This is a genomic window from Cerasicoccus frondis (assembly GCA_031296915.1).
GTDB lineage: Bacteria > Verrucomicrobiota > Verrucomicrobiia > Opitutales > Cerasicoccaceae > Cerasicoccus > Cerasicoccus frondis.
The window spans coordinates 115,344-173,014 of the sequence record JAVDPC010000006.1; the positions used below are offsets into that span (position 1 = coordinate 115,344).

48 protein-coding genes and 1 tRNA gene (2 of these 49 cut by a window edge) are annotated in these 57,671 nt (G+C 53.2%); 26 read left to right on the plus strand and 23 right to left on the minus strand.

The window, feature by feature from the left end; genetic code table 11:
- Positions 1 to 205, plus strand: partial view of a cysteine--tRNA ligase gene (gene cysS, locus RBB63_RS06855; protein ID WP_309382448.1) — the 3' portion only. 1,289 nt of this gene lie to the left of the window's left edge; 205 of the gene's 1,494 nt are visible here — the last part of the coding sequence; its start codon lies beyond the left edge, outside the window; it ends in the stop codon at positions 203 to 205.
- Positions 206 to 220: 15 nt separating this feature from the next.
- Here cysS and RBB63_RS06860 read toward each other — a convergent pair whose 3' ends face one another.
- Positions 221 to 583 carry an STAS domain-containing protein gene (locus tag RBB63_RS06860; RefSeq protein ID WP_309382449.1) on the minus strand — a complete coding sequence of 121 codons (363 nt, stop codon included), beginning with the start codon at positions 581 to 583 and terminating at the stop codon, positions 221 to 223.
- On the minus strand, positions 580 to 1,011 hold the full coding sequence (locus RBB63_RS06865) for an ATP-binding protein (RefSeq protein WP_309382451.1): 432 nt from the start codon (positions 1,009 to 1,011) through the stop codon (positions 580 to 582). The genes RBB63_RS06860 and RBB63_RS06865 overlap by 4 nt, the downstream gene beginning before the upstream one ends.
- A 165-nt stretch (positions 1,012 to 1,176) precedes the next feature.
- Here RBB63_RS06865 and RBB63_RS06870 point away from each other — a divergent pair, with 165 nt between their 5' ends.
- Together RBB63_RS06870 and RBB63_RS06875 are read left to right on the plus strand one after the other, a co-directional pair.
- Positions 1,177 to 1,977 carry a cyclic nucleotide-binding domain-containing protein gene (locus RBB63_RS06870; RefSeq protein ID WP_309382453.1) on the plus strand — a complete coding sequence of 267 codons (801 nt, stop codon included), beginning with the start codon at positions 1,177 to 1,179 and terminating at the stop codon, positions 1,975 to 1,977.
- A gap of 58 nt (positions 1,978 to 2,035) precedes the next feature.
- On the plus strand, positions 2,036 to 3,112 hold the full coding sequence (locus RBB63_RS06875) for an oxidoreductase family protein (RefSeq protein ID WP_309382455.1): 1,077 nt from the start codon (positions 2,036 to 2,038) through the stop codon (positions 3,110 to 3,112).
- A gap of 57 nt (positions 3,113 to 3,169) precedes the next feature.
- Here the strand turns inward: RBB63_RS06875 and RBB63_RS06880 are convergent, their stop codons facing one another.
- From RBB63_RS06880 to RBB63_RS06890, 3 genes are all read right to left on the minus strand, one after another.
- Positions 3,170 to 3,763, minus strand: a complete 594-nt coding sequence (locus RBB63_RS06880; RefSeq protein WP_309382457.1) for a histidine phosphatase family protein — start codon at positions 3,761 to 3,763, stop codon at positions 3,170 to 3,172.
- Between the two features lie 142 nt (positions 3,764 to 3,905).
- Positions 3,906 to 5,168: a glycosyltransferase gene (locus RBB63_RS06885; protein ID WP_309382459.1), complete on the minus strand. Its 1,263-nt coding sequence runs from the start codon at positions 5,166 to 5,168 to the stop codon at positions 3,906 to 3,908.
- A 27-nt stretch (positions 5,169 to 5,195) separates the two neighbouring features.
- Positions 5,196 to 6,632, minus strand: a complete 1,437-nt coding sequence (locus RBB63_RS06890) for a hypothetical protein (protein WP_309382461.1) — start codon at positions 6,630 to 6,632, stop codon at positions 5,196 to 5,198.
- Positions 6,633 to 6,931: 299 nt separating this feature from the next.
- Between RBB63_RS06890 and RBB63_RS06895 the strand changes: the two genes are divergently transcribed.
- Positions 6,932 to 7,657, plus strand: a complete 726-nt coding sequence (locus RBB63_RS06895; protein ID WP_309382463.1) for a DUF4396 domain-containing protein — start codon at positions 6,932 to 6,934, stop codon at positions 7,655 to 7,657.
- 325 nt (positions 7,658 to 7,982) lie between these two features.
- On the opposite strand, the gene RBB63_RS06900 is transcribed toward RBB63_RS06895, so the two are convergent.
- Positions 7,983 to 9,038, minus strand: a complete 1,056-nt coding sequence (locus RBB63_RS06900; protein ID WP_309382464.1) for a glycosyltransferase family protein — start codon at positions 9,036 to 9,038, stop codon at positions 7,983 to 7,985.
- Positions 9,039 to 9,189: 151 nt separating this feature from the next.
- Between RBB63_RS06900 and ppk1 the strand changes: the two genes are divergently transcribed.
- Complete coding sequence (gene ppk1 / locus RBB63_RS06905) at positions 9,190 to 11,322, plus strand: polyphosphate kinase 1 (protein WP_309382466.1); 2,133 nt, start codon at positions 9,190 to 9,192, stop codon at positions 11,320 to 11,322.
- A gap of 14 nt (positions 11,323 to 11,336) precedes the next feature.
- On the opposite strand, the gene RBB63_RS06910 is transcribed toward ppk1, so the two are convergent.
- Positions 11,337 to 13,310 (minus strand): hypothetical protein, encoded by a 1,974-nt coding sequence (locus tag RBB63_RS06910; RefSeq protein ID WP_309382468.1) that lies wholly within the window; start codon positions 13,308 to 13,310, stop codon positions 11,337 to 11,339.
- A gap of 3 nt (positions 13,311 to 13,313) precedes the next feature.
- The gene (locus tag RBB63_RS06915; protein WP_309382470.1) at positions 13,314 to 13,481 is read right to left on the minus strand and encodes a hypothetical protein; all 168 of its coding nucleotides are present in this window, start codon (positions 13,479 to 13,481) and stop codon (positions 13,314 to 13,316) included.
- A 298-nt stretch (positions 13,482 to 13,779) separates the two neighbouring features.
- Between RBB63_RS06915 and RBB63_RS06920 the strand changes: the two genes are divergently transcribed.
- Positions 13,780 to 15,075 carry a hypothetical protein gene (locus tag RBB63_RS06920; protein ID WP_309382472.1) on the plus strand — a complete coding sequence of 432 codons (1,296 nt, stop codon included), beginning with the start codon at positions 13,780 to 13,782 and terminating at the stop codon, positions 15,073 to 15,075.
- Here RBB63_RS06920 and RBB63_RS06925 read toward each other — a convergent pair.
- From RBB63_RS06925 to RBB63_RS06935, 3 genes are read right to left on the minus strand one after another with little or no spacing between them, the layout of a single operon-like run.
- Complete coding sequence (locus tag RBB63_RS06925; protein WP_309382474.1) at positions 15,038 to 15,736, minus strand: ATP-binding cassette domain-containing protein; 699 nt, start codon at positions 15,734 to 15,736, stop codon at positions 15,038 to 15,040. The two genes, RBB63_RS06920 and RBB63_RS06925, sit on opposite strands and share 38 nt — an antisense overlap.
- A gap of 3 nt (positions 15,737 to 15,739) precedes the next feature.
- Positions 15,740 to 16,912: an ABC transporter permease DevC gene (gene devC / locus RBB63_RS06930; protein WP_309382476.1), complete on the minus strand. Its 1,173-nt coding sequence runs from the start codon at positions 16,910 to 16,912 to the stop codon at positions 15,740 to 15,742.
- A gap of 1 nt (position 16,913) precedes the next feature.
- On the minus strand, positions 16,914 to 18,110 hold the full coding sequence (locus RBB63_RS06935; protein ID WP_309382478.1) for an efflux RND transporter periplasmic adaptor subunit: 1,197 nt from the start codon (positions 18,108 to 18,110) through the stop codon (positions 16,914 to 16,916).
- A gap of 194 nt (positions 18,111 to 18,304) precedes the next feature.
- Between RBB63_RS06935 and hpnC the strand changes: the two genes are divergently transcribed.
- The 7 genes from hpnC (at position 18,305) to RBB63_RS06970 (ending at position 27,331) form a co-directional block, all read left to right on the plus strand.
- Entirely contained in the window at positions 18,305 to 19,177 is an 873-nt protein-coding gene (gene hpnC, locus RBB63_RS06940; RefSeq protein ID WP_309382480.1) for a squalene synthase HpnC, read from the plus strand.
- 127 nt (positions 19,178 to 19,304) lie between these two features.
- Positions 19,305 to 20,240: a tellurite resistance TerB family protein gene (locus tag RBB63_RS06945; protein ID WP_309382483.1), complete on the plus strand. Its 936-nt coding sequence runs from the start codon at positions 19,305 to 19,307 to the stop codon at positions 20,238 to 20,240.
- 27 nt (positions 20,241 to 20,267) lie between these two features.
- Positions 20,268 to 22,514, plus strand: coding sequence for a hydroxysqualene dehydroxylase HpnE (gene hpnE, locus RBB63_RS06950; protein ID WP_309382485.1), 2,247 nt, complete (start codon positions 20,268 to 20,270; stop codon positions 22,512 to 22,514).
- 101 nt (positions 22,515 to 22,615) lie between these two features.
- The gene (locus RBB63_RS06955; protein WP_309382487.1) at positions 22,616 to 23,653 is read left to right on the plus strand and encodes a vWA domain-containing protein; all 1,038 of its coding nucleotides are present in this window, start codon (positions 22,616 to 22,618) and stop codon (positions 23,651 to 23,653) included.
- 802 nt (positions 23,654 to 24,455) lie between these two features.
- Positions 24,456 to 24,911: a PulJ/GspJ family protein gene (locus RBB63_RS06960; protein WP_309382489.1), complete on the plus strand. Its 456-nt coding sequence runs from the start codon at positions 24,456 to 24,458 to the stop codon at positions 24,909 to 24,911.
- A complete protein-coding gene (locus RBB63_RS06965; protein WP_309382491.1) occupies positions 24,908 to 25,489 on the plus strand; it encodes a PulJ/GspJ family protein in 582 nt (193 codons plus the stop codon). The genes RBB63_RS06960 and RBB63_RS06965 overlap by 4 nt, the downstream gene beginning before the upstream one ends.
- Before the next feature lie 78 nt (positions 25,490 to 25,567).
- Complete coding sequence (locus RBB63_RS06970) at positions 25,568 to 27,331, plus strand: hypothetical protein (RefSeq protein WP_309382493.1); 1,764 nt, start codon at positions 25,568 to 25,570, stop codon at positions 27,329 to 27,331.
- Between the two features lie 410 nt (positions 27,332 to 27,741).
- Here the strand turns inward: RBB63_RS06970 and secA are convergent, their stop codons facing one another.
- Positions 27,742 to 30,831 (minus strand): preprotein translocase subunit SecA, encoded by a 3,090-nt coding sequence (secA, locus tag RBB63_RS06975; protein WP_309382495.1) that lies wholly within the window; start codon positions 30,829 to 30,831, stop codon positions 27,742 to 27,744.
- Positions 30,832 to 30,991: 160 nt separating this feature from the next.
- The gene (locus tag RBB63_RS06980; RefSeq protein WP_309382496.1) at positions 30,992 to 32,104 is read right to left on the minus strand and encodes an SHD1 domain-containing protein; all 1,113 of its coding nucleotides are present in this window, start codon (positions 32,102 to 32,104) and stop codon (positions 30,992 to 30,994) included.
- Positions 32,105 to 32,179: 75 nt separating this feature from the next.
- On the opposite strand from RBB63_RS06980, the gene tsaE reads away from it, so the two are divergent.
- Complete coding sequence (gene tsaE, locus RBB63_RS06985; protein WP_309382498.1) at positions 32,180 to 32,629, plus strand: tRNA (adenosine(37)-N6)-threonylcarbamoyltransferase complex ATPase subunit type 1 TsaE; 450 nt, start codon at positions 32,180 to 32,182, stop codon at positions 32,627 to 32,629.
- 40 nt (positions 32,630 to 32,669) lie between these two features.
- Here tsaE and RBB63_RS06990 read toward each other — a convergent pair.
- Positions 32,670 to 32,755, minus strand: a tRNA-Leu gene (locus RBB63_RS06990).
- A 210-nt stretch (positions 32,756 to 32,965) separates the two neighbouring features.
- On the opposite strand from RBB63_RS06990, the gene RBB63_RS06995 reads away from it, so the two are divergent.
- The 5 genes from RBB63_RS06995 (at position 32,966) to RBB63_RS07015 (ending at position 39,927) form a co-directional block, all read left to right on the plus strand.
- Entirely contained in the window at positions 32,966 to 34,783 is a 1,818-nt protein-coding gene (locus RBB63_RS06995; protein WP_309382500.1) for a hypothetical protein, read from the plus strand.
- 259 nt (positions 34,784 to 35,042) lie between these two features.
- Positions 35,043 to 36,881: a TolC family protein gene (locus tag RBB63_RS07000; RefSeq protein WP_309382502.1), complete on the plus strand. Its 1,839-nt coding sequence runs from the start codon at positions 35,043 to 35,045 to the stop codon at positions 36,879 to 36,881.
- A 4-nt stretch (positions 36,882 to 36,885) separates the two neighbouring features.
- Positions 36,886 to 37,974, plus strand: coding sequence for an efflux RND transporter periplasmic adaptor subunit (locus RBB63_RS07005; RefSeq protein ID WP_309382504.1), 1,089 nt, complete (start codon positions 36,886 to 36,888; stop codon positions 37,972 to 37,974).
- 13 nt (positions 37,975 to 37,987) lie between these two features.
- Positions 37,988 to 38,707, plus strand: coding sequence for an ABC transporter ATP-binding protein (locus tag RBB63_RS07010; RefSeq protein ID WP_309382506.1), 720 nt, complete (start codon positions 37,988 to 37,990; stop codon positions 38,705 to 38,707).
- A complete protein-coding gene (locus RBB63_RS07015; RefSeq protein WP_309382508.1) occupies positions 38,704 to 39,927 on the plus strand; it encodes an ABC transporter permease in 1,224 nt (407 codons plus the stop codon). Before RBB63_RS07010 ends, RBB63_RS07015 begins: the two co-directional genes overlap by 4 nt.
- A gap of 4 nt (positions 39,928 to 39,931) precedes the next feature.
- Here RBB63_RS07015 and RBB63_RS07020 read toward each other — a convergent pair whose 3' ends face one another.
- Complete coding sequence (locus tag RBB63_RS07020) at positions 39,932 to 40,561, minus strand: DUF4412 domain-containing protein (RefSeq protein WP_309382510.1); 630 nt, start codon at positions 40,559 to 40,561, stop codon at positions 39,932 to 39,934.
- A gap of 210 nt (positions 40,562 to 40,771) precedes the next feature.
- Between RBB63_RS07020 and RBB63_RS07025 the strand changes: the two genes are divergently transcribed.
- Genes RBB63_RS07025 through RBB63_RS07040 form a run of 4 tightly spaced genes read left to right on the plus strand, consistent with a single transcriptional unit; the run spans position 40,772 to position 44,965 of the window.
- Complete coding sequence (locus tag RBB63_RS07025) at positions 40,772 to 42,526, plus strand: hypothetical protein (protein WP_309382512.1); 1,755 nt, start codon at positions 40,772 to 40,774, stop codon at positions 42,524 to 42,526.
- A gap of 30 nt (positions 42,527 to 42,556) precedes the next feature.
- Positions 42,557 to 43,090, plus strand: coding sequence for a YcxB family protein (locus tag RBB63_RS07030; RefSeq protein WP_309382514.1), 534 nt, complete (start codon positions 42,557 to 42,559; stop codon positions 43,088 to 43,090).
- A gap of 3 nt (positions 43,091 to 43,093) precedes the next feature.
- Positions 43,094 to 43,852 (plus strand): imidazole glycerol phosphate synthase subunit HisF, encoded by a 759-nt coding sequence (gene hisF / locus RBB63_RS07035; RefSeq protein ID WP_309382516.1) that lies wholly within the window; start codon positions 43,094 to 43,096, stop codon positions 43,850 to 43,852.
- A gap of 48 nt (positions 43,853 to 43,900) precedes the next feature.
- Positions 43,901 to 44,965 carry an AI-2E family transporter gene (locus tag RBB63_RS07040; protein ID WP_309382518.1) on the plus strand — a complete coding sequence of 355 codons (1,065 nt, stop codon included), beginning with the start codon at positions 43,901 to 43,903 and terminating at the stop codon, positions 44,963 to 44,965.
- Position 44,966: 1 nt separating this feature from the next.
- Here RBB63_RS07040 and RBB63_RS07045 read toward each other — a convergent pair whose 3' ends face one another.
- Both RBB63_RS07045 and RBB63_RS07050 read right to left on the minus strand, forming a co-directional pair.
- Positions 44,967 to 46,730 (minus strand): efflux RND transporter periplasmic adaptor subunit, encoded by a 1,764-nt coding sequence (locus RBB63_RS07045; RefSeq protein ID WP_309382520.1) that lies wholly within the window; start codon positions 46,728 to 46,730, stop codon positions 44,967 to 44,969.
- On the minus strand, positions 46,730 to 47,020 hold the full coding sequence (locus RBB63_RS07050) for a DUF1656 domain-containing protein (protein ID WP_309382522.1): 291 nt from the start codon (positions 47,018 to 47,020) through the stop codon (positions 46,730 to 46,732). Before RBB63_RS07050 ends, RBB63_RS07045 begins: the two co-directional genes overlap by 1 nt.
- A 66-nt stretch (positions 47,021 to 47,086) precedes the next feature.
- Between RBB63_RS07050 and RBB63_RS07055 the strand changes: the two genes are divergently transcribed.
- The gene (locus RBB63_RS07055) at positions 47,087 to 49,303 is read left to right on the plus strand and encodes an FUSC family protein (protein WP_309382524.1); all 2,217 of its coding nucleotides are present in this window, start codon (positions 47,087 to 47,089) and stop codon (positions 49,301 to 49,303) included.
- A gap of 7 nt (positions 49,304 to 49,310) precedes the next feature.
- On the opposite strand, the gene ribF is transcribed toward RBB63_RS07055, so the two are convergent.
- From ribF to nusA, 6 genes are all read right to left on the minus strand, one after another.
- Positions 49,311 to 50,252, minus strand: a complete 942-nt coding sequence (gene ribF, locus RBB63_RS07060; protein WP_309382526.1) for a riboflavin biosynthesis protein RibF — start codon at positions 50,250 to 50,252, stop codon at positions 49,311 to 49,313.
- Positions 50,253 to 50,278: 26 nt separating this feature from the next.
- The gene (gene truB / locus RBB63_RS07065; protein WP_309382528.1) at positions 50,279 to 51,004 is read right to left on the minus strand and encodes a tRNA pseudouridine(55) synthase TruB; all 726 of its coding nucleotides are present in this window, start codon (positions 51,002 to 51,004) and stop codon (positions 50,279 to 50,281) included.
- Between the two features lie 58 nt (positions 51,005 to 51,062).
- Positions 51,063 to 52,061 carry a DHH family phosphoesterase gene (locus tag RBB63_RS07070; protein WP_309382530.1) on the minus strand — a complete coding sequence of 333 codons (999 nt, stop codon included), beginning with the start codon at positions 52,059 to 52,061 and terminating at the stop codon, positions 51,063 to 51,065.
- Entirely contained in the window at positions 52,061 to 52,423 is a 363-nt protein-coding gene (gene rbfA / locus RBB63_RS07075) for a 30S ribosome-binding factor RbfA (RefSeq protein ID WP_309382532.1), read from the minus strand. Before rbfA ends, RBB63_RS07070 begins: the two co-directional genes overlap by 1 nt.
- Positions 52,424 to 52,539: 116 nt before the next feature.
- On the minus strand, positions 52,540 to 55,038 hold the full coding sequence (gene infB, locus RBB63_RS07080) for a translation initiation factor IF-2 (RefSeq protein ID WP_309382534.1): 2,499 nt from the start codon (positions 55,036 to 55,038) through the stop codon (positions 52,540 to 52,542).
- A gap of 74 nt (positions 55,039 to 55,112) precedes the next feature.
- Positions 55,113 to 56,357: a transcription termination factor NusA gene (gene nusA, locus RBB63_RS07085; RefSeq protein WP_309382536.1), complete on the minus strand. Its 1,245-nt coding sequence runs from the start codon at positions 56,355 to 56,357 to the stop codon at positions 55,113 to 55,115.
- A 197-nt stretch (positions 56,358 to 56,554) separates the two neighbouring features.
- Between nusA and RBB63_RS07090 the strand changes: the two genes are divergently transcribed.
- Both RBB63_RS07090 and RBB63_RS07095 read left to right on the plus strand, forming a co-directional pair.
- A complete protein-coding gene (locus tag RBB63_RS07090; protein WP_309382538.1) occupies positions 56,555 to 56,809 on the plus strand; it encodes a hypothetical protein in 255 nt (84 codons plus the stop codon).
- A 54-nt stretch (positions 56,810 to 56,863) separates the two neighbouring features.
- Positions 56,864 to 57,671, plus strand: the 5' portion of a protein-coding gene (locus RBB63_RS07095; protein WP_309382540.1) for a hypothetical protein. It continues 104 nt past the right edge of the window; only the first 808 of its 912 coding nucleotides appear in the window; it begins with the start codon at positions 56,864 to 56,866; the stop codon falls past the right edge of the window.

Sequence of the window (57,671 nt, forward strand, 5' to 3'; positions counted from 1 at the left end):
TTACTGCATGGGCTTGGAGCTATTTACGACTCCGGAAGCTCCTAAAACCGAAGCGCCGGAACACGTTGTTCAACTTGCAGCACAGCGTTGGGAGGCCAAACAAAGCCGCGACTTCACCACGGCCGACGCCCTGCGCGCCGAAATTCAAAATGCCGGCTGGGTAGTCCTCGATAGCAAAGATGGCTACGAACTCGAGCCGGTGTAGCGCGGCAGATAACCTCTAAACACCCTGCTGGACGTTCTTTAAATAGGCGTCCATCTCTTCTGTGCTTTGAAAAACTTCGCGCAACGGTATCGCTTTCACGATGTCGAATACCTTCTCTACCTGTGGCGATAAATTGGCGAAAACCACCTGTCCACCACGAGCAGTCATTTCACGACGCAGCTTCGCGAAAGAGCGGAGCCCGGCGCTGGAGATGTATGACAAGTCCTTAAGATCAAGTGCAGCCGCTTTGATTTTTGGTCCAAATTTATCCTGCACGTACTGATCAAACTCAGGCGCAGAATTGGAGTCCAGTTCACCATTGAGAAAGCAGGTGATGCGACCATTCGATAGCTCGATGGAATCGATTTGTAATGTCATGATGATATAGTAGAGAAAGCAGGCATCTTAACGCTTAGGACATTTCGATTACCGCGTCGATTATATTCGATGCTCTCGGCGATTTCCCGCACAATGTAGAAGCCAAAACCGCCCTCCACTCGCACAGCGTCATCTGCAGCCAAGTCAGGCTGGGGGACTTCTAAAAGTGGATTAAATTGCGCACAGGGATCAACGATTGTCATCAAGACGGATCCTCGCACCGTACAGCTGAGCTCGATAACCCCGCCCTCTGGCAAAGAGGCGTGCTGCAGCACATTGATGATGATTTCTTCTGCAGCCAACAGCGCGTCCGCAACAGCGCCTTCAGGCGTGGAGGCATCACGCAAGAAGTCAGCCAGACATGATTTGCATTCGCTCAGGTCACGTGTCTCTCGCAGTAAAGAACACCATTTTGTAGAATCAGCCATCAAGCTATTACGATAGCCGAAGTCCGCATAATGGCAAGTCATGATAGCAGCTAACCAAGCGGTGAAGACGGATTAACTTAGTCAGAATTTCCGGTGCTTTCTAGGGTCTAAAAGGCCATCCCAAGAGTTGTAGCCAAGCAACGGAGTATGCTAAAAGGCCTAATTATGGAAAGAAGACGCTATGCTGCGGGGTCTGTTATCTTTCGAGAGGGAGATGAATCACAAGATGTTTACCGGATTGTCTCCGGCCAGGTGCAAATTGGCATCGATCATGGCAATGGCAAAGACTTGATTCTGGCGACATTGGGTGAGGAGGATATTTTTGGTGAGATGGCAATGATCGATGAGAGTCCACGGTCCGCAACTGCCTCTGTGTTGGAAGATTGCGATTTGGAAATCATGGAGCCGGGCGATTTCACCGAAACGTTCTTCACGAATCCAGTCGTGTTGGCGCCCTACCTTGCCTGTCTGATTGATCGCCTGCGCACTTCCAATGAGAAGATTTTTGACCTCACTCAGAAGCTCACTGAAAAAGCCAATGGCAATGGCGTGTCGGCATTGCCCAAGCGCAGCAACAGTCGCTTCATTGGCACAGGGCTCGTGTTCATTCCAATGTCCCCTTTGGCCAAGCGTTCGATTCCATCACCGCGCGTTCCAATCTCAAAGTTTCCATTCCGCATTGGCCGCTCCGGCAATAACGGGACAGACATCCTTCAGAAAAACGATCTTTCACTGATCAACATAGATCCCAGCCAAGTCGCTAAGAATCACATATCGATTGAGCAAGAAGACGGCGCGATCTGGATTCGAGATCGCAAAACCAGGCGTGGCACCATTGTCAACGGCAAGCGTTTGCATCAAGATGACGGCGCTTTGGTTTGCCGCCTGACCAAGCAAGTGAACGAGATAATTCTGGGAGATGAAAAAAGCCCTGCGGTCTACGAGCTTCGCACGTTGCAGGCATAATTAGGTTGCTGCATCGGTAGTTGGCCTGTGTAGTTGCAACAGCCAACTTGCTTACTGTATGAGTCTTCCCGTCCCTGAAACAATCGAGGAAATCACTCCGGAATGGGTGACACAAGCCCTCCGAGAGAGCGGCGCCATTCAAAACGCAACGATCATCCAAATCGAAAGTCGCATCCTGGGGCAGAATGTGGGTTTTCTGAGCGTAGTCGCCTGGCTGGGTTTGACCTATGACCAACCTGAGCCAGACGCGCCCAAGGCGGTTGTTATAAAAGTGATTCCAAAGCCTGGCAAGCATCGTGAGCTAGGCGAGGAAATGCACGCTTTCCAGCGGGAGATTCTATTCTATCGCGACGTCGCGCCCCAAATCGACATTCGCTTGCCGAAGATGTACTATGCCGCATCAGAGCCCCCCAACATGACCATTATCATGGAGGACCTCTCCTACTGTCGTCCAGGGGATCAACTAAAAGGCATGAGCCTTGATCTCGTTCTAGCAACTGCTGTAATCGTGGGCCGTCTACAGGCGAAATTTTGGAATAATGACGCACTGGAACAACTGGATTGGATGCCGGAATCCGACCATTTCGAGAAAGACTACGCTGCAAACTGGGACTCTATGGAAGAGCATTTCGGCCACTTGATTCCCGAGGAAGGCAAAGAACTCGGGCGCCGCATGAAAGAGCACATTCCATGGTTATTTAACGAAATCGAGCATCGCCCCAGAACGATTGTCCACAGCGACCTCCGCGAAGATAACCTGATATACGACGAAACAGGCGCCATAACCGAAGTCATCATCCTCGATTGGCAGCTCGCCACCCGTAGAATGGGCGTCTATGACATCACCCGCCTCATGGCCGCCAGCGCCCTGCCCGAGCAACGTCGCGGACATGAGATCGAAATCCTTCGCGCTTGGCACGCCACGCTGGTCGCCGAAGGCGTCACGGATTATTACTGGGAAGAAGCGCTTTACGACATGCGCCTTGCCTTACTGGAATTCATCTGCTTCCCAGTGAAATTCCACAAGGCATTTATCGGTAAGACTGGTCGTTCTGCGGAAATAATGAAAATTATACTCACCAGAGGATTTGCCACCGCCATCGATTTGCAGGCCCATGTGGCCATGCCAAGCTAGAGCTATCATAGATTGCCGAGTTGAGCCTGTTCAGGACCCGGCTGCTTCATGTTATCTCTAAAAGCGAATGCACGGCTCGTCGAGGTCGTGCTCATAGCCAAGCACCACCACTGCCGCAGTGGATAAAACGAAAAACGCCCCGGCCGAGACGGGCTGCCTCAGCCAACGCGCCATCACCACGCGCAAAAAATGTCCGTGAGAAAAGACAAACGCCTCCGGCGCAGCAAGCTCTCTTAGTCGCGTAACCACGCGATCGGCCCTGGCGCCTACGTCGTCAATCGATTCTCCCCCCGGCGAACCATCCTTGAAAATATTCCAATTGGGATTACCGGCCTGTATTTCTTTTGTCGTCAGCCCTTCGTAGTCGCCGTAATCCCACTCCATCAAATCGTCCCAAGTATCAATCTGCTTTCGGTTCGTCGCGATGGCGCAGGTTTCGTAGGCGCGCTTTAACGGGCTGCTAAACACATGCTCGGGCAAGGGACAATAGTCACGGCCTTCGCAGCGGTCTGCCAAGCGTTGGCGCACATGCTCGGCTTCACGGCGACCACCATCAGTCAGCGGCAAGTCCGTTCGCCCCGTGTGCTGACGACTAATCGTCCACGCCGTTTCACCATGCCGCGCCAAGTAGATTCGAGGAAGTTCGCTCACGATGAAGTTGACCATAGTCCACAATCGTCGACTGGCAATCTTCAAGCACTTCACCAAGGATGTACAAAGCCTTAGGGATGTCATCCAACTGAGTATTAACAGATAATAGCTTTACGCCGCTCACTCTATAATGGTCAAAGGCCTATTTACTATCACTAGCTGTTCTTACTAGTTCCATCAATTCCGACACGGCAGTTGCCGGTCCGTTCTCTGAAGCTAATATTTGCGCAACTTCCTTTGCGCGCTTAGCATACTTCTTTTTATGGTAGAGTTTACCAACCGCCACAGGTAATTTCTCTGGCCAAGATTTGCGTTTGATGCCAAACCCAACCCCCAGTTTTTCGACCTCACCAGCAAAAAACCATTGGTCGCCAATATGTGGAATTATTATCTGCGGCACTCCAGCATGTAGCACGCTAGCAGTCGTGCCAGCTCCTCCGTGATGAATCACCATTGAGGCATACTTAAATAACTGGTCATGAGAGACGGATCCAATGCACAACATACAATCACGTGGTTCCTCAATGGTGAGCCCCGCCCAACCTGATTGAATAATAATTTTTTTACCCTGTGGCCAATTTCGCATAAAGCGGGTCATGACTTTACGAGCATTAGGGAAAGTAACACTTCCAAAATTTAATATTGGAACAAATTCACCTTGGCAAAATGTTTCGAGCTTTCTCTGTATTTCCAGATCTTCAGGAGATTGCCACCGCAAGTAACCAGTGTAAACAAAAGCATCATTCCACAATTGTTTGCCTGGATTGAATAGACTTGGCGATACCATAATAAGCGCTTTATCTCCCGGATTGAGCAGAAAGCTTTTTGCACGAGATATGCCACGACGGTCTAAACAGCTTCCAACAACCCTGTTTATCTGCCAACAAACTGCAGCATCAGCAATACGCCATAGTGCACAATTCCAAAACTTGCGGATAGATGATGGCCATACCAAAAGTCTGGGTAAACTATCGGGAGGATAAGCAGGAGAGGGAACCACGTGGTGGGAAAATGTGGCAACTGCCCCAGGAACTCCTTGGGCACGCGCTAAAGATGTCATATGAGAAAATAAATAACTACACACAAACAGGTCTGCGTCTTCTAACTCCGCAATAAGAATACCCAGAATCTCCTCTAAAAAAGGTAAGGACTCGGAATAGATAATCCTCATTAAATCGATAGGATTCTTAGCGTTCGTCAACTCACGCATTGCTTCGGCGAAACCACTCTGATCCCAATCGGGCGGCATACGAACAAACGTAATGCCTGCTCTCTCTACCTCATTTTGAAACAGCTTTACGCACGCAAAGCGAACATCATGCCCCGCCTCCACCAGAGCCTTACCTAAGGCAATAACAGGAAACACGTCACCAGTTGATCCATGAGAAGTAAGTAAGACTCTCATAATAGCATATTATATTTATCAGTAAATTTACCTATTATACATCAAAAGCAATGGTTCAGAATTTATTTTTAGCTCATGAATCTCTTCTAAAACAGTTCCATCTGACCAATTCACTATTACTCGATAGTAACCATCTTTTTCGACAGGAAAATTAATCTCAATTGGAGAATTATAATTTTGAGAAAGCGCAACATCACCCGTATACACACAATCACCATTTAATAATACACTTGAAACGTTCGAAGGGAAAACCACAACAGCGGCATTGGGTTCAATCACTTTTTGGCGAACACTCCACATTACATTGAGAATGTTTTTTTCATTCTGAATGACATCAAAAGCGAATCCAATGATGGGGATACAAACCAACGTGGTAATTTTGATTATTGAGCGATAATCGTAGGGCCAAACTGGCATACGTCGAGCTCGATCATATTCTTTTTTCGCATTCTCCATATCACGAAGAACCTCCGAGCCACTTCCGACCTGCTTGATTTCCTTCCACTCCCATACAAGATACATCGCGTTATAGGATTCGATTATTTCCTGCATAGTTTCGTATTTACGCCTCTTCATTTCAGCGTAGACTGGATGTAGAGGATAAAAAACGCAAAACGTTAATATCAGTAGGTAAATTGGCAACCATATATCCATTCTTAAACCAATATCCGGCATAAAATAAGCGCCAACGACGAAAGGTGCTAGAGAAAACCCACCCCAAAAAAAACAATACGAAATTGAACCTAAAAAGCGCAATCCTCCAGCTCCATCAGGACTTGCAGGAATGATCGTAATTCCTTTATTCTCAATCGCAATTTTGGTTAGTTTTACTGTCTTAAACACAAGCACACTTCCTATAGTCAAGCAAGCGGCAAGTAGAAGCCCCCATCCGTATATACCCCATATGATCGATGCAATATGAGAAATTGGGTATTGCATCGGGGATAGCACATGGCTAACAATTTCAGATGGCCATGTCACCATAGCACCGTAGCTTACGGTGATAACTAACAATACATAGCTAAGTTGAACAACAGAAATCAACCGATTCGACGAACCATTCCGAGCGCTTAAAATAGTAAAAGTCCTCATGTATTCTTGTTTCATTTCCGCATGTGCCTTCTTTGAAAGAGATTGAAATACCGTCCCTTCCAAACTATCACGCTCTAGGCAGCCAAAGAAGCGAATGTAATTTTCTAACATTGCAGGTATCGAAAATGAAAATATTAAAACGAAGAGTACATGGCTCAATCGTCCATAGTCTTCAAAGAAGCCAACACCATTACCTTCAATTATTACTGAGTTCTCAAATACGCAGGCGATTAAATTCAAAAAATTTAATCCCAGCACTAATAGCGGCAAACGCCAGTGAAAACGTTTACTAGATCCAACTAAGCGATAAAAGAGCCAAGAATCCAGGACCTTGTTTCTCAAATCTTGTATTTCGGTTTCACAAATTCTCATTTTATTAAAAATCAACCCCATCCCTAGCATTTCGACAGACGCAGTCAACAATCAGAAAACCTGCACTGCCATGAATATCACGAAGCAGGAAGACTCTTGCCTGTCTAGATTCATAGCAGAAAAAAACGCCTCATGACTTGGAGTTAGCAACATGGCGACGAGGTTACGGGCCGTGATCAATTCCCCGCACTACTTGTTGGATTGATTAGCTGAACACAATAGCAGACTTGGTGCGTCACGAAGATGTTACCTCAGTTATTATGTTGTGACTCAACAAAAATGAACCACAACTAAAGGATATGAACGCCACTCTTGCGATCTGGTGCGCCGCCACCGTGGTTTCCCTCGCATATCTAATCTGGGACTTCACTCGGAATACGCCAACGGGAACGATTATGAAGCTCGCGTGGGTGCTGGTGGTGCTCTACACCGGACCAATTGGGCTAACGCTTTACTGCCTCTCCTGCCGGAAACCGAAGCACCAGTCGCACGACGATTTCATTGCGGCGCCCTGGAAGCAGGCCACGGGCTCGATGCTGCATTGCGTCGCCGGAGACGCCACCGGGATCATCATTGCCGCCGTCGTTGTGGCGCAATGGAGCATTCCCAATGGCGTAGAATTACTACTCGAATACCTGGCGGCATTCATTGTCGGTCTGTTTATCTTTCAAGCCTTGTTCATGATCAAAATGTACCAAGGGAACTACTGGCTCGCGGTCCGTAAAACCTTCTTCGCCGAAACCGTGTCCATGAACATGGTCATGCTGGGCATGCTCCCGACCATGGTATTGCTCAAGCACACGATAGCCAACAGTGATAGCCCGACCAAACCGGAGGTCTGGCTCATCATGTCGGCTGCAACTATCGCTGGAATGATCACGGCGTATCCCATCAATTACTGGATGGTCGTAAAGAAGCTCAAGCACGGCATGATGTCCGCTACCCCCAAAGATAACCCCATGCAAATGCATACAGGACATGACATGCCAGCGCCTCAACAAACAGCCCATACCCACGCAGATTGAGAGACGCACCACACCACTCACCAGGATATCACATGGCCCAAGCCCAGCACACAAGCCACGGAGACCATGATCAGCATTCACACCATGAAGCCTCGGTGCATGGCTCCGTAGAAAGCCATCATGCAACGAACCACCCAACGGAGCATTCAAAACACAAGCACGAGAGCGCGACACTATCCATCCCCACGATGCTCGGCATCACAGTTGGCACATTCGCGCTGCTAGCCTTGGCTGTCGTCTTAACCGCTAGGTTTGCTCCAATTAACTTTGGATGATGGTTTCCTGACTTGCAGAAACAATCGACGACGACTTTCGTCGGGCAACCCTACATGCGTTCCTGTTGAGAGGCTTCGAAATAGCAATGCTTCGTTTCTTCAGCAATCACACTCCAGTGCCAGAGGCGTCGGCTGTGTAAAATGGCCTCTCGGCATACCGTAATGGCTTCACGGTCCAGGCTGTCCAACATCTTGCTTAACCGTGCAAACCGATTCTGATCGGCTGGTATATAAAGCGCGGCGTCCCCCAGCACCTCACGCGCATAAGGATAATCCAACGTAATCTGTGGCAACAAGTGCGCCTGCGACATATGCGGAGCGCCAGACGTTAAGTGGCAATCTCCCTGCATGAAGACAAAGCAGTCTGCCGCATTCGCCATCAGCGACACAGTTTCATCATCAACAAAGCCTTCACTAATGATGACATTGTCCAATGATCGGGCGCGCCGGACTTGTTGCTGTGCATAGTCGCCATTGCTAACGCCAGCCAACATCAACACTTCATTGGTCCGCCCGGCGAAACAATCGAGCAGTTCGGCAATTTGCTTGTCTGGACGAATCGCGCCGACATTGAGGAAGATCGTGGCTTCAGTCGGCAGCGCCAACCGCGAACGAGCCTCAATTTTCCCGCCCCCCGGAAATACATCCTCGTGGAAATAGCCATGCCTCAATACCACATGCCGCGCGTATGGAAATCGGTAAGTCTCCTTCACCCTTTGCATCCCCCACGCTGAATGGTGACAGCACACATCGCAGTGATCAGCAAACAACTGATAAACTTTGCGCCAGAAAGTTTCCCGGTCGCGATCATGAGGCAGCAGATTGTGCATGGTCCAAAACACCGATACGCCCGCCTGTCTGAACCGAGGCAGCGCTGCTTCAAAATCCGCCAGAATCTGAGACTCGCTCAACTGTTTGTGGCGGCACAGGGACTCTGGCCACTGCAGGTGTACGACGTCCGGTTCGCGCGCTAGAATAGCATCTACGTGGTCCGGTAAATGAATACCCCAATCCTCGTAAATCTCCACATCAACGCCAACCTCGCGCAGACTGTTTCGCTGATGGATATTATAGGGACACCGGCCACTGATGAGGAGAGATTTCATGACCTCACCTTATTGACATCAGTTCGCTAGGCGAGGAAGAATAACACGTTAGTTTTAATTGGTTTAAGAATATAACCCCCAATTGAAGCGGGTTGCGGCAACTTTAGCCTTGCCTGAAACTGCTTGCTGTTGAGGATTTTAGGTTTCTCAAATGGCCCTTCATCGCAAAGCAAAGAACACGAAGAAACTCGCCTACTTCAACCGTGAATTGAGTTGGTTGGCGTTTAACCGCCGCGTTCTGGAGCAAGCGCTCACCGAGCAACAACCATTGCTGGAACGCCTGAAATTTCTGTCCATTGTCTCCTCCAATCTCGACGAGTTTTTTGAGATTCGAGTGGCTGGCCTTGCGCAACAAGTGGAGTCTGGCGTCGTCGAAGTCGGTATTGACGGACTTGGCCCAAAGGAACAATTGCGCCGCATTCACGCAATTACCTCTTCCTTGGTGAAGGATCAGTACAAGTGTTGGCGCGAGCAATTGGTTCCCCAGCTTAAGTCCCAAGGCATCGTATTCAAAGGCCGCAAGGAATTGACCCGTAAGGAACTGGCTTGGGCCAAACAATACTTTGCCGAACAGGTGTATCCAGTGCTGACGCCCATGGCGATTGACCCGTCACACCCGTTTCCTCAACTGGTCAATAAATCGCTCAACATTCTGGTAAAGCTGACTGAGCCAGGTCGTGGCCGCAAGGAGTCGCACTTGGCAGTGATCCCCGTGCCCCGTATCTTGCCACGTGTCATCCACGTGGATGTCGAAGGCGCCAAGGAGCAGACCTACATCTTCCTCAGCGACCTCATCAAGATGTTCGATGATGAGCTCTTTCCAGGCTATAACATGAAGGGCGCCTGGGCGTTTCGCATCACGCGCAACAGCGATCTCTACATCGACGAAGAGGAAGTTGAAAACCTGCTGACCAAAATCGAGGAAGAGCTAAATAAAAAGCGCAAGGGAGATCCCGTGCGCTTGGAGATCGAAGACGATGTGGATGAGGAAATGCTCGATTGCTTGCTCGCCGCCAACGAAATCCCATCCGACTACGTCTTTCGCATCAATGGCCCGATCAACTTGCTTCGCCTGATGAGTGTTTACTCAATGATCGAGCGCCCCGACCTCAAAGACAAGCCTCACCAAGCCTTTCTGCCTGAGGCATTGTCAGCCACATCCAATATTTTTGAGAATGTGCGCAGCCGCGACTACCTGCTGCACCATCCGTATGACTCATTTTCGCCGGTCGTGGACTTCCTCAATCAGGCGGCAAACGACCCCAAAGTGTTTGCGATCAAGCAAACGCTTTACCGAACGAGTGGCGACTCTCCCATTATCAATGCCCTCAAGCGGGCCTGCGAAAACGGCAAGCAAGTCACCGCGCTTGTTGAGTTGAAGGCGCGCTTTGACGAGGCCAATAACATTCAGTGGGCGCGCGAATTGGAAGAAGTCGGTGTGCATGTCGTCTATGGCATGGTCCACTTAAAAACCCACTGTAAATGCTGCTTGGTCGTGCGCCGTGAGGGCAAGGGACTCCGCCGCTACGCCCACTTGGGCACCGGTAATTATAACCCCAAGACTGCCAAGATTTATACGGACCTTAGCATGTTCACCGCCAACGAGCGATTGACGAGCGAAGTCGCGGACCTCTTTAACACGCTGACGGGCTTCTCGCTAGCGCCTCAATTCAAAAACCTTCTCATTGCCCCCTTCAACCTGCACTCGGAAATCCAGAAGCGGATCAAACGGGAAATCCGTAATGCCAAGGCGGGCAAGCCCGCGCGCATCATTGCCAAGTGCAACAGCCTCATTGAGAAAGAAACGATCAACAACCTCTACACTGCGTCCAATGCAGGCGTACAAATCGATCTCATTATCCGCGGCATTTGCAGTCTCGTGCCAGGCGTTCATGGCATGAGCGAAAACATTCGCGTCCGCAGTGTGGTCGGACGCTTTTTGGAGCACAGCCGCATTTATTATTTTGAAAATGGTGATGGGGAATCGGAAGTGTTTATCGGCAGCGCAGACTGGATGTCGCGCAATTTCTTCCGTCGTATCGAGTGTGTCTTCCCCATTCTGGATCCGGACCTGAAAAAACGCGTAGTTGAGGAGATCATCCCTCCCTACCTCAAAGACAGCACCGCCAAATTACTCAAAGCCAACGGAGCTTACAGCCCCATTCGGCGCACCAAGGGGGAAGAAGAGTTTTCCTCTCAGCAACATTTTCTGGAGAATCCATTAGGCGGTGATCGCTATCGAGGCGATACCCCCTCCCCCATTGTGGAAAAGCCGACTCCGTAAAATCGGCTCAATCCTCAGCCTTGGGGAGCATCATAAATCAGCTTCAGTTGCTGAAGAAGAGACTGGCCATCCACACTCAACGCAGCCTCCCTGCGACTAGCCAGCGCAACCTGAAGCAAGGCGCTGCGGGCATTTTCAGGCAAACGGTAGAGCGCTTGTTGGACTTGGTTCGTGGCGTCACCCGTCATAATCAGCGCTGTCAGGGCGCTCTGCGCCACTGAGTCACTGCGAATGAGCAATGACCGCCAGTCAGCCTGCGCCGAAACGGCGTCCCCGCTCCACCAAGCATAAACCCCCGCAATGTAAAGCGCGCGGGGAGAATAGGCGCCAAGTAGTTCGGCTTCGGCCGACCGCATTTCCAACGCAGCTCCGCTTGGCCGTTCTCCAGTCTCGATTAAATGCTCAAGGTCCAAATTAAAGCGCGCAACAACTTTTAATTCCTTTGCGGCCATGCGATTTGGATCAGATTCCAATGCAGTCTCTGCCCAGCCCAATGCCTCTTCGTCTGACTGGGCGTCCAGAGCCGCATAGCCAAGTAGCAAGTAATCCTGCACTTCTGTCGGAGGTTGCCGCACGTCGAATAAATTGGAAAAAGCCACACCTGCGGACAGCACCAAAGCAGCGCCACCTGTAATCAACCATCCAGGCTTCACGCCACGCCAGGGCAGCATCACCCATCCCCCCGCAATAATCGCCAAAATCGGCGCCAATGGCAAACGGAAGCGCGCACTCACATAGGTCAGGATCAATCCACCCGCATAAGCCACTATACCGCTCATAAGAACCGTCAAAATCAACGGATTTTTACGCCCCCAGAAAATCAACGGCGCCGCAGCCATCAGCAACAGGCCCCACCCCAGGAAATTGAACTGCAACCAGGGCGACAGACTTCGATGCACAGAGTACGTTTTGTTGTTGTACTGCTCGTAATCATTAAGCAGGTAATAGCCCTTACTTGCCAAACGCCCCAGGAAGCCCAAAGGGTCCTCGAGAACCATGGCGCGTGTGCGCTCACGCCAGTAGTCATTGACGTCCCGCCAGTCAAAGGTCGCTTCCGGCCCTCGGTCCATCCGGTAATGATGCAGCGACTCAACTCTAGCGGGATTGGTGTGCTCGTCGTGCTGATAGACTTCAATCGTTTGCGCAAAGTATTTGCCATGAGCGCCAGGCTTATTCGCAGCCCACATATTGAATGGTCCCTGTGTTGGCATGATCACGAATTCGCCAGACACTTTACGATTAAATGCGCCCATCATCAGCGCAGGAATCGCCAGCCCAACGAGTGTGAAAACCGCTGGCCAGCGCGGCGGGGGCTTCGCTGCGGACTTTCCCTTCACGGGAGAGGCCACCTCAGCTCTCTGCCGAAAGGCAAAGGCCAATACTGCTAAGGCAAGTGGCACGACCATGGCAACCGTCCACATCTGCGGGCGCGTCAATGACGCCAGCGCCAACAGAAAGCCAGTCGCCAATGCGGATTGCGCTGTCGCAGTTTTAAGGAAAGCCACCGCCCGGTCCAGCCCAGCCAACAGCAAGGCAATGCTCAGAGTTATGTCGAGCGGATCGCCCAGAAAAAACAAACCGACCGGATAAACCGCCCAGATCGCAGATGCCAGAACACCAGCCCGCTCATTCCCCCATAACGCCTGAGCCAGCCTGGCCACCAACCAAATACTGATCAACCAGGCTGCCAGGTTAATGAACCGCGCAAAGTCTGGCCACATTGGCTCTGGCAGCCCAAGCCCCATTCCCAGTGAAATCACCAAGGGATACAGAGGGGCCCGGTAAAAAGGCTCATTGGGCAAGGCGCCATCGGCGATCGACCAAGCTAACTGCAAGTTTTCTTTACCATCCAGCACTGGATGCGCACCCATGGGCGTGCCAGCATACCAAAAGCAATACGCCACGGCGTAAACACAGCCAAAAATCAGGATTAGCGGTATCAGCTTTAAGCTGCGGCGTCCTCCCGACGCTGAATCAACTTCATCCATGCGTTAATCCTGCGACGATTTCCAGGCCAGGTAATCGTCGTAGGTCGGCGGCTCATCCAGAGGCTCCTTGGTCTTCATCGTTACGTAACGATTCGAACCAGGCACACGGATCGGGTATTCGTAGTCTTCCACTTCGTAGCCGACTACTGCCCGCTGAGTCTGCTCACCCATCAACTGGAATTTGTCGCCAACCGGCACACCCCGATTACACCCCGACAAACCAACGAGGAGACACAATCCGCACAGGAGACCTAAAAAACTGCGCCAAATAAGCTGCATGAGTCTATGGTGGCAGAACACATTAAAATATCAAGCACAAGCCACACTACAGGATGCGCCCGACTAAAGCCCCTACCCTATTACCCTGAAAAGTCTGGCTCCTAGCCCTTAACTCTGAGAAAAAACAGTCGATTTAGAGGGCAATTAGGGGAAAAATTTGAGAACAGTTAGTATTTCAGTCGTATTCAATGTGAGCGCGCTGCTGGCAATTGCTGCAGTGACGCCTCAATATTTGTACGCCGGCAACCACTATTGGGATGGCAAGTCAGGCAACATCAACGCCAATTCGAACTGGGTAATGCCTCCTGGCAAGCCTTCTGATTCGGATCAGACCGCCATATGGAATTTCAATACCGCCAGCGTCGCTCCATCACTGATCGACGTAAACAACCTCGATCTCGCGGGTTTCCACTATTCAAACAACGTCACGTTCTCGATTTCAGCGAATCGCGACTACGAAATATACGGCTTTTACGATTCCGGAACCGCCACGACGTATGCGATCTGGAATGATACAGCCAACACACAGACGTTAACGAATACGGCGACCATCAAATTTCTGAGCACCGCCAACCCCCTGACCATCGAAACAGGTTCCGGGCGAATCGTTTTTAACGCCTCGCTTGAATTCTCCAATTCTAGCCAAACGACGGTCACCGGATCAGGCGGAGTCACGATGTCGAAGTCAGTTAATATCAATGGCAAGAATTTTACATTCTCAAATAGCGGCACAAATACAGTTTCCAGCTCATTTAATTCCGCCAACTTGCTCACTTTCGATGGAGGCGGCACCACCACCTTCAACGGCGACGTCACGAACACCACCAGCACGACAGTCAGCAACTTCAGCGTCGTGCACTTTAATGGCGTGGTGAACTCCAACAAGTTGACGATCGAAAGCGGGGCGAAAGTCTACATGGGCGGTAATGCCACCCATAATTCAGGCATTGATCTAAAGTGCGGCACCCTACTTCTCAAAAAGTCCAATGTGATCGGCAACTATACGATCAACGCCATGGGGGGCATCTTCAACCTCCAGGGCTACAGCGAGGGCTTGCAGGGGCTGACATTGACTAAGAATTCAACCATCGACTTTGGTTCGGCCAGCGGCGCCAACTCGCTCGATTTCGGCAATACCGGCTCATTTACCAGCGGCGCGTACCTGACGATTTTAAACTGGCAGTCTGGCGACACCTTGAAAATTGGGAATCTTGGCTCCACTCGCGCACAGCAAGTGCTATTTTACGGAGACTACGGATCAGGCGTTGGCTTCTACACTGCGGTTTATAACAATGGCAGCCATATTTTGACGCCCGGATCTCTCAGCACGATCGATCCTGGCGCCATAAATTGCGTCCCAGTGCCCGTTCCCGAGCCGTCGACCTACCTCATGGGCGGAGCGCTGATGCTAGCCCTCGGAGCTTACGAAGTCCAGAGACGCAAGCGGCTTAATAATCAGCGCCAATCTCTGGCGCATGATTGCTAAGCTTACCGTCTACCAGAGTCACCAAGCGATCAGCTACATCAAGAATCCGGTTGTCATGCGTGACCATGACGATCGTATTGCCAAACTCCTTGGACAGGCGCTGAAGGTGATTCACGATCTCCCGCCCCGTGGGGCCATCCAATGATGCGGTGGGCTCATCTGCCAAGATAATCGCTGGACGGTGCACCAACGCGCGCGCAATGGCCACGCGCTGCTTTTGACCACCAGATAACTGTTCGGGCTTCTTGTGCATGTGCTCGCCAAGGTCGACTTCCTTAAGAATTTCCTCCGCCCGATCTTTGGCCTTAGCGGCAGTCATTTTCGGGTCAAAGGTCAACGGCATCATGACGTTTTGCGTCACACTGAGCGAGCCGATCAGGTGGTGGCTTTGAAAGATAAACCCGATCTTGCGACGCACTGCGACAAGCTCACGCTGCTTGGCGGATTCCAGCTTCAGCCCCTCGATTTCAATGCTGCCTTCTTGGATCGTGCGGAGCCCCGCCACCAGCTTCAGCAAAGTGGTTTTACCTGAGCCCGAAGGCCCCGCGATAATCGTGATTTCGCCTTGGGTGAAATCCGCCGTGATGCCATGCAAGACTTGTTGACGGGTTTCACCGTGGCCAAAAGCGTAACGCAGATCTTCAATTTTGATTACCGACATCGCTTAGAAAATATCTGCCGGGTTCGCATGGCGGAGTTTACGGGTAGCAAGCGCACCTGCGAGCATGCACATGACAATGGTCAGCCCCAGAACGATGGCCGCGTTGTCCCACTGAAAGACCGTCGGCATGTAGGCAACGCGCCTGGTTATCTCGTAGAGTCCGGCGGTAAAAGCGGCGCCGGGGATGAAGCCCAGCACACTCAAAATAATGGATTCCTGCAAAATCAGGCTAATGAAATAACTGTCCTTGAAACCAATCGACTTCAGCGTCGCATACTCCTCCAGATGGTCCGTGACGTCCGTATAGAGAATCTGGTAAACAATGACAGCGCCAACAATAATGGCTACCGTCATCGAGGCCGATATGACGAAACCGATTGGTGTCCGCTCGCCCCAATAGCGTTTTTCATTTTCAATGAATTCAGCGCGCGTCATGATCTTGATGTCATCGGGCAAGACTTCGCCCAACCGCTTGGCGCTAGCCACCGGATCAGCGCCATCCTTGAGCATAATCAGCCCTACCGCTGGCAAATTGGGATTCTGCCCCGGAAATATCTCAAAGAAAGTTTGCTTGCTGACAAGTAAGTTGCCATCGGCGGCAAAAGTAGTCCCCATCTCAAATGTGCCTACGATTTCAGTGGCCCGACCATTCGTTTCGGTGGTCACTGTCCCCTCCTCCAGCAGATCCACTATCGGTCCAAATTTCGCGTGTGAGCGGACATCGAACAGTGCATGACCGGGGATTTTCAACATGCCCTGCTGGGACTCAATTGCCGGGTCGCTGAACGGCTTGTCGGCGGGATCAAAACCAATGATGAAAATATCGCGATTGACCTGCGTCAGCGGATTCTTGATCGGTAAATTAACCAGGTACAAGGGTGCGACGCCTTGCACTTCAGGTAACGAATACGCTTGGCTGAGCCGTTTCTCGGTAAACCCACGACTAATGCCGAAGTACTCATATTGTGGGCTCGTAATGACCAAGTCGCAATTGAGCATCAGGTGTGGGAAAACGACCTGCGTGAACATCGCCGTCTTTAGCCCCATTTGGTAAAGCATCATCGTCACCGCGAAAATAATGCCCGCCACAGCAGCGAAGAAACGCTTCTTCTCCTTGATCAGATTCAGCCAGGCCAAGGGAATCCCCAGCGGAACGAGCTTGTTCAAGAGCGACATGCTACTGGGCCGCCTTTACGTTGATACGCGCGATCACCTGGGTGTCGATCGGAAGCGCGACGCCCTTTACGGGATCCATCTTGATGCGAGCCAAAACAACACGTTTATCGCTGAATGCCAGAGGGTCTGTGCTGAAAACAGCCTGCGGATTCACCAACTGACCAACTTCCATGACTTTGCCATTCAGTTCGCCTTCAAAAGCGTCTGAGATAATTTTAGCACTTTGGCCGACTTTCACTTTGCGCACATCGTCGATGTAAATTTCCGCTTCAACGTATAGCGCCGAAAGATCGCCCAAGGAAACCACGCCCGCTGGCCCGACAGCCTCTCCTGCTCGAGCGCCAATCCGGAGAACAACGCCATCGCCAGGAGCCCGAACTTCGGTCATGCTCAGGTAAGCTTTCGCTTGGGTAACTGCAGCTTGGCTAACTTCAGCAGCGGCTTGCGCCTGAGCCAGCTCGGCTTGCAAAATGGCGCGCGTGCCTTCGATGGTTGCAACGTTGGCTTGGGCGCTCTGGGCTTGGGCTCGAATGGAATCAGCCTCGGACTGAGCCGTCGCCACCGCAGCTTCCGCCGAGGCGATTTCGGCATCCAACCGGGCAACAGTAGCGGACCGTGACGCCGAAAGCTCACGCTGCTCTTCCCCCAGCAGCTTCTGCTGGAACTTGATTTCCTCGGTTTCACGACGAGGAGGGTCCAGCTCGTCCAACGTATTTTGATAGGCGGCGGTCGTGCCGGATATCTTGGCGGATGCAGCATCGAGCTTATCTAAAGCTTCACGACGCGCCTTCTGCGCCTGGTTAACTCCCGCTTCAGCCTGCTTAACGGACGCCTCAACGCGTGAAAGCTGGCTTTCAATCGCGGAGACCTCAGCCTCTGCCGCCGCAACCTGTGTATCCAAGCCAGCAATGCGCGCTTCAATAATCTTCACGGCAGATTCAGCACTAGCGGCTTGCTTTTGAGCAACCAACAAGTCCGCCTCAGCGGCTGTTCTATTCGCGAGCAGCGCCAGAACCTGGCCTTTTTTGACCTGTTCACCCTCCTTCACTTTGAGCTCCTGAATGATGGCCTGACCTGTCTGCCCACCGGGCGCGGCGACCTGAATCAGTCCCCCCTGAGGCTTGATCAGCCCCTGCGCAGCGACCTGTTCATCGAGAATGCCATGAGCCTGGGCAACAATCAAAACTGATGCTGCCATGACGATACTCCAGGTGCGGCAGCGCTGGAGACGTGAAAAAAGCAAAAACATAAGCGAACAGACATAGGAAAGGTTTCCATCGAGGAAAAGGTAAAAAACAACGAGATCCCCCTCATCAGCATAAGCATCGCTTTTCGATTTTTGATTTTGCCCTTTCAGCTGTGGCAGCTTTTAGTCCTCAATTCGCTACTCTGATGACAGTTAAAGAATCCTATAACCGTTGCTTCGAGCTGACCCGGACTCATTATGAGAACTTTCCGGTAGCCCGACTGGCGCCCAAGAGGATTCGGCCATATGTCGCTGCTGTCTACGCTTTTGCACGCTATGCTGACGACCTGGCCGACGAAGGCTGGGGCGAGCCCGGCGCCCCGACTCCGGAAGAACGCGTCGAGCAACTTGACGCGTATGAGAATGAGCTACTCGCGGCGCTCGAAGGCAAACCCCTGAAAAGGGAGACCGAGTGGATTTTTGTCGCGGTCGCGGACACAATCCAGCGCACGGGAGCGCCACCCGAATTATTTACCGACCTCCTAAGCGCATTTAAGCAGGACTGCGTGCAGCTTCGCTACGAATCGTTCATCGATGTGCTGGACTACTGCCGCCGGAGCGCCAATCCCGTAGGTCGGCTGGTGCTCATCCTGCACAATCACATCGACGAACAGCTGTTCGAGTGGTCGGACAACATTTGCACCGGTTTGCAACTAGCTAACTTCTGGCAGGATGTCGGCGTGGACATTCGCAAAGACGGTCGCATCTATATTCCAGAAGAGGACTGGGCCGAGTATGATGTGACCGAAGACATGTTTCAACAAGCGACAACGCCACCCGAGCTACGAGAGTGCATTAAGTTTCAGGTTGAGAAAGCCGGGGTGCTTTTTGCAGAGGGCAAGCCACTGGCCAGCGAGCTCCCGTTCCCCCTCAGCCTGGAAATCCGCCTCACCTGGCTTGGCGGCGTCACTATCCTTAAAAAGATTAAGCAATTGGAATACAACACCTTAGAGCTGCGACCCAAAATCCGAAATGCAGATAAGTTCTCCATTCTAGCCCGGTCCTGCCTCCCCCTTTAGCCTGCATTTACCTCCAAGTAATTTGGATCAAATAGGTAAAAATTGGCTTCACCGCCCCCCCTCCACTGGTTAAGGTTGCCTATTTCAAATTTAGCAAATACGCGTTGGGGGAAACTCCACTCGAATCATGAGCCATAATAAGCAACTCTCCCTTATCCTCGGCAAGACCCTCTTTGCCGCCGCATGGGCGGATGGAAAAATTCAGCCGCAGGAGATTGATTGTCTCAAGGATATCATTTTCCACCTACCGGGCATTGACGATAATTCCTGGAAGGAATTGGAGCACTACATGGGCTCAAAAATTACCGCCGATGAGCGCCAGGAACTGCTCTCCGAACTCCACGATCTGGTCGATAGCGATGCCGACCGCGACTTTATCACTCAAGCGACTAACCGCGTGTTTATGGCCGATGGAGTCATCACCACCGAGGAGCAACAAGCCATCCGTGAAGTCTCCTACGTTTTACGGAAAGAAAGCGATAAAATCGACCTCGATGGGCTTTCCGACGCCATCCGCGAGTCTTTAAAGCGCCGCGACCACGCAATTCGTAAGTCCCTGAAACCAGAAGAAATCACGAAGCTCGGCCAGGGCGACCGCCTGCAATTGCTCATCATTCTGGAGGAGCGATTTGCCGAACAGAATATCGACTTGGACATTTCGCAACAGGAGAAGCAACGCCTCATTCTCTTTGGCGCCTTGCTCGCCCGCGTCGCCAATGCCGATGACGAAGTCGCGCCATCTGAGATCGAAGTGATTGAAAATGCAGTGGCGTCCCGCTGGAACCTTTCGACGCAGGAAGCAGCATTTCTCACCCAAATCGCCTTTTCCGAGGAAGCGCAAGGCGTCGACCTACTCCGCCTAGCCCGCGAGTTCTACGAAGTAACCACGCAAAAAGAACGGATGGATGCGCTCGGCGTTCTAATCGATGTTTCCCGTGCTGACGAAGTCATTCGCCACATTGAATCGGTCACCATCCATGAGATTGCCGAGCAACTGAAGCTTTCACAGGAAGACATCAGCGACGCCATGGTGGACGCATTGACCCGCGAGCAAGACAAGTAGCGCGAACCATGATTGACTGACTGCTACATGGCTGACGCTACAACTATGCCCCCCCCCGCGCCTGCCTCGAATTCTGCGGAAGCAATCAAGGCCCGCAAATCTTCCAATCTAGCCACAACACTGCTCTGGCTGGAGAAGGAGCGTCGCGACGCGATGAATGTCTTCTATGACTTTTGCCGTATCGTCGATGACATTGCTGACGACACCGAGCGGTCGGATGATGTGAAGGTAACTGAACTCGATGCCTGGCGAAAAGAGATCAATGCCTGCTATGCTGGCGCCGAAAATTTATCGCTTGCCACAGAACTAGCGCCAATCATCCGTAAGTTCAACATCCGCCAAGCAGACCTGATCGCCATCATTGACGGCGTGTCAATGGACATTGGTGGACGCCGCTTTGAGACATTTCAAGACCTGCAAAAATACTGCTATGGCGTCGCCTCCGCAGTTGGCTTGGTGTCCGTCCGCATTTTTGGCTGCACGCATCCTCAGATCGACGATTACGCCGAAACATTGGGTTATGCGCTACAATTCACCAACATTCTGCGTGATGTGGTCGAGGACTATAACGAGATGGGTCGTGTCTACCTGCCGCAAGCTGAGTTGCGGGCATTTGGAGTCAAAGAAGAGGACTTCGCCAATCCGGCAGACAATGAAAATTGCCAACGTTTATTCCGGTTGTGCCACTATCGCTGTAAGCATTTCTTCAATAAAGCCCGACGCTTACTCCCCCCCACTGAGCGTCATAACCTGAAAGCTGCGCTGATTATGGGCGCGGTATATGAAGATATACTGGACAAAATAGCGGCTCGAAATTTCCGCCTTACCCACGAGCGCATCCGCTTATCCAAGAGCCGCAAGATTCACTTAATCTGGCGTACGCTCAAAGGCCTAAAACAACCACAAAAGGTAAGGCATGCCCCAGGCTCGGCCCTCGTCTGGGGCGGCGGCATTGCTGGCATCACCTCCGCCATCGAGCTCGGCTACGAAGGTTTCACCCCCACGTTGCTCGAATCCAAGGCTTTCCTTGGCGGGCGGGCACATAGCCTCAACGACGCCCCTACCGGTCTAACGCTCGATAATGGCGCCCATATCGTGATGGGCTGCTATAAAGCCTTCCTCCAACTAACCGAACGCCTGGGCATCGAGCATAAGTTCAGCAAGCAAGCACGCCTGTGCGTCCCCTACGTAAGCCCCGGGGGCGAATGGTCGGAACTGGCGGCTAGGGATATAAGCGCCCCTTTTCACCTACTGGCTGGTTTATTTAATTTCACGGCGCTTTCCAGTCGAGACCGCATGGCCATCACGACACTTGGCGCCAAAATGCGCATTGGCGCACAACCGGCAGATCAGCAAACTGCGGAAGACTGGCTCCGCGAGAATGGCCAAACCGAAGGTTCTATGCGTGCTCTTTGGGAGCCATTTTGCGTCGCTGCGCTGAACGAACCACTGAAAACCGCCTGCGCGAATTTACTTCACGAAACCATCCGCCGCTCACTGTTTGGCTCCGTAGATGATTCTGCTATCTACCTGACCAAAGTCGGGCTGACCGAGGTGTTTGAGCCAGAAACTGAGCTCTACCTTCAAGCCATTGGCGGTAGTATCCGCCGCAAAACCCAAATTGTTGAAATCGAAGCCCGGGACAACGTCGCCGAAGCGATCATCACCAGTAAACATGAACGGATTGAGGCGGATATCCACATCTGCGCCCTCCCATGGACATCCTTACGCCGATTACTCCCGTCTGGCACTGCCGTTAAAAACCGCGTTTCCTCAATTCCCTCCGCTTCAATTCTGAGCATTCATATTCTGGTCGATACGGAACTATTCGACCATCCAACGGGCTTTGTTGGTCTGCTGGATTCGTCCATCCATTGGCTGTTCAACCGCACCGACACACTCACGCCAGAGCACCAAGGCAAATACCTGTACGCGATCATCGCCAGCGCCGCCGATGACTGGTTACAGCTTAAGAGCAACGAAATTGTGGATAAACTGGTTTTCGAGCTCAATCGCTTCTTCCCCAAAGCCAGTGCAATGAACATTGAGCGTTCACTGGTCTACAAAAGTAAGGATGCAACTTTTGCTGCGCGGCCAACTACCGCCAATCATCGTCCCAATGCGGATGACGCCCCCTGGGACAACGTTTGGCTCGCTGGCGACTGGATTCAGACTGATTTGCCTGCCACCATTGAAAGCGCGGCATTGAGCGGACAATTAGCCGTTCAAGCAGTAGACGCCCAAGTGAGGCCAATGATCGAAGTGGCAATTTAATCCGAAACCAATCACGCAACTCATTGCGTAGCTTTGGACTTTTAAGATTAGGCGGATTTCTGGTAGGGTATACCCTATTCCCACCCCATCCCCCAATCTTAATGCCCAGAAATAGACGTAAATTAAACTTACCCCTGGTTGAAATTATTTTTGCCAGCTTGGTCATACACATTATTGGCCTGCTCATCTTGGGCGGGATCACAATTTTCAATCAAATCAAGGTTACAGAACCCGAAATGGAAGCCCCACCGGTTTCTGAGCCGGTCACACCGCCAACCCGCATTCCCGTCCAGTTAGCGGATACCAAGCCGCCAGCGCCAGCTGCCAAAGTCATTGCCTTGGATCCGCAGAAAATGCCACTGATGGACATGGATTTCGACATGCCAGTGGTCGAGCAGCGTTCCAACATTGCTGGACGCGGCTTTGGCAATGGCGCAGGCCTTGGAGGCGGCGCCGTCGATTTATCCAAGCTGAATCTGGGCTTCAGCGGCATTCAAGACAAGAGCGAGAGCGTCTGTTTTATCGTAGATTACTCCTTGTCGATGAAAGATAAAATCAAAGGCAGCGAGATCACCCGATTTGAGCTTCTGAAAGAGCAGCTTGTTTCAAGCCTCTCCAATATCGACGACCAAATGATGGTTAGCTTAATCTTCTTCTCGGGACCCGCCTGGGTTGCCGGGCAAAGTGAGAAAGAGGCACGGAAACAGTATACAGGTAAACCCAACGATTGGCACAGCCACCGCCCCAAAGACTTCGAGACGCTCACCAAACCGGAGTGGCATCGCCTGGGGGGAGGCTACCGAAACCAGCTTATTGACATTGTGCAGCAGGAAAAAATGTCCGGCGGCACTGTTTGGCAAAACCCTCTGCGTCTGGCGCGCACGCTCAAACCAGCACCTGAAGTCATTTACTTCCTCACGGATGGCGCGACGAGCGACGAGGATGTCGAGGAAACTCTGCAACTCGTGGGCGAATGGAAGCAGGAAAACCGCGACTTGCGCATCCACACCATTGCTCTCGGTGAACCCAAGGCTGCCAGCGCGATGCGCCGCATCGCCGGACGCACCGGCGGGAAATTCCGCCTCATCGAAACACTCGATGACATAGAACGCCCCGAAAATAAGCGTGGAGACGGTTAGCATACCCAGTAAGCGGATTCAGTTATCCTGATTACGCAAAATCTGGGCCGTAAGGAAGCGTACTGGCGTCCACCATCCCCACGATCAGCTTCCAAATGATTACTGTAAATACAGCCCCATGATCATTCAGAAAGCTGAGAGGTCAGAGGGCATAATCGAACTAGATTGGTCGCACGACCCCAGGACTTGAGCTCTGGGAATAATAGCTCTGCGTCCAGCAATACGTCGTATAAGTTGCTGCTGAAAGAGCCGATGTAGACAATTCGGGCGTTTATAAATGTAAGGCGTCATAGACAGCATAGGCCCATCAGATCGTGTCTCATCGTTCTGAGGTTTCTAATCAGGGTTCTTCCAAAATGCTGAGCGTTCCCCCAAAGAAGGCTGCGCCGCGCTTTGGCTATTTCTCTATCTCGTAACGCCTTCGACTTGCCCGATGGCGCAGATTCACGCTTCAGCACAGCAGCGTTACCGCACTTCCCATAAGTTCGATCCCTACGCACCAAACGAGACTCACAGTTGACAACCGCCAACAGTCAAACGGCTCAGTGTTACAGCAACAGGTCAGCGTCAAAAGACACCCGGAAGCGGAAACGTAAAATAAAAGTCAAACGCATGAATTTCGAAAAATCTCTACATAAGTAGCAGCAAACTTAACGAAATCTTAATGGTGGTCATGCTATAAAGACCTACAGGATTACAGACTAAAGGGTCTTTAGCAAACTGTAATTTCAAGCGGAATTAATACGCATCGAAGGATTTACGCACAGATTTTCAATTCGAATAATCATAAAACATCATACAAATGAATAGCTACATTGGGGGACGCAGCCATTCAAAAACTAAGGCAGGATTTACCTTAGCGGAGATCTTAGTTGGCTTATTTATAGTGAGTCTACTATCGCTCATTTTTTTGAGATTTCTCGACTCGTTAGCGAGATTCGAACAACTGCAGTATGACTATATAAGATCTTCAGAACTCGCCGATCAACATTTCAAGCAACTCAAGTCTGCATCATATTCAGAAGCCCTATACACACTTGGAATATCCGCAACTGAAACGGGCGCCTCTTCTGAAACCATTCTCGAAAACTCCATCGACGGCTATACGGTATCGTCAATTGCGGAGCCAAACAAAGCTTATGGCGCTACGGCAAGTGATTCCGTCCAGGTCGAAATAACGGTTTCGTGGAATCACCTAGGCGACGCTAAAAACCGTTCCTATGTAACAACGCTGTTATCTGGAGGCTTGGCTCAATGAGAAAAAATAGACGCCGTAAAGGCTTCACCTTGGTGGAGCTATTAATCGCTCTAGCGATTTTCTCTTTCTTTGGACTGATGTTTTTCAAGGTAACCATCGAATCCGCCATTACGATTCAGATGCTAACCGAGAAAATGTTTTATATTCATGAAAGACAACTCACCGCGAGTGCTTCAGACATAGACATGAGCTACAGCGGGACCCTTGAAACCGCAGAAGACAAGTACGTCGCCTTCACTACTGATGAACTAACAATTGAGTACTCTCTTGAAGAGACCGGTGATAAATATCAACTGGTTAGGCAAACTTTCTACAGTGATGAACCTGCCTCTATAAAATCCAAATTCGTTTTGGTGGATGACATAAAGTCCATCGATATTGGGTACCCTATATTTAACTTCTACGATCAAGACAACCAACAGATCACAGCTCCCGTTACAGGACTCGGGGCATCTGCAATCAAAAAGGTCAAAACTATTCAAGTGGTTTTAGACCGAACTTACACACGCCTTCGAGATGTGAGCAGCGGCTATGATAATCTCGTTTTCACACAGTACAACCCCATCGACACAGAATAGGGTACAATGAAAATGAAATTGATTTCCAACAATGAACAGCGACGTGGATCAGTGATGATTCTGTCACTTATCGGGACAATGGTTATCGCGATAGCGATTGCGTCCCTTTATCAACTCTTCCGTTTTTCCCAAATATCAACCGAGAAAAGTAACCTTAGCCTAATCGCGCGCCTCGCTGCGGAAGAAGCGCTTGAAGACGCATTCTGGAGCATACGTGAAGGAAAACTGGACAGCGATTGGACCTTGGTGGAGATCACTGATGACCTCAAAACCTATCAGCGCGTTGACACAGAACAAAATAAAAACAATCGATCCGCCACCATAACCAGAGAGGTCACCGAAAACACCATTACTGTCGATGGCGACATTAGCTACATCTATGGAATCACCGTGAGTGTGCTCGTTGATGGTGCGTTCGATCAAACGATGAGTGATGGCTTTGAACTCAAAATAGAGAACCTCGCCACATTGCCAGAACTAGCCGCAATGCGAATAATGGACAATGCACGCAGCAATTGGCGATTTGACCAAATTGGCTCGTATGACAGCAGTATCGATCAGATCACAGGAGAGCAGCTCTATAGCTACGATAACAACTTGTACATGGGGAACTACTACAGCTTTCAAGGCGGCGCCATGTGGGATGACACCGGCTTTAAATACCTCCCCAGTTATGAAGCTCTGGAAATTTTTGTCGGGACCTGGGGACACTCGAACACCGAAGATGGCATCCCTTACGTATCTTACTTCTCGCGCGATTTAGAAGCAGACGGCGGCGAATCCGAGCCCATTAATGTATATTACACCAGACGCTCAGATGTGGAAAAAAATCAGTACACGACATTAACCGCCGGAGATGGAAAAGACTTCTTTGATTTCATTACCGGAGCCAATGAAACTGAGTCAAATGAGGCGCTTCTAAACATTACAGGCAGTACTGACTTTGATGTTTTGGAGAGCAATAGTGATAATCTAGCAGCGTTTCTGGAAGAATTAACCTCGAATGATGAATACAGTCCCGACACCTCCCAATACAACTTTATCGAAGTCGCTGGGTTAAGCCCTTCAAAAACTCCATTCACTGGAGTGTATGAGGATGAGACCTACTATGGTGGCGAAATCAAACTGAACTCACTTGCCATAGACACAAGCGGCGCAGACGCCACTCCTGATGGGGTCACAGTGTCCAGTATTGCTCCAACCAACAACGCCAACAACGTGCTCGTTAGCGGAGGCGACGCCGATAGTAACAAGGCAGTCGTGTTCCACGTTAAGGACAGCCCGAAGAATAAACGCATTCTAATCGACTCTGGTAGTAACGTCATTCTCTACATCAACGATGTCGGCGTAGATAATGAATTCGAAACCGAAGTGATCAACGTGCTTGATGGTGGCAAGCTGACCGTGCACCTCGGGCCTGATTTGAACAGTTTCAACGCCAAATCAGCTGCGGTTCCGGAATCTGGCAATCCGCAAGATTTAGTCATCTTGGATGAGCCACTCGCCACACCCATTCTTGATGAAAGCGGGATCGAGACAGGTGAGTTTGAATACATCGGCACCAACATCGCTTTGGGGGATCCCTATCGAGATTATGAACCATACAAAGCGCTAAACCTGGACAATGCCAATCACCCAACTGTTGCGGTCGTCTACGCCCCCTACTCGACCGTTTACACTGACCACATTGCAGGAGCAGTGGTCAGCGATCACTTTCAGAGCCATGGCGTCATTATGCTGGATCGTTACTCGCTCAATAACAACTTCTACCTGAATAGCTTGATCACCAATGCAAACAAGCGCTACTCAGTCGTCGAATTGAAGCGGACAAAAGGACAGTAGCGAAACTAAGGTTAACGCTAGAGCACTTTTCATCTAGATTGGCCGATCAGGCCGCAGTGCTTTTTCGTGTCCAGCAAGGCGGCTTGAGCGTCGCAGGCTGGAAGCCTGTGAGCGAAAAGCCAACAACGCTGGCGCGGAAAAGCACTCGGTTTAGGGCTTGGGGCCAGATTGGAAGTTCGCGGCGTTGGCATTTCAATCACGGGCTTCCAGCCCGCTCAATCAAAGCCGCCTTGCGCTGCATCCAATCTCTAACCCACCTGACTCGGCCAATCTAGATGAAAAGTGCTCTAGCCATGCCTTCTATCCACACCATAACCTGCTAGCTAAGCGCAGCATTCTTACAGGAATTCAATTACATGGCGCTGAATTGAAAATGGGCAATTCAGGCAATCAATCTTGGCGTAGCTGGGCTACTTGTTGACCGGCTCGACCAACACCCAGCCTTCGTTGCGGATGAGTGGCTCGGCCTTCTTGAACTTCATGGTCTGTGTTTGCGGACCACGGCGAATCGTGACCGTTTCGTTGCGACCAATTTTCGGGATGTTCACGACCGGCTCAGCCTTCTTCACCTTAGGCAACTTCGCTTGCTGCTGGGAAGCGACAGCCAAACCGCCGGAGCCAACCCCCTGCCCTTGCGCCACCGCTCCTTCGTCAGGACCGCTCATTTGCGCCTTTTGCTGCATCATCTGCTGCGAGCGAATGTGCGCTTCGAGCGAGGTCGAACTGCGGAACAGCCGACGGCAAAGCTCATTGCGGACACGCCCCATCATTTCCTGGAAGTAGGTAAAGGCCTCGGTTTTAAATTCAATCAACGGGTCCCTCTGGGCGTGACTGCGCAAGTAGATCGCCTTACGCAGGTCTTCAATCTCCGTCAGGTGGTCCTGCCAATTGTTATCGATCGAAATCGTAATGAGCTTACGCTGAAGGCCAACAATATGGTCCGAGTCTTCGAGTGCTTCCTTCTCGTCATACACCTTGCCTACAGCACTGATCAAGGTCGGCACGACTTCGCTCGGGCTCTTCCCCGCGAGGTCTTCCGCCTTCAGGGAAATCGGGAAATGACTGTTGAGCCAACTAAGGAGGTTCTCCAAGTCTTCGGTGCTGGGCTCCTTGCCAGCAGGCGCAATGGCGTCCCAGCGATCCTCCAGTTCCTCCTCGATCATTTCGAAAATGATGTCGCGCGGTGTATCACTATGCAATGCGTCGTTACGCACGCCATAGACAACCTCACGCTGGCGATTGAGCACTTCGTCAAATTGCAGCAAACGCTTGCGGACCGAATAGTGCTGCTGCTCGACCTTCTTCTGCGCCGACTCGATGGAGCGGTTCAGTAAGGGGTGTTCGAGCACTTCGCCCTCGTTAAAGGTGCTTTGCAGGATCTTCGAAATCGGCCCGGCGTTCGCAAAGAGGCGCATCAAGTCGTCTTCCAGTGAGATGAAGAACTTCGTGATACCTGGATCGCCCTGACGCGAGCAACGACCACGAAGCTGACGATCAATACGGCGTGACTCGTTGCGCTCGGTGCCAAGCACCATCAGGCCGCCAAGGTCGCGAACGCCCTCGCCCAGCTTGATATCGGTGCCGCGGCCCGCCATGTTGGTCGCCACGGTCACGGCGCCGCGCTGGCCTGCACTCGCGACGATTTCCGCCTCCTGCTGGTGGTATTTCGCATTGAGGACCGAGTGCTTGATCTTGCGCTTCGTCAGCAGCTTACTGATGTCTTCCGAAGAAATAACTGACGTTGTGCCGAGCAGGACGGGTTGACCGCGCTCGTGTGCGGCGGCGACTTCTTCAACTACGGCCGCGAACTTTTCACGCTCGGTCTTGTAAATGACGTCGTTTTCGTCGATGCGAATGCAAGGCTTGTTGGTCGGGATGACCATGACATCGAGGTTATAGATGTCGTGAAATTCCTGCACCTCGGTTTCCGCCGTACCGGTCATCCCAGCAAGCTTTTCATAGAGGCGGAAGTAATTCTGAATCGTGATCGTCGCGTAGGTCTTTGTCTCCTTCTCGATCTTCACGTTTTCCTTGGCTTCCACGGCTTGGTGGAGGCCCTCGGACCAACGACGCCCTGGCATTGGGCGACCGGTGTTTTCGTCGATGATCACGACCTTGCCCTCTTCGGAAACGACATATTGCTTGTCGCGCTCGTAGAGGGAGTAAGCGCGGAGCAATTGGCTGATGCAGTGGAGATCCTCACTCTGCTGGGCGAAGCTGGCTTCCGCAGCCTGCTTGGCCTTCATCTTGGCTTCGTCGTCCAGGCTTTCGTCGCGGTCGATTTCGATAAATTCGGTCGGCAAATCCGGCATCACGAACGCATCCGGATCGCCTGGGCGCAGGGAATTTCGACCTGCCTCGGTGAGGTCTGCCTGATGCTGCTTTTCGTCAATCTGGTAAAATAGCTCTTCCTTCAGCGCGTAAAGCTGCTGCTTGTTGAAGTCCAGATGCATCTCAGCGTCATACTTTTCGAACGCCAAGCGGACATCACCGCGCTCCATGAGACGCATGAAGGTCGGGTTCTTCGGCATGCCAAGTTTGACTTGTAGCATCTTGTAAAATGCGCCTTCGCGGTCCGCCTCTTCCTTGTCCAGTTCGCCCTTGGCTTCGGCAATCAGCTTATTGCAGAGCTTGAATTGAGCGGATACGAGTTTTTGAATGCCGGGCTTGTGCTCCTGAAACGGCGCTTCGCGGTCTTCGGCCATCGGGCCGGAAATAATGAGCGGCGTGCGGGCTTCGTCGATGAGGATAGAGTCAATTTCGTCAACGATGCAGTAATAGTGATCCTTCTGAACTTGCTGCTCCTTCGTGCCGGCCATGCCGTTGTCACGGAGGTAATCGAAGCCAAATTCTGACGCGGTGCCGTAGGTTAAATTACACAGGTAGGCCGCGCGCTTTTCCTCATTAGGTTGCTGATTACGGAGGACGCCGATGGTAAGACCAAGGTATTTAAAAAGATGCCCCATCCACTCGGCGTCACGTTGCGCCAAGTATTCGTTGACGGTGACAAGCTGGCAATTACGACCAGAAAGCGCATTGAGGTAAAGGGGCAGCGTCGAAACGAGCGTCTTACCTTCACCGGTGGCCATTTCCGCGATCTTGTTGTCGTGCAAGGCCATACCGCCAATAAGCTGGCAGTCGTAGTGAATCATGTTCCACGTGTCCTGCGTGCCGGTGTATTCAATCGGCTGCCCGCAGAGACGGCGCGCGGCGTTCTTACAGACGGCAAACGCCTCGGGCAAGATGCTGTCGAGGATCTCTTTGTTCAGGTCGACGAGCTTGTCGTGGTCAGCATTATCGCCGCCGAGCTTTTCCTTACCTTCCTTCCAGGCTTCCTGGTAGCGCGCCATGAGCTCCGGGGTCTTGGCCTTGAGCTGCTCTTCGGTCAGCGACTGGTATTCCTGCTCCAGTTGGTTAATCTTGTCTACGATGGGCTGCGCCCGCTTGTAGAACTTGCGGTAATGGCTACCCGAAAACTTCTTAAGAATGGATCCGATCATTTGGGAATGGGCAATTTAGCGAATGGGACACCCTGAGACGCGTTTGGTTCGCCGTCAACGGCGTTTTCCCTTGAATCTGCCAGCTCTCTATCGGCCAAATCTCAGTGACCATGCGCTCCCGGCAGTCGCTGAAAATGGGTCAGCCAAAGTATTTTCTTATTTAAAGATCAATGTCTTCGCGCTTGTAGGCCTTTTTGACATCCTCAGTGAGTTGCTCGTAACTGCGGCCAGCCAAAAGTATTTTTCGAGCCTCGGCATCACTAACGCCTGTTTCGATTGCGCGAACATAGGCATATAAGCGACGCCCCTCGCCCTCCCCATCCAAATGCAGGTAATAATTAATCAGCAAAAACGCCGACAGGTAATATTCGCCCAGCAAATCCGGCGCTTTGGTGAAATTTGCATTCCACGCTGCCCCGGTCATCGTCATCAGTGTCTCCAAGTTCACCAACCTGGACGCACCACGCCGAGAAACGCGGTCAAACTCATCGAGTTCGCGCTTATCGAAGCGAAATTCGCCGTCATCATAGGGCACGCTTTCCATGTAAACAGCCAGCCCCTCAATTAACCAGGGCGGCAAGCGACTCAGCCATTCATGATGCAGTTGATGCGTTATTTCATGGATCAAGGTGCTGTGATCCCCGGAATCATCCGAAGTATAACCGCTAGAGGACTTCTTAACGCCAAGGCTGGCCAGCGGAGTCCAGATTTCTCGCTTGCTCGAAAAATAAACGCCACCTGAGTTTGGCAGACCACCCGCCGCATAGTAATCCATTTTATTTTCAAAAAGGCGGGTCACAAAATACGATTCGATCGGCTGCGGCTTCCACTCCAGCGGAAAAACCTGCATGGCCGAATAAGTTGCCTCAAATATCTTGCTAAACTCACGCACCACTTTCCGTGAGAGCTTCACATCCGAATGAAACTCGAAATTCGTAGTGCGGTAGATGTATTCACGGGCATCATTATCCTCCTGAACGACTTCTACTTCGTAGTCATCGGGCAAACCGACGCGCCGAGGCCACTGCAAACCGTCAAATTCCTTTACGGGGCCCTGCTCTGCGGATTTTGATTCCTCCGCGAACTTGAACGATTCGATGAAAATCTGATCTTCTGCGGACAACGACGAAATCGGAAATGAAAACATCCGGCCATCAGCAACTCTTTTAATCTTCACATGATCGGCGTCTACGGCGATAAACTCCGCTTCAACCTGCTGCCCAGCATTATTGGTCCAAATCCTTGTTTCCCCCTGCGCCAGCCAGGGAGTCATGAGGATTAAAACCAGGAAACAATGTTTCAGCACCAGCCACATTGAAATGCTTGCGCGGCGGCCCAGTCAATATCGATGGACGACCTTTTTGCACAATTAGCAGTGGGCATAAACACTGCCACCCCTGCGGAAACCGAGAAACTCGCGGCTGACTTCGCGCTGCGACTGCCAACCAATAGCACGCTGGCTCTCTACGGCGATCTCGGCGCCGGCAAGAGCACTTTTGTTCGCGGATTGGCGCGGGCTTGGGGCATCAACCAACCCATCACAAGCCCAACCTACAATCTGCTCAACTGCTATCAAGGCGACCGCCAACTGCTCCATCTGGACGCATACCGCCTCGAAACGCCTGACTCCGCCGAAGATTTACTGATTGAAGACCTGCAACGCGCCCCCTGGACGTTGGCCATAGAATGGCCGCAAAAGGTGCCGGACTACTGGCTGCAAGACGCTTTTCACCTGGATTTGCGGATCAATGGCTCAGGTCGCCGCCTGCAACTGATCAAAATCCACAAAGACCGTTAGGCTTTTTGAATTTCCCTCATTTTGAAAAACCGAATCAAAATGGTGCTCAGGGCGGGACTCGAACCCGCACGTCCATAGGACACTACCCCCTCAAGATAGCGTGTCTACCAATTCCACCACCTGAGCAATTTGGGAAAACGGACTAGAAAACGCTTCCTCGGCCAAGGTTCAACCAAAAATTTCAACAAATTTCGATTTATTTAAAATCTTTGCTCGCACTTGAATTGTGAAAATACATGAATCAGGCACGAATCCCGCTTTTTTATTGGCCAAACTGTGAATACCCCTACTAACCTAGGTGCTACATCGAAAACTAATCCGGCTGCCGCGCTACGCATGTCCGACTCATCTGATAAGTCAAAATCCGAGAAACCCCTGTCTCTCGATCTAAGTCAACTACAGGACCTATCCATAGGCCCTGACTGGAGCGATGCTGCTCGCTCGGCGGAATCCCGCAAGAGCAAGCAACACCCTGGTGCGAAATCCGGCAAAGGACCGGCAAGGGACAGACGCCCAGACCGCCCCCCCCGGCGGCGGGAGTTTGGCCAAGACTCTAGCCCCGGTGGCGACCAGTCCGAACGCCGTGGGCCACGTCGTGGCGGCGGGCCTCGCGGAGAGCGCCGAGGCGGAGGCCAGCATGGAGGACGGCAGGAGTCACGGGCTCCGTTCAAGCCGATCGTCGACGTCGCCTTCTATCCGGAAGACGCCCCTTTCAAAGCCTTGTGCCATGCCATGCGCTCGAATTGCCGCACCTACGAGCTATTCGAAATCGCACGACTCATTTTAGAGAAACCCGAGCGGTTCGTTGTCGTCCTTCATCCCAAAAAGGACGAGGGCCCACAAGAATTCTACATCAGTGTTCCAGACGGCCTGCCCTTCTCAAGCGAGGAGCAGGTAATTGCTCATGTGCTCAAGCACCACATTGACAAGTTTGTTGACACCGAAGAAGTGGAAGTCGAGCCGCCAAGCGGAAACTTCCCCGTAGTCAACCGCTGCGGTGTCACCGGTGCGCTCATCGGCCCACCCAATTACCACCGATATCAGGCTTTGGTGACCGAGCACCACGCACTCCATGTCCCCAACATGCCCTTTGAGAAGTTCACTTCGCGCATCGAATCCGTCCGTGATGAAGAAGTCGTCGCACAGTGGATCGAGCAGATGCGTAAGGAAACACGCTACAAATTGAAAACCGCAGATGAGCTCGTCGAAGGGTTCGACAACTTGGAGTCGCTGAAATTTTACCTGACCAGCAAACGTAAGGCGGAAATCGTCCGCACCACGCACCAAGCACGCTTCTCTGGCCAGCAGGCGGAATCCCTGCCCAAGGGCCCGCTTCGTGACTCAATCTTCGGTTGGCGCGAACAACAAACTCGCTTCCCACTGGAAACGGCGAACAACCTGCGTGGTCGCCTGCGCCGGATGCACTTCACCATCTACAAGCGTGGCTCAAAGGGCGCATCTTATGTCTGCGCCGTGAAGCGCAAGTTCCGCAATTCGCAAACCCGGCTTGCTGAGTCCTTGCAAGAGCTCATTGATTTTATTGAGAAGCACCCGAATATCGATGTCGCACAGCTACCCGAAAAGTACTTGGGCATAGATGTATCGGCGAAGACAATTGATCCACCGCAGGAAAAAGCGCCTGACATTGAGTCGGTTCCAGAAGAGGAAGCGGCAAAAATCGTGGAAGCCCACGAGCAGAAACGCGCGGCCAAGCAAAGCGAGGACTCTCCCAGTGAAGAGGCCGCAGAAGAAACACCTGCCGCAGAACCAGTCCAACCAGCCAAACCACCGGTCGAGCACTTGGAAGATCCCAATCTGCGTCAGATGATCTTCGATTTACGTTGGTTGGTCACTGAAGGTTACGTCACCGAGTATGGCGATGGGCGTCTCTTCGCCCCTGCTCCGATGGAAGAGCACTCCACAAAGGACGACGATAAAGAATCAGCCGCGCCCAAGGAGACAGTTGCTGAATCGTCCGAGGAATCTCCGGCCAAAACCGAAGAAGCATCGGTCGCAGAAACACCTGAGCAGCCCACACCGGAAAACGCACAACCCGAAGCAAAGGCCGAAACGTCAGAGCCCAGCGAACCTACGCAAACTGACGAGACATCCGCCTCGACTGAAGCAAAGGAAAAAGAAGCGACTTCTCGCTGAGTCGCTTCGACTTAGCTTCACTCTTTAATTGCCCATCCCTTGGGGAATTTGTGCATGCGCATGCGCTGAGCTTTTTGAGCGGCGATTAGCACGGTCGTCGTCGCGCCTTTACCATAAAGTCAAATTAAGTTCGGTTTTCTGGTAAGACTTAAAAAGAAAGTAGTGAATTCACTGGCCATCTGGTGATAGCTGCATTGCTTTGTCCATTTTGCCAGCTCCGATCATGATACTCCGTTTGAAAAATGCTGCCTTTGTTTGCTTGTCCCTATTTACAATTTGCTGGGGGAACTTGATCGTACATGCGGAAAATCCCGTCAAACCGGACACCATAGCGGAATCTCCATTGGAGTATGAATTGCCCGCCAATGAAGGCGTCACCGAGCCAGCGCGTGAAGCATTGGACGCTTGGAACCAGTCATCCAACGCGTATCCTGACTACGTTAGCGGCCTTGAGGCGGATGTGGACATCTTGCAAATCGTCCGCCGCAGTCCACTGGTCATGGACATCGACGCAGATATGTCACCGATGCAAATGACCCTCCGCGAATCAATCGATCTGGCGTTGGAGAAAAACCTTGGTCTCAGCATTACGCGGTATTCGCCCGGTATTTCATTGGACGCCTTAACTGTCGCCGAAGCAGCATTTGACCCAACGCTGAATGCCAGCCTGACCGCAGGCGAGGACGCATTCCCCCCGTCAACATCCCTGGCTGGCGTTACCTCCGGACGAGCAGTCAACGCTGATCAACAATTTAATCTAAGCCTCGATAAGCAGTTCACCTACGGAACGGAGGTTTCCGTGGGCACACGGCTGAATCGCGCCACCACCAACTCCAGTAACGCCCTGCTCAATCCGGATTACACTTCCCGCCTGGGGTTAACCGTGCGGCAACCGCTTCTGGCGGGGTTTGGCGAAGCCGTCAATCTCGCGGCGGTGACCAAGGCGCAAATCGGGCTACGCTCCAGTCGCCTGCAAGTGCGACGCGAAGTCCTCGACTTGATAGCCGACGTCGAGATGGCCTATTGGAATCTCGCGGCTGCGCGCCAGCGTCAAGCGCTCTATGTTTCGAACCTAAGGCTGGCCAAATCCTTGCTCGAAGAAAACATCGAGCGCGAGCGCGTAGGCTTGGCTACGCGACTCGATGTTCTACAGGCCGAGGCGTCTTTGGCCGCCCGCAGCGAAGACGTCATTCTGGCTCAAGAGACCGCAGATAACGCCGAAGACGGCCTCAGATCCGTCCTCGGCATCCTATATTCCGAATCGCTCAAACCAATCTCGGTCGAGCCTTTGCCCGAAAATGATCCGGAATTGCCGGAATTCCGGGCCAGCGTCACCGGCGCCCTAGCCAGTGACATGGACAGCCAGATTCAACTGGAGCTCATCGATCAATTAGAGGTCGACCGCCGAGTCGCCAACAACGACACCCTCCCCGATCTGGATTTTTTTGCCGGCGCTGGGGTGCTGGGCCGCGAATCAAGCGCCGAACACTCCTACCAAAGCGCATTTGAATCCCGGGGCTACGATTGGAATGTCGGCCTGGAGTTTAGCATGCCTTGGGGAATGCGAGCCGAAGAAGCCCGCTTGCGCTCTTCAGTCCGTTCCATTTACCGGGCTGAAACGCGCTTGGCTGAAATCCAACAAGAGCTCATGCGCCGTCTGCGCCTGGCTTGGCGCTCGATCGCCTCTGGTCGGGAGCGCTTAGCCACGACTCGCGCCTCCCTCCGACTAAACCAGGAAAGTTTCCAGCAAGAACGAGCTCGCTACGACGCCGGGCTCTCCAATTTCCGCAATGTGCTGGAAGCCCAACGCGACTATGACGACGCGAAATTACGCCACCTGGCCGCACTCTACGACTTGCGTCAGGCTGTCGTGCTGCTGGCGAGACTGGATGGGCGCCTGCTGTCGCGTCACGGCTTTGACTGGGATGAGGTGGACGCTGAAACTCAAACCCCACCTGAACCAATTCCTCCACTTAGTGAGGAACGTTGGCCTGCTCCAGATTTCCAAAGCTATGACATCGACCCCTCCGAACTTCCTGCCAGCTACGGCGTCTCTCCCAATGCCCTCAGTGAAACTTACCAAGGTTTAGAAAATTAGCATCATGAAAAGTCTGCCTACTATCATCTTTATTGGCCTGCTGATCGCCGGAGGCTGGTGGACGTGGTCCCGGCTCGAAGAAGAGTCCGAGAACGCCAAGGCCAAACCACTTCAAACTTCAGAGGTGGAAATTGGCTCAATTGAGGACGTCGTCAGCGCTGGAGGATATGTCGAACCGGTCATTTCGACCGAAGTGCGTTCCGAAATCACTGGCCGCATCGAAACGATTCACATCAAGGACGGAGAAAGCGTTCAGGCCGGACAGGTGCTGCTCGAACTGGAAAAGACCGAACGGCAGACCGAGCTCGAAGAAGCCAAACGCCTTTACGAGGCTCAGGATCTACGTCTGGAGCAAGCACGTCGCGACTACGCGCGGCTCGAAGACTTGCGCGCCAAAAACTTCACCAACGAAAAGGACTACCTCGATGCCAAAACTGAGCTTGGGCTCATGGAAATTGAGCTAGAAGTCCGCCGCGCACGACTGGAAAAAGCCAAAGATAATTTAGCGAAAACCACCATTCGCGCTCCGCACGAGGGAGTTGTGGGCAATTTCGACTTGAACCCAGGCCAAGTCATCACCGGCGCCACATCCGTCAATCAGGGCACAACGCTGATGACGATTAATGACCTGCTCAAGCTCCACGTCCGCACTAAAGTCAATGAGCTCGACATCAATAAAATTAAGTCAGGCATGCCTGCCCGAGTGAATTTTGACGCCCTGCCCGATGAAGAGTTCATCGGCGAAGTGTCTCAAATATTCAGCTACGCGGAATCCGAAGGCAACGAGCGCATTTTCCGCGTATTGGTGACCTTTGATGCTGGAGACGACCGCATTCGGCCCGGCATCAGCTCGACGGTGACAATACCGATTAGTGAAGTCCATGACGTGCCGGTGGTTATCCCCACTGCGCTATTCAAAGACCGCAATGGGTTCGTGGCCTACAAGCAAACCTCCCCCCGCCAATGGGAAAAAATTGTGGTGGAAACAGGCTTAAGCGATGTGCACCACGTCGAAGTCAAATCCGGCCTCGCGGTCGGTGATGTCGTTAGCCTGACCAAGCCAGAAACAGAGGAAAACGACCAGGACTCTTAAATCTGCTCGAAGCATGGCGCTGATCGAATTACAGGAAATCCGCAAGCACTACAAGATGGGCGACGAAACCGTGAAGGCGCTCGACGGAGTGACGCTGGACATCCAGGCAGGTTCCTATGCTGCTGTGCTTGGCCCCTCAGGCTCCGGCAAATCGACGCTGATGCACTTGCTTGGCTTCATGGATTTCCCCACCTCGGGCAAAATGCTGTTCGACGGAGACGACGTTTCCCGCCTCAGCTCCGCCAAACGCGCCTGGTACCGCGCCAACCGTCTGGGGTTCGTCTTTCAAACCTTCAACCTCCTGCCCCGCCTCAGCATCCTGGAAAATGTGCGCCTCCCGCTGGATTACGCCCGTAGCGGCGGAAAGCCCGACGACCGTGCGAAAGAAGCGCTGGACCGAGTGGGCATGACGCACCGCGTAAACCACCGCCCTGGACAACTCTCCGGCGGTGAACGCCAACGAGTCGCCATTGCCCGCGCCCTCGTCAATAATCCCAAGCTAATTCTGGCAGATGAACCCACCGGCAACCTCGACACCAAAAACGTCGAACGCGTCATGGAGCTTTTTGACGCACTGGTGGACGAAGGCCAAACCTTAATCTTGGTCACACATGACCTGGAAGTCGCCCAACACGCCCGCTCCATCATTCTGGTGCGAGACGGAAACTTGGTCGGGACCGAAGAAGGAGGACCGCCAGACAGCCACCCCTCAAAAGGAGGCTCACAGTCATGATGATCGCAGGCGCAATCATCCACGGCATTCGCGAGATCAGCTCGCATAAATTCCGCAGTCTACTGTCCATGATCGGCATCATTCTGGGCGTTGCTGCGCTCGTCGCGATGGTCGGCGTCGTGGAGGGCATGATGTCCGGCTTCCGAAAAACATTTGAAGCCACGGGGGGCATTGAAAAAATGGAAATCGAGGACGCCGAGCCACCGATCGAACAGCAGCCCATTGCCCATCGCTCCCCGAAACGCACCCTGAAAGACTACTATGCATTGCAGGCGGCAATACCGAACGCCAGGCGCGTATCGGCGGAAAAAAACCTGAATTGGGCTCAGATGCAGAGCAGCAACAACCGCGACTGGTCTCGACTGCGCGGCACCACTCCAGAGACATTCGACATCGAACGCTTTTACGTCATGGATGGCGGACGGCAAATTTCGGACTGGGACGTTGTTCAGAAGAACCGCGTCATGGTCATATCCATGCGCAGCGCGAAGAGACTCTTCGGCAACGCCGCTGATGCAGTCGGCGAAACAGTGGTCGCACGAGGCGTCGTCTTCACCATCATAGGTGTCCTGGAGGAAGATCCCGCTGATTCATGGAGTCGCTCACGCACCACCTTCCTGCCCATTTCGACAGCTATCCATTATTTTGCGGAGCCGGATGACGACACCATCCACGACCTCGGGGTCCAGGCTAAGCATATGGAAGACATTCCAGAACTGAGCGACCAAATTGAACGCACCCTGGAAGTCACTCATCGCGGTATTCGGGATTTCGCGGTCGAAACACGCGAGAAAGAATTAGAGGAATTCCAGCAGTTGGAGCGCTCCTTCGTCTACTCTCTGGGTGGGGTTGCCGCCATCACATTGCTGGTCGGCGGCATCGGCATCGCCAACGTCATGCTCGCCTCTATTTCACAGCGTATCCGCGAAATTGGCATCCGAAAGGCCGTTGGCGCTCGCGGCAGTGATATTTTCGTCCAGTTTGTCGCCGAAGCGCTGGTGATCAGTATCATCGGCGGATTTATTGGCATCATTGCCAGCGTCGGCCTAGTCGAGCTTTTGCGGGAATTCATGCCCGAAGATAAAGGGCACGTGGCGCTTTCCGCCAAAGCCATGGGCTGGGGCTTCATGTTCAGCGTGGTCGTGGGTTTCCTGTCAGGCGTATTCCCGGCAATCAAAGCTGCCCGCCTGCCGGTAATCGACGCGTTACGCTACGAATAAGCCTCTATTCTGGCTGAGCGGGCAGCTTGGGCAGGACTAATTCTGTGTAACCCGCCGGAGGAAGGAATTCTGAGTCGGCCACCTCCCGCTCCACTAGCTCGGTTGCCTCCATCTTCATCATCAGATCCCCACTGCGGTTATAATTCTCCATTCTCATGGTGAGAACGTCGGTGCTTCCAAAGACCTCCTTCATTTGCTCGGTCAATCCCTGAGTCACTCCTGGCATTTTGGCGAAAGCCACATTTTGTATGCTTGCGGTGGCTGAAATGATAAACTTGCCGCCATTCTCTTCCACCAAGACAAACTTCCGAGTTGGTAGCCCCAGGATTTCCTCCTCGCCTTCGATGATGTGCACCTCGCCCTCAATCACCAAATCGTCGCTCGCCCCGATCTTCTGAACGATATACTGCCGGGTGTCGTCCATCAGGATAATGATTTCAGCCTTTTCACCATCGATGATCAATGCGCCACGGTTATCCGGCAGCTCATGCTTAATTTTGCTGCCTTTAGTGACTATCTTTGACTTGGCGGACTGCCCTCCGTTGGAATTCTCGATATAGATGTCGCCCGTAAACGCAATCAGGCTGGTGAATCCAAGCAAAGTCGCTGTAACCAATGAGACTAAAGATTTCATGATGTGGATTTTACCAGATATTGCGTAAACGAATAGTCTAGAATCCGGGAAATATAAGCGCAAGCGACATTTAGCGGCAGAATTTCAAAAAAATGCGGCTCAAATGAATTTACGCCCCATAAAGGGGGTTGACAGCGATTGAGCACAAGGCACAACTGGTAGCCTTTTTTCCGAAACGCGTAATTCCCGCGGAGACCCAACTGATCTTACATGCAGAACTTTGCTGACCAGTGCCTTGATATGGCCCAGGCCATCCTGAGCCACAATCTGGAAGCCATCAATGAAGATGGAACCATTCGCCCGATCGAGGGCGAGCACTCACGCACGGACGAGCCCGGCCACGCCGCGCTAGCCATCGGTGAGTACTACCGTCTGACCAACGAAACCAAGTTCGGCGACTACGACCTCGTCGACCTCGTTGCGCGCACGATCACCGCGCAGACCTTTACCGATGAAGAGGCGGAAAACGGCTTGGCATACGCCGCGCTCGGTTTGCTGTCCTTCAGCCCGGCGAAGGAACGCAATCCCGTCTGGGAGCGTCTGCTCGAGCAGACTCAGGAAACGCTCGACAAGCGCCTGCTCCAACGCAGCGACTACGATAACCACCTCCAGTCGTTCAACATCGCCAAAGCCGTCACCCGCTTCTCCATGGGCCTCTCGAAAAAAGACGAGACCGGCAAGCTGGTTGACCGCTTCATCGAGCGCATCAAGGAAAACAGCACCGCAGGCTTTATGGACGACGAGCCCACAGGCATCGGCGGCTGTTTCGACCTCTATGGCGTCCTCAGCTTCGTCTTTATCCGCCAGTCCCTGCAGTTGCACGCCAACATGCACCTGCGCGACCGCAAGCTGCCCAGCCTGCGCACACACGCCGAAAAATACCTGAAGATGCTGCCGGACATCGTCCGCATGGACGGCATGGGCTGGTCCTATGGCCGCGGCATCGGCGCCTACGGCCAGATGCACTGCATCAGCCTCATCCTTCAGGCCATTCGCGACGGTTGGATTACCGACACCGATAAGCCAAAGTATGTCGACCTGCTGCGTCGCCTCTTCCAATTCTTCTTCCTGACCTACGTTGACCGCGAACACGGATTCCTCGTGATCCGCGACGACGAGCGCACCACCGGTGAAAACCACACCACGCGCATGGCGAATTTTGACGCCGCGCGCTACCTGTGCCAGTGGGCCCGTCTCGCCCGCTCGATCGGCGGCGCGATGGACGCCAAGCCTTCGCAACCCAAGCGGGTGAGCCGCTTTGTCGTGTTCGACAAGTCGCACAAGAAGGAGCAAGGCCTGTTCATGTATCACGACCCGGACAGCGGACTTCATATTCAGATTCCGCTGATCAGTCAGGGCCGTGAGCGCTTCAGTGACTCCCTCGCCTTCCCACATGCACCCGGCGTCATCGACTGGCCCGTTTGCAAGTATGCGCCGATCCTGTTGCCCGAGCTGACCTTTGGCGACAAGGTGATCATTCCATCCTTCTACGGAAAGCGTTGCACGATCCGCCAAGGCCTCCGCGGTGCCCTCACCTTCTCTTACGAGCAGCCCGACTTGATCACCAAGGACGAGCAATTCGTCAGTGGCCTGGGTTCCTGTAAGGTCACTTGGACCTTCACCGGTGGCAAAATGACCAGCGAATTCGTGTTCAGCGTGAAACAGCAAGTCTCCATGGACTCGATGCGTTACGTGATTGCCCTGGGCATGCCACATAGCCAATACCGCCATGGCATGACGTTCACCAACGGACCGGAAGGCCTCCGCCCCGCCGTGGTCAAGGACGACTTCCATGCCGAGTGGGACACCGAATCGGTCACCGTCGACCCGGCTTACAAGACCTACTGGGGTAAGCTCCACTTCCTGCAATCGCTCAAGCGCGACCATCCGCTCATCATGCGCCCCGGCCAGCAATACCGCCTCACGGTAGAGTTCGAGCCCGATTTGGCCATGGCCGACGAATAGGTCGAGTGCGGAATGAACATCAAGGTACAGTTGTCTAAAGAAGACTTTCTGTACTTTTCCAAAGCGGTATCTCTTGGTGCATATAGAGGTGGGCCTGCGCAGTCGCAGCAGGCTCATTTTACACCAGTCATTATGATACTGGCATTTTCTATTGGCGTCATCGGAATTCTCTTATCGATCGGTCAAGAAGGTATCAACTCGGTTGCATTATTTGGCTTTGGCTACCTTGCATCATGGTCTCTGCATGATTTTCTCATAAGGCTTCGAATGGCTCAAGCACAGCGCAATTTGGACGTTGATATGGAAGACCCCATGTTCGGACCTTCCTCAAACTTCTTTACCCAAGACGAATTTCGACAAGAATCAAATTTTGGGTCTGTCAGCTATAGGAAAAGCAGTTTTAAACTTCTACACGAAGACAGTTCCTATCTGTTACTATTCTGTTCTGGAATGAAGGCCTTCATCTTTCCAAAAACACAACTGACTGATGAAGAACAAGCATTCATCAAAGAATGGGCAATCGGTATCCCACATCGGAAAACTACATCATTCAATCCAGAATAAGCCATGCTAAGCGTACGCATCATCCCCTGCCTAGACGTCCACAATGGGCGTGTCGTTAAAGGCGTAAATTTCGTCAATCTCATCGATGCGGGTGATCCGGTTGAGCAGGCTAAGGCTTACGAAAAACAAGGCGCGGATGAGCTGGTTTTCTTGGACATCACGGCCTCAAGCGACGAACGCAACATCATGCTCGATGTCGTGGAGCGCACGGCGAGTGAGTGCTTCATGCCGCTGACCGTGGGTGGTGGCCTGCGCTCCATCGACGACATTCGCGCGATGCTCAATGCTGGTGCGGACAAGATTTCGCTCAACACTTCGGCCGTGAAAACGCCGGAGTTGATCAAGGAAGCCTCGGACAAATTTGGCAACCAGTGCATCGTTGTGGCCATTGACGCCAAACGCGTAGCTCCCGGCAAATGGGAAGTCTTTACGCACGGAGGGCGCACCCCTACGGGCCTCGACGTCATCGAGTGGGCGCAGAAGGTCACTGAGTTGGGCGCCGGCGAAATCCTGCTCACCAGCATGGACGCAGATGGCACGAAGGACGGCTACGATTGCGAACTCACCCGCACAGTCAGCCAAGCCGTGACGATCCCCGTCATCGCCAGCGGCGGCGCGGGCAAACTGGACCACTTGGTCGATGTGCTCAAGGAGGGCAAGGCCAGCGCGGTGCTCGCGGCGTCGATTTTCCACTTTGGCACATACACCATACGTGAAGCCAAAGAAGCGCTCGAAGCGGCCGAATTGCCAGTGCGTTTGTAAATCGATTCCCATTGATTTAAGAACCGCATTAGCTAGGTTTCTAGCGATATGCCTAGCCTTCGCCCAACTGCGCTCAATGCCCTGCTCGGTATCGCCGCCACGGTGATCATTATTGCGGGTCTGCGCGCTGCAGCTTCGATTGTCGTGCTGTTCCTGTTGGCGGTGTTCCTGGTGATTTTGATCGCCCCCATCTACTTCTGGCTGCAACGCAAAGGCGCGCCATCCTGGGCGGCGCTAATCGTGCTGATCCTCAGCATGCTCGGCATCGGTATGTTCACGGCGAGTTTCTTTACCAACGCCATCAATGACTTTGCAGGCAACCTAACGAAATACCAGAAGGAACTCACCGTTCAAATTAACCTCGGTGTCGAGTGGCTTGAAGCACATGGCGTTGAAGTGGAAGAAGATCTGGTGGCCAAAACCTTGGACACGAAGGCTCTCTTTGCTCAAACGGCAAACCTCCTCCGCTCGGTCAGCGTTCTACTGTCGAACGCCTTCGTGATCATCCTAATCGCCATTTTTATCCTGATGGAAGCGGCGCGGCTGCCGGATAAGATTCGCCACCTCCCCGGCATGACCAACGACTACCTCGAAGATCTCGAACAAATCGTGGATAATGTGCGTCAATATATGGGCATGAAGGCAGTTATGAGCGCCTTAACCGGCGTTCTCGTCACCATCCTACTCACGGTGATGGGCGTCGATTATCCAGTGCTACTTGGCGTGCTCGCGTTTTTATTTAACTTCGTACCCAGCATCGGCTCCATCATTGCGTCTATTCCCGGCATCCTATTGGCGCTGGTATTACACGGCGTAGCCGATGCGGCGATTGTCACCGTCGGCTATGTCTTCATTAATGTTGGGATTAGTAATGTGCTGGAGCCACGCTACATGGGCAAAGGGCTAGGCCTCTCGCCGATGATCATTATTGTAACCCTGTTTCTTTGGGCTTGGATTCTGGGCCCGATTGGTATGCTGCTTTCTGTGCCCTTGACCATGGCAATCAAGGTCGCGCTCGAAGCCAGTGAGAAAACACGCGGCATTGCCTACCTAATGTCCGACACCGTTCCCCAAGCGGAAGACTCGTCTCCAGAAAAGAAACCGGACGCGTAATTCACTGAGCACCCGCTTTTGACGCCTGCTTCATCACTGCATTCATGGAGCGAAGAGCTTCGCCAATTCGCGGACCAGGCACGTTCAGCAATTGGGAATCGACCACATAGACCTGATCGTTTTTCACCGCGCGTAGATCCTTCCAAAACGGATCAGCCTGCAGAGCCAACATCACCTCCTGCAACGCATCCTCCTGTCCCTCAGCCATGTCGTGGGTGATCAGGATGCAGTCTGGATCTGCGTTGATCACTGCCTCCCGCGAGAGTAAAGGCCACATAGACAAGGCGCCAGCGGCGACATTCCGTCCCCCAGCTAATTGAATCAAATTATCGCCATAGCTTTGGGGCCCGGCCACGTAGTCCAGCTGTGGACTGAGCGCCAGCAAAACCGTCTGAGGCGAATTCCGGTTGGCGACCGACGCGCTGACTGCCTCACGGTCCGCCTGCAACTGCTCCAGCACCTCACGAGCCGAGTCCATGCTTCCCATTGCCGCACCCAGTGTTTGACCATCCTGCAGAATCCCGTCGTAGCCATCATTATTCAATACCAGGACGGTTTGTCCCATTGCACGGAGTTTCGCCACATGCTGCGTGTCCATGATGTCCGCAGTGATAATCAGGTCCGCGTTCGCCCCAATGAGCGATTCATAATTGGGAGACGGATAGACTGCATAACGCGTCACATCCGAGCCATCAGACACTTCGCAATGCGGTGTGACTCCGATCAAACTCTCTTCCAGCCCCAACTGCTGCATCCATTGGGTCGTGCTGGGCGCCAGGCTGATGACACGCTTCGGCGCATGCTGGATGACTACGCTCGCCCCTCGCCCATCTGTTAATTCAATCGGATAGCGGACATGCGCCTCAGTAGGCTTACTTTGCGCGGCAAAGTCAGACTCCGCAATCGGATCAATCATCACGGACACCGTCTGTCCTACGCGCAGTTGGATATCAGCAGGGATGTCGATGGGCTTAATCCTGACGGGGAAACGCTGGGCCAACCGAACCCAATCGACGGTCGGCTTCACCATCGGCAGTTGCGTATTTTGATTGTTGGCGCCATCCGCCCGAAAGACTCCCCAGCTTATGCTTTCCACTTCGCCATGAAATGGCTCGAAAAAGTCGCCCATCATGACAATGCGCACGCGATCGCCGGGCTTGATGGAATGAAGGTCCGTCTCCCGGAAATATGCCGAAATCCAAAATGAGCTCGCATCGACCAAGGCCATCAGCGGCTGCCCGGTCGTCACGTACGATCCCACGGTCACTTCGAGGTTCGTGATGTAGCCGCTCACGGGCGCATTCACCCGCGTGTAGCCGAGATTTAAACGAGCCAGCTCCAGCTCTGCCTCGTCGACCGCGATGTCCGCCACTGCCTCCACATACTGTGCCTCGAAATCCTGAAAAGTCTCCAGCGAAATCAGCTCCTGCGAGACCAGATCACGTCGACGCTCCACTTCGAGCTTCAAATTGGCGGCGACTGCTTTGGCGCGCTCCAGGGACGCTTCCGCCCGATTGACCGCTTTTTGATAGTCCGTCGGGTCTATTTCAAATAGCGGATCGCCCTCACTCACCCATTGGTTGTCTTTGACATGCACCTTAACCATCGGGCCATCAACTCGTGCAGCAATCCCGACGACATAGGCGCGCACTTGCCCATCACGCGTCCAAGGGTGCGTCTCGTAGAGCTGATAAAAGCGCCAGGCCAGCACGCTGGCAGCCGCAACAGCCAAGAGAGTTAAAACGACTTTTAGCAGACCTTTCATTATCGGGGAAACAGTAGCAGCGCCAAGCCGGCGCTACAGCCAATCATCATCGCAAATAGAAAGAGTGGCGGATGCCAAACGAAACGCGTCAGCCCGAGGCGGTCCATTGCCCAGGCGAGTGCCCAAGCTACAATGAATCCCGCCGTCACCACGAAAAATGAAAACGGCAGGTAGAAGCCAAGCACGTCCAACTCAGGATTGAGCGAAACATCCGGCAGCCAGGCCATGCTCACGCGTCCCTGCCACTGGCGGTCAAAGGCGTTGAACAAAACTCCTAGCATCGCATTCATCAACGCCTTATGATTGCAAAGATTTCGCAGCTAAAGACAATCCTCTTTAATTAGCTCCCGCGCTGCATGCTCACGGCCAATCAATTGCGACTACTTACCAGCGTTAAAACAGCGCTGGCTGTGGTGATTGCGCTCGGTATCGCGATGAAGCTCAATTGGGAGCGCCCCTATTGGACTGGCATCACGGTATTCATCACTTTTCTGCCCTACGTTGGCGGAGCGTTCGAAAAGTCGGTATTGCGCGTATTAGGCACCTTGGTCGCCGGCGCCCTAGCCTACATCCTAACGGCTAGTTTCGAGCAAGACCAAGTCATGATGACGGCGTCGCTCTTTGTCATTCTCGCTGCATTTGGCTACGGAGCGACTGGCGCCTTCTACCCCTATTTTTTCATCCTGGGCGGCATCACGCTTTGCATCATCACGGGCACGACCATTGTTCACCCCGAAGATCTTTGGCATTTGGTGCTCTTTCGCACGCTGGAAGTCTGCCTGGGTGTCATCGTCGCCCTGAGCGTTAATAACCTCATCTTTCCGCAGCGCGCTTCGAACGCCTTCCGCTATAAGGCCTCCGATACGCTTAAAGATTGCAGCGACTTGCTGGCGCGCTCCGTGGATCACTATCAAAACGGAGCGCCGCTTCCGAGCGACATCAATGCACAAACCAAGCGCATCGCCGCGCATTTCCCCGTCTTGATGACGCTCTTTAAGTCTGCACTGCTCGACAGTAGCCGCCTGCACAACCACCAACACGCTTTTGAAGAATTCATGCGTGAGATCCGCCAAATCTATGTGGCGATCATGACCGTGCTGCGGGCGGTCAGCAGCGATACGCCGCGCAAATTTCAACTCGAACTGAAGGACGAACTCGAAGCCTATGTTTCCGCGCTTCAATCGGACCTGCTCCAAATCGTCGAGGACCTTCGCAATGATCGCCCTGCCCGCCGTCTCACCACGCTTCACAATGCTCGCGAAGCTTTGCGCAGCAAAGTAAACGCCCTACGGGCAGAGGGTGTTTCGTTCCGCTATCCGGTAGACGACGCCACTAATTTTTACGCCTATCTGGGCGATTTGAATTCGCTGCACGACTCCATGATCCGCCTAGTGCAATCGGATCGCGTTCTCTATCGTGACGCCGAAGCAGAACACCTGCCCAAGCGCGTACGCGCCCCCAAGGACCACTCGAAGTTGGACCCTCTACGCCTGCGTCATTGCATCAAGGTCGGCATCGCTTGCATCATTGCCCTATATGCCTACCTGTGGCTGCAATGGCCATCTGGCGTAACCGCGTTTTTAACGTGCTCGATCGTCATGCAGGTTTCGGCAGTGGCCAGCAACCAAAAGTCGATGCTTCGACTGGGCGGCTGTTTACTGGGCGGCATTTTTGGCGCGCTAACGCTCGCGTTTATTGAGCCAAACTTTGCGACCTATTACTCCTACTGCATCCCGCTATTCTTCATCTTCGCGTTCTTCTCGTGGATCAATAACGGGCCGGTAAAATACGCCTATGCGGGCTTCCAGGCACAACTGGCCTTTTTGCTGATGACCTCCATTTCGGCCGAGCAAAGCGTGGACCTTGCCGCTGGCGTGGATCGTTTATTCGGCATTTTACTGGGCGTGTTCATCGCAGCGCTCGTGCATCGAATGCTCTGGCCTGTCCTGCCCGAAAAGGAATTTAGCCGTGACATTCAGAGCTTTTTCGAACACGCCAGTGACTTCATGATCGAGCAGGATGAGCGCATCATGCGCCAACAATCCCAGCCAGCGCAGCGCGCTCAAGAGCGTGATTTGATCAGCATTGAAAAGTTGCCCGCCAAAACAATGGACTGGCTCGGGCAAATCGGTTTTCGCGAAAGCGAGCTCAAGCACCGCAACGACCTGACACAAATTTACCTTCAAGTGCAGGCAATCTCTTTTGCGTTACGCGGCATGGCGCAGGCGAATGCGCGCGACCTGGAGCCCGATACTTTGGAAACCATACGCCCTCAACTACGGAAACTTGATCATGCAGTGGCGCAGGTCTTTACCAATTGTGCGCAGGCATTTCGCGTAACAGAATATCAACGGAGCGATAACTCAATCCCCGATGCCCTGATCGGTGTGGAAAAACGACTGACTCAACTGCTCCGTGTCGAACACGCCTCCCGCAATCTCAACAACGAGCAGGTCGGCTGCTTCCTAAGCCTCGTTCGGCGCTACCGGGAGATCAGCTCGCTTGCCCAGGACTGCGAGCAACAAATCGCAACGACAAATCTCAATGTCCTGAAGCGCAGTGCGTTCTTCTAAAGTCTAATTAGCTGAAATAACGGACTGCTTCAGCTTTGTCTTTTGCGATTTGTGTCTTGAGCGCGTCCAACGAATCAAACTTCTGTTCCGGTCGGATAAAATGTTCCCACTCCACGATCAGTTCATCACCGGTCGTTAACTCTGTATCGCAAAGTGTGTGCACTTCCAGCAACGGTTCCACGGCGGCATTCTCGACGGTGGGACGCAAGCCATAGTTAGCCACAGCGTTTTCCCATTTACCACCATCAGCATCATCATCGCGACGCACTCGCACGGCATACACGCCTAGCTTCGGCTTTAGCTCTGGCGCCCAGCGAAGATTCAATGTGGGAAAGCCAATGCTACGCCCCAACTGACGTCCAGGTATCGCCTCGCCCAATGAAAAATAAGTGTAGCCCAGCAACTCATTCACATCATCGATACCGCCGTCTTTGAGGGATTGCCGAATGCGCGTGCTGCTGATCGGCTCGCCATTATGCTTAATGCGCTCCACGCTAAAAACGCCGATTTGTAACGGCTGACAAGCCTGAATCAGCGTGCGAATATCCCCAATTCGCCCCTTTCCGAAACGGAAATTCTCGCCGATGTGCAATGAACGCAGGCTTGGCAAATGTTGTCGCAACATGGCAGGGAAATTCTCCGCTGCTACGCTGGCGAATTCCGTGTTGAAACGCTGAAAGATCATCAGCGCCACGCCACGTTCACGCAGCAAGTGCTCCTTGACGGACCGCGGCTGCAGCAATCGCGTCGGGTCATTGGGCCGAAAGAGCGTGCTCGGATGCGGATCGAAAGTCAGCACTCCGGCTACGCCGCCTGTGCGATGCGCAGAATGCACCGCCGACTCGATGACGGCCTGATGCCCCAAGTGAACGCCGTCGAACATACCGAGCGCCAGATGCAATGGGCCAGCGACATTTGCCTGCTCCAACGATTCAACGATCACCGCCACTTGCTGCCTGTCAGTTAAATTTCGCCCTAAAGAACGTGGCTCGGAACGGCCTGATAGACGGGAATTAAACGGCGTCGGATCTCGACGGCCGTCAGTTCTTCAAACTTTTCCAATGGCGTGCACTGGGCAATTTTAAAGCTGCCACTGAGCGTGCGCCGAAGCTCCTTCAAGTGAGCGCCGCAACCCAGCTTTTCACCAATATCATGCGCCAAGGTGCGAATGTAGGTACCCTTGCTGCACGCCACTTCAAAGCTAATCTCAGGCAGATCAATCCCGGTTAACTCAATATGGGAAACACGGATAAAGCGCGGCTCACGCTCCACTTCCTTGCCTTTGCGGGCCAGTTTGTAGAGGGGCACACCGTCAATTTTCTTCGCCGAAAACATGGGGGGCGTTTGGTATTGGTCCCCCAGAAATTCGCCCAAAACGGACTTCACGCTATCTTCCGAAAGCTCTGGCACATCGCGCGTTTCCATCACTTCACCTTCGCAGTCGTAGGTGTTCGTGATCTCGCCCAGCTTCATTACGCCCGTGTATTCCTTGTCGAGCGACATGAGGTATTGAGACACCTTCGTCGCCTTGCCAACGAGAATAATCAGCAGGCCCGTGGCGTTGGGATCAAGCGTGCCGGCGTGACCGACCTTTTTCATTTTGAGCTTACGGCGTACGCGGTCCACCACGTCGTGCGAGGTGCAGCCGACGGGTTTATCGATGAGCAATACGCCTTCGAAATCTGTAGTGCTTTGAGACATTGGGATTATTGAAAGTGGGTTATTCAGGCAACCGCGACGGGAATGTCCAGCGAAAGCGTTACGCTTCAAGCGGCGCGACTTCCGCCAAATGCTCCTCCAGCTTGGCGACAATCTCGAGGTAAAAGGCTTCGATGTTCGAGTCGACGTTAAAGCCAGCAGCGGTGGCGTGCCCCCCGCCCCCAAATGACTTCGCCACCTGGTCGACGCGGTAATTCGCGTCTTTGGCGCGTAGGCTGCCCTTGAGCATGCCGTCCTCATATTCTTCAAGCAGAACGCCGACTTCCACGCCACCGATGTCCCGCGCGTAATCAACAAAGCCCTCCGCTTCCTCACGCCAGGCGCCGGTGTCCTTGTAAGCCTTCAGCGGCAAACGCCCGATGCAAACGCGTCCGCCGATTTCCAAACGCAAGGACGCCAAAAAGCGCTGCAAGAGCGCCAGTTTGTTGAAGCGTTCGTTTTCGAAAAGATGCCGCGCGGCCTCATTCGGCGAGGCGCCGTAATCCATCAGCTGCGAGCAAATCTTAAACACCTGCTCGGTGGTAGATGGAAAACGAAATTGGCCAGTATCCGTTGCGATGCCTACGTAGAGCGCCTGAGCCGTGACCGCATCCACCGGCAGATCAAAGTCAAAAAAGAGACCCGCCAATACCTCCGCCGTCGCGGCGCTGGTTGGCTCAATGATATTCAGTTCGGCGTAACCAGGATTCGAAATGTGGTGATCGATATTGGCGTAGGACTGTGGAAAAATATCGATCAACTTTTGCGAAACGCGAATCGGATCGGCGCAGTCCACATTGATCGCCAAGTGGTTGTCGTTCGTAAATTCATCCCACACGAGCAAGGGCGTATCCTGCACGATTGGCGCAATGTCACGCGGCGCTTCATGCCGGTTAACCGCCACTGCATCGACGCCCAGAGCCCGCAGCACACGAGTCAGCGCCACCTGAGAGCCAATGCAGTCCCCATCCGGCCGCATGTGTCCAAGCACAGCGACACGACGCCCCTTCACCGTAGCGAGCAGCTCGGCGAAGGCCTCTCTTTGCTCAGGATAATACATTATCGCGGCGATTCCCCTTCATCCAGTTCGTCATCGATCTCCTCAAGCAAGTCCAATACCCGCACGCCGCGGGCAATGGAATCATCATACTTGAATTGTAGCTTGGGCAGATACTTGAGAACGACTGTCTTAGCCAGGAACTGCCGGATATTCTTATGCTCTTTGTTAAAAAACTGCTCCGCAGCCGCCACTGCATCCTGATCGCCGATTACCGCGTAGTAAACGAACGCATTCCGGAGATCCGGCGAAACGTCCACCTCGGTAACGGTGATGCCCACGGCGCGCTCACGATAATTCGTGTGCAGCACCGTGCTGATCTCGCGCTTGACGAGTTCATTGACCCTGACGCTCCGGGAGGACATTGCTTAAAAGGAAAAAGTTTAAAGGAGAAAGGAAAAAGAAGTTAGGAAAGAGTTCTTAGGACCTGAATCTTACGGTTCTTAAACTTCTTCCTTTAGTCTTTTTCCTTTCAACTCGCTTACAGACTAGGTCGGAATTCGACGATTTCAAAGGCCTCGATGACATCCTTCTCCTCGTAGTCATTGCAACCAGTGATGTTGGCGCCGCACTCGTAGCCAGCACGCACTTCCTGAGCATCGTCCTTGAAACGCTTGAGCGCGCCAATGCGACCTTCGTGGATGACTTCGTCCTTACGCAGCAGACGAGCATGCGCATCGCGCTTGAGGATGCCTTCGGTGACCATGCAACCAGCAACCCAGCCCTTGCCGACCGGGAATATCGCGCGCACCTCGGCCGCGCCGAGTTTGTTCTCGCGGAATTCCGGCTCGAGCAGTTCGGCCATCGCTTCCTTCACTTGGTCGATGAGCTCGTAAATGATGTTGTGCTGGATGATCTGCACATCTTCGTGCTTGGCTTGAGCCTGCACACCGCTTTCCAACTTGGTGTTAAACGCCACCACTGCAGCCTTCGAGGAGCTGGCCAGCACGATGTCACTCTTGGACACGAGGCCCACATCGCTTTCGATCACATTGAGGTTCACCTTGTCGCTTTTGATCGACTCCAGCATGCCAACAACCGCCTCCATCGAGCCGTGAACGTCGGCCTTGACGATGACACGCAGCACCTTGGCCTGCTTTTCATCAATCATGCCCAGGAACTCGTCCAGATCCATCGGCGCATTGGCCTTGGCCTGACGGTCAAGCTGCTCCTTTTTGAGCACCAATGCATTCTCTTCGGCCAGTCGACGCGCTTCCTTGTCGTTCTTGACGGTGTTAAACTCGCTGCCGGCATCGGGCGCGTCAGACCAGCCCATGATGCGAACCGGAGTCGCGGGCGGAGCTGATTTAACCTGCTTGCCATTTTCATCGAGCATCGCGCGGACTTTGCAGAAGTCGGGTCCACAAACCAGAGCACAGCCTGGCTTGAGCGTTCCCTTCTGCACGATCACCGTTGCAGTGGATCCACGGCCTTGCTCGACCTGGGACTCGACCACGATGCCCTGCGGCGGGCACTTTGGATTGGCCTGCAATTCGAGCACTTCCGCCTGAAGCAGAACGGACTCCAATAACTCTTCGATGCCTTCGCCATTGATAGCGGACACCGGGGTGCAAAGCGTTTCGCCGCCCCAGTCTTCCGAAGCAATGCCGCGCTCCTGCATTTGCTGCTTCACGCGGTCGATGTTCGCGCCCTTGGCGTCCATCTTATTGATGGCTACCACGATCGGCACATTGGCCTTTTGGGCGAACTTCAGCGCCTCATCAGTCTGCGGCATGAAACCGTCATCCGCCGCCACCACGAGAATGGCGACATCGGTGACGTTCGCACCACGTTCACGCATCTTCGAGAACGCTGCGTGACCGGGAGTATCAATGAAAGTGATCTTCTGGCCGCCTTGCTCAACTTGGTAGGCGCCAATGTGCTGCGTAATGCCACCCGCTTCGCCCGACACAACGTTGGCTTTGCGAATCGAGTCCAACAACGTCGTTTTGCCGTGGTCGACGTGACCAAGCACGCAGACAACCGGAGGACGAGGCTCAAGCTGGCTGGGGTCGTCGTCCGACACCTTGGCCTTTTGCTTTTTGGCCTTGGCCTGAGCCTGCTCTTCGCCGCGATGGCGAACCTCCAACTTGAAGCCGTGCTTTTCCGCCAGGCGGGCCGCAACGTCTTCCTCGATGGTCTGGTTCATGCCGGCGAAAATGCCTGCATCCATCAACTCGGAAATCAGCTTAAAGGGCTTCATGCCGATCAACCCGGCAAAGTCACGCACCACAATCGGCGGCTTAACCTGGATGATCTTCTGTCCGTCCTGCTCAACGATTTTGCCCTCTTCCACTGAAGCTGGCTTGCTGGGCTGCGAGGCGCCAATAACGACCTTTTTCGTCTCCTCACGGGTCGGAATATTCGGCGCCGGAGGAGTCTTCGGAGGCAAAGTAACCTGAGGTCCGGTGTCGTCCTTGGGCTTGGTCGGCGCAGGCATTGACATCTTGGGGACCGGGGGGGGAGTCGGCATGCTGGGCATTCCGGGGGACTTCCCCGCAGGCTTGGGCATCGTGGGCATGCCAGGAGACTTTGCGGAAGGCATCGACGGCATGGTCGGCATCTTCGGCGACTTGGGGCCGGACTCGGCGGACTGCTGCGCTTGCGGCGCCTTGACGGCAGCCTCGCGCTCTTCACGGCGACGAGCGATTTCCTGCTCACGCTCACGTTGTTCGGCGGCCTCCTTTTCCTGGCGCTCACGATCCAAGTCCGCCTTGGACTTCACGATGGCGCCGACGGGGATGTTCGGCTTAACCGGCTCCTTAGGGGCTGGCGCTTCCGGCGCAGGCGCGGGCGCCTCTGCGCTGGCGGGCTCAGAGCTGGCCTGGTTCTGGAATTCCTCGATAAATGCTTCGGCCGAGATGTTATCGATGGTGCTTGACGCACTCTTCACCTCAAAGCCCCGCTCGCGCAGGATTTCCATGACCTCCTTGTTCTCCATGTCGAGTTCTTTGGAGATCTCATATATTCTGCGGCTCATAAAATATTATTGGTGTCTTCTTCTACAGTTAAAATTATTGTGCTCAGTGCAGTCTCAAATGTGTCGGGTGTAAATTAGCCGGAAATGGATTCTGCGACCTTCGTGATGACGAGGTTGGCCTCTTCTTCGTTCAATCCCATATCCATGAGGTCGTCCGCTTCTACGCCGGCAAAGGCTTCGATGTTGTTCAGGCCATTGTCGACCAGAATCGCGGCGCGCGGCACCTGCAGGCCAGTGCGCTCGGCGAGGGTCAGGATCGCTTCCTGACGCTTTTCGTCGAAGCCCTGCTCCTGCACCTTGAGCTTGCCAATGTCGAGGCGCCAGCCAAGCAACTTTGAGGTGAGCTTGGCGTTCTGGCCGCGACGGCCAATGGCGATGGACAAATCCTCTTCATTGACCTCGAAGTAAATGCGGCGGTGCTCTTCGTCCATGCGAATGTTGCGCGGAATGGCCGGCTTGATGGCCTCCTGGAGCAGCGTGATTGGATCGGGATCATACTTGATGATGTCGATCTTCTCACCGCCAAGCTCACGGACAATGCTCTTCACGCGGGCGCCGCGGGCGCCAACACAAGCCCCCACTGGATCAACCTTGGGGTCCGTGCTGTGAACAGCGAGCTTCGAGCGATAACCCGGCTCACGGGCCATGCCTTCGATGGTCACCGTGCCATCGGCAATCTCGGTGACTTCCAGCTCAAAGAGGCGGCGGACGAAATGCAAAGAAGCGCGGCTGAGGATCAGCTCTGGCCCACGGGGCGTCGTATCGATCTTCAAGAGCAGGCAGCGAATGCGCTCACCCGGCGCATAGTCTTCACCCGGGACACGCTCGCGGGGGGGGAGGACCGCTTCGGCCTTACCGAGGTCGACGATCAGGTCGCCACGCTCGCGGCGACGAACCACTCCGGAGACAACATCACCGACCTGATCCTTGTAATCGTCGAAAATACGCTCTTTCTCGAACTGGCGGATGCGCTGCATGATCGCCTGGCGGGCGGTTTGCGCGGCAATGCGGCCAAGGAATGCGGGATCGACTTCACGGTAAACGGTGTCACCGATCTGAGCGTCTTTCTTATAAACCCCAGCCTTTTCGATGTGAATTTCACAAGCTGGATCGCTGACCGAGTCAACCACGGTCAATTCAGCCCACGCCTTCAGTGCGCCATTGCGGGGATTGATTTCCACCTTCAATTCCTGGCCGGCGTTCACGCCTCGCTGGGCGGCGTTGCGAATCGCCGAGGAAATAGTCTGAATCATGTCATCACGACTGATTCCCTTTTCCTTTTCCATGTATTCGAGGACTGACAGGATTTCGTTGCTCATTGTTGTGGGTTTTTAAAATAAAAAAAAGTGGGCCGAGACCCACCTATCGTTGGTTAGATAGTTGTTTTATGCAGTGATAATGAAAAGACCGCTCGTCTTGTCAAGACCTCTGGCGCCGTGTCTGCTGTATTATTACGCTTGCTGTTTCGACTCATTTGGAACAAAATGTCACACAATTCTTAAATCCACACAGACCTATGAAGAAGATGCTACTCACCCTCACCGCCGTCGCAGGCATGTTGATCACCCTTGGTTGCGAAAGCACCGACACAACCAAGCCAACTGAAACCGCCAAGCCAATCGGCGCTTCCAAACCCGTCGAGGACCTGTCCATGACGCCCAGCGAACGCCGCGTCATGCAGATGCAAGGACTCGACCAGGAATATGCCGCTGGCGGCATGACTCCGGCCGAATACAACATGCGCCGTGAGCAAATAATCGAGATGTATTAATTTTCGCGCAGATTTTCGTTGGCGGAAGATACGGGATGCACTTCCCTATCTTCCGTGACCGAATCCCTCGCCGAAAATAATCCACTCACTGTCTTAGGAGACGCATTCAATAATGGGCGTCTTGCACATGCGTTGTTGTTTCAAGGCGCAAGCCTTGAGACTCTAGACGATGCGTGTCGACATTTGGCGGGACGACTACTCAACACACAGGACTCGACGAATCATCCGGACTTTTTCAGCGTGCGACCGGCGAACAAAATGCGGCGCATCAGCACGGACGAAATTCGCGAGCTCAACCGTAACATACAGCAGACCTCCAACCAGGGGGGCGGCAAGGTCGCGGTCATCTTTGAGGCGGACCGCCTTCAGACTCAGGCAGCCAATGCCTTCCTCAAAACCCTGGAGGAGCCGCCAGCAGAAACCACGATCATCCTGCTCACGACTCGCCCCTACGATCTGCTCGCCACCATTCGCAGCCGCTGCCTGCTCGTCAACTTCCCCGCTGACCAGGACCGCATCCCCTCCCCCGACTGGAAGCAATGGCTCGCCGATTACGCAACGCTTTTGGAGCTTGCTGGCCGGGGCGCCAACCGCAGTTCGGCACCCGAGCTTATCCTCGGCGCTTATGGCCTCATTACCCGCTTTGTCGGAATCAAAAATGAACTCTCCGGCGCTGCCTGGAAGGAATTCAAACAAACGCTGCCCGAATCGATGACCGACGATCAAGTCGTCGCCATGGAAACCGGCTACATGAAGAGCCTTCGCGGGCGCATGTTTTCCGAAATCGAAGAACAGACCCGCAACGCAGCCCTCCATACCGAGGACATTGGCAGCGCCGGTCGTCGACTCGACAGCGCCGTGC

Bases quoted from the DNA above. Each gene is read 5' to 3' on its own strand.
- RBB63_RS06860 (WP_309382449.1), bottom strand. From the start codon at position 583: ATGACATTACAAATCGATTCCATCGAGCTATCGAATGGTCGCATCACC.
- RBB63_RS06865 (WP_309382451.1), bottom strand. From the start codon at position 1,011: ATGGCTGATTCTACAAAATGGTGTTCTTTACTGCGAGAGACACGTGAC.
- RBB63_RS06870 (WP_309382453.1), top strand. From the start codon at position 1,177: ATGGAAAGAAGACGCTATGCTGCGGGGTCTGTTATCTTTCGAGAGGGA.
- RBB63_RS06875 (WP_309382455.1), top strand. From the start codon at position 2,036: ATGAGTCTTCCCGTCCCTGAAACAATCGAGGAAATCACTCCGGAATGG.
- RBB63_RS06885 (WP_309382459.1), bottom strand. From the start codon at position 5,168: ATGAGAGTCTTACTTACTTCTCATGGATCAACTGGTGACGTGTTTCCT.
- RBB63_RS06890 (WP_309382461.1), bottom strand. From the start codon at position 6,632: ATGAGAATTTGTGAAACCGAAATACAAGATTTGAGAAACAAGGTCCTG.
- RBB63_RS06895 (WP_309382463.1), top strand. From the start codon at position 6,932: ATGAACGCCACTCTTGCGATCTGGTGCGCCGCCACCGTGGTTTCCCTC.
- RBB63_RS06900 (WP_309382464.1), bottom strand. From the start codon at position 9,038: ATGAAATCTCTCCTCATCAGTGGCCGGTGTCCCTATAATATCCATCAG.
- ppk1 (WP_309382466.1), top strand. From the start codon at position 9,190: ATGGCCCTTCATCGCAAAGCAAAGAACACGAAGAAACTCGCCTACTTC.
- RBB63_RS06910 (WP_309382468.1), bottom strand. From the start codon at position 13,310: ATGGATGAAGTTGATTCAGCGTCGGGAGGACGCCGCAGCTTAAAGCTG.
- RBB63_RS06915 (WP_309382470.1), bottom strand. From the start codon at position 13,481: ATGGGTGAGCAGACTCAGCGGGCAGTAGTCGGCTACGAAGTGGAAGAC.
- RBB63_RS06925 (WP_309382474.1), bottom strand. From the start codon at position 15,736: ATGTCGGTAATCAAAATTGAAGATCTGCGTTACGCTTTTGGCCACGGT.
- devC (WP_309382476.1), bottom strand. From the start codon at position 16,912: ATGTCGCTCTTGAACAAGCTCGTTCCGCTGGGGATTCCCTTGGCCTGG.
- RBB63_RS06935 (WP_309382478.1), bottom strand. From the start codon at position 18,110: ATGGCAGCATCAGTTTTGATTGTTGCCCAGGCTCATGGCATTCTCGAT.
- hpnC (WP_309382480.1), top strand. From the start codon at position 18,305: ATGACAGTTAAAGAATCCTATAACCGTTGCTTCGAGCTGACCCGGACT.
- RBB63_RS06945 (WP_309382483.1), top strand. From the start codon at position 19,305: ATGAGCCATAATAAGCAACTCTCCCTTATCCTCGGCAAGACCCTCTTT.
- hpnE (WP_309382485.1), top strand. From the start codon at position 20,268: ATGGCTGACGCTACAACTATGCCCCCCCCCGCGCCTGCCTCGAATTCT.
- RBB63_RS06955 (WP_309382487.1), top strand. From the start codon at position 22,616: ATGCCCAGAAATAGACGTAAATTAAACTTACCCCTGGTTGAAATTATT.
- RBB63_RS06960 (WP_309382489.1), top strand. From the start codon at position 24,456: ATGAATAGCTACATTGGGGGACGCAGCCATTCAAAAACTAAGGCAGGA.
- RBB63_RS06965 (WP_309382491.1), top strand. From the start codon at position 24,908: ATGAGAAAAAATAGACGCCGTAAAGGCTTCACCTTGGTGGAGCTATTA.
- RBB63_RS06970 (WP_309382493.1), top strand. From the start codon at position 25,568: ATGGTTATCGCGATAGCGATTGCGTCCCTTTATCAACTCTTCCGTTTT.
- secA (WP_309382495.1), bottom strand. From the start codon at position 30,831: ATGATCGGATCCATTCTTAAGAAGTTTTCGGGTAGCCATTACCGCAAG.
- RBB63_RS06980 (WP_309382496.1), bottom strand. From the start codon at position 32,104: ATGACTCCCTGGCTGGCGCAGGGGGAAACAAGGATTTGGACCAATAAT.
- tsaE (WP_309382498.1), top strand. From the start codon at position 32,180: ATGGACGACCTTTTTGCACAATTAGCAGTGGGCATAAACACTGCCACC.
- RBB63_RS06995 (WP_309382500.1), top strand. From the start codon at position 32,966: ATGTCCGACTCATCTGATAAGTCAAAATCCGAGAAACCCCTGTCTCTC.
- RBB63_RS07005 (WP_309382504.1), top strand. From the start codon at position 36,886: ATGAAAAGTCTGCCTACTATCATCTTTATTGGCCTGCTGATCGCCGGA.
- RBB63_RS07010 (WP_309382506.1), top strand. From the start codon at position 37,988: ATGGCGCTGATCGAATTACAGGAAATCCGCAAGCACTACAAGATGGGC.
- RBB63_RS07015 (WP_309382508.1), top strand. From the start codon at position 38,704: ATGATGATCGCAGGCGCAATCATCCACGGCATTCGCGAGATCAGCTCG.
- RBB63_RS07020 (WP_309382510.1), bottom strand. From the start codon at position 40,561: ATGAAATCTTTAGTCTCATTGGTTACAGCGACTTTGCTTGGATTCACC.
- RBB63_RS07025 (WP_309382512.1), top strand. From the start codon at position 40,772: ATGCAGAACTTTGCTGACCAGTGCCTTGATATGGCCCAGGCCATCCTG.
- hisF (WP_309382516.1), top strand. From the start codon at position 43,094: ATGCTAAGCGTACGCATCATCCCCTGCCTAGACGTCCACAATGGGCGT.
- RBB63_RS07040 (WP_309382518.1), top strand. From the start codon at position 43,901: ATGCCTAGCCTTCGCCCAACTGCGCTCAATGCCCTGCTCGGTATCGCC.
- RBB63_RS07045 (WP_309382520.1), bottom strand. From the start codon at position 46,730: ATGAAAGGTCTGCTAAAAGTCGTTTTAACTCTCTTGGCTGTTGCGGCT.
- RBB63_RS07050 (WP_309382522.1), bottom strand. From the start codon at position 47,020: ATGAATGCGATGCTAGGAGTTTTGTTCAACGCCTTTGACCGCCAGTGG.
- RBB63_RS07055 (WP_309382524.1), top strand. From the start codon at position 47,087: ATGCTCACGGCCAATCAATTGCGACTACTTACCAGCGTTAAAACAGCG.
- truB (WP_309382528.1), bottom strand. From the start codon at position 51,004: ATGTCTCAAAGCACTACAGATTTCGAAGGCGTATTGCTCATCGATAAA.
- RBB63_RS07070 (WP_309382530.1), bottom strand. From the start codon at position 52,061: ATGTATTATCCTGAGCAAAGAGAGGCCTTCGCCGAGCTGCTCGCTACG.
- rbfA (WP_309382532.1), bottom strand. From the start codon at position 52,423: ATGTCCTCCCGGAGCGTCAGGGTCAATGAACTCGTCAAGCGCGAGATC.
- infB (WP_309382534.1), bottom strand. From the start codon at position 55,038: ATGAGCCGCAGAATATATGAGATCTCCAAAGAACTCGACATGGAGAAC.
- nusA (WP_309382536.1), bottom strand. From the start codon at position 56,357: ATGAGCAACGAAATCCTGTCAGTCCTCGAATACATGGAAAAGGAAAAG.
- RBB63_RS07090 (WP_309382538.1), top strand. From the start codon at position 56,555: ATGAAGAAGATGCTACTCACCCTCACCGCCGTCGCAGGCATGTTGATC.